Annotated in this window: 50 protein-coding genes and 1 pseudogene (2 of these 51 running past the window's edge); 23 read left to right on the top strand and 28 right to left on the bottom strand. The window is 45.3% G+C overall.

The genetic code is table 11. From position 1 onward, the window contains the following. From QT979_RS07935 to QT979_RS07915, 5 genes and pseudogenes are all read left to right on the top strand, one after another. Positions 1-4,605: the 3' portion of a translocation/assembly module TamB domain-containing protein gene (locus tag QT979_RS07935; protein ID WP_333309097.1), read on the top strand. The gene continues 2,121 nt to the left of window position 1, outside the view; 4,605 of the gene's 6,726 nt are visible here — the last part of the coding sequence; the start codon falls outside the window, past its left edge; its stop codon occupies positions 4,603-4,605. Positions 4,606-4,745: 140 nt separating this feature from the next. Further along, a complete protein-coding gene (locus QT979_RS07930; protein ID WP_333309095.1) occupies positions 4,746-5,891 on the top strand; it encodes a clostripain-related cysteine peptidase in 1,146 nt (381 codons plus the stop codon). A gap of 162 nt (positions 5,892-6,053) precedes the next feature. After that, a complete protein-coding gene (locus QT979_RS07925) occupies positions 6,054-6,419 on the top strand; it encodes a hypothetical protein (protein WP_333213052.1) in 366 nt (121 codons plus the stop codon). A 111-nt stretch (positions 6,420-6,530) separates the two neighbouring features. Next, a pseudogene (locus QT979_RS07920) lies at positions 6,531-6,778 on the top strand (Rpn family recombination-promoting nuclease/putative transposase); the annotation flags it as partial. Positions 6,779-6,840: 62 nt separating this feature from the next. Then, the gene (locus QT979_RS07915) at positions 6,841-6,999 is read left to right on the top strand and encodes a DUF4351 domain-containing protein (protein WP_333309094.1); all 159 of its coding nucleotides are present in this window, start codon (positions 6,841-6,843) and stop codon (positions 6,997-6,999) included. A gap of 97 nt (positions 7,000-7,096) precedes the next feature. Here QT979_RS07915 and QT979_RS07910 read toward each other — a convergent pair whose 3' ends face one another. The 6 genes from QT979_RS07910 to QT979_RS07890 all read right to left on the bottom strand — a co-directional run bounded on the left by QT979_RS07910 (position 7,097) and on the right by QT979_RS07890 (position 10,940). Further along, positions 7,097-7,600: a DUF2243 domain-containing protein gene (locus QT979_RS07910; RefSeq protein WP_333309093.1), complete on the bottom strand. Its 504-nt coding sequence runs from the start codon at positions 7,598-7,600 to the stop codon at positions 7,097-7,099. A 251-nt stretch (positions 7,601-7,851) separates the two neighbouring features. Then, complete coding sequence (locus tag QT979_RS28990) at positions 7,852-8,055, bottom strand: type II toxin-antitoxin system PemK/MazF family toxin (RefSeq protein ID WP_445304761.1); 204 nt, start codon at positions 8,053-8,055, stop codon at positions 7,852-7,854. Positions 8,056-8,120: 65 nt separating this feature from the next. Next, positions 8,121-8,369, bottom strand: a complete 249-nt coding sequence (locus tag QT979_RS07905; protein ID WP_333309091.1) for a hypothetical protein — start codon at positions 8,367-8,369, stop codon at positions 8,121-8,123. 121 nt (positions 8,370-8,490) lie between these two features. Next, complete coding sequence (locus QT979_RS07900) at positions 8,491-8,715, bottom strand: hypothetical protein (RefSeq protein WP_333309090.1); 225 nt, start codon at positions 8,713-8,715, stop codon at positions 8,491-8,493. A gap of 293 nt (positions 8,716-9,008) precedes the next feature. Continuing rightward, positions 9,009-10,523, bottom strand: coding sequence for a GUN4 domain-containing protein (locus QT979_RS07895; protein ID WP_333309088.1), 1,515 nt, complete (start codon positions 10,521-10,523; stop codon positions 9,009-9,011). Between the two features lie 6 nt (positions 10,524-10,529). Further along, entirely contained in the window at positions 10,530-10,940 is a 411-nt protein-coding gene (locus QT979_RS07890) for a Pepco domain-containing protein (RefSeq protein WP_333309086.1), read from the bottom strand. 336 nt (positions 10,941-11,276) lie between these two features. Here QT979_RS07890 and ispG point away from each other — a divergent pair, with 336 nt between their 5' ends. Both ispG and ctpC read left to right on the top strand, forming a co-directional pair. Then, on the top strand, positions 11,277-12,497 hold the full coding sequence (ispG, locus tag QT979_RS07885) for a (E)-4-hydroxy-3-methylbut-2-enyl-diphosphate synthase (protein WP_333309085.1): 1,221 nt from the start codon (positions 11,277-11,279) through the stop codon (positions 12,495-12,497). 264 nt (positions 12,498-12,761) lie between these two features. Further along, on the top strand, positions 12,762-14,117 hold the full coding sequence (gene ctpC / locus QT979_RS07880; RefSeq protein WP_333213064.1) for a carboxyl-terminal processing protease CtpC: 1,356 nt from the start codon (positions 12,762-12,764) through the stop codon (positions 14,115-14,117). 491 nt (positions 14,118-14,608) lie between these two features. On the opposite strand, the gene QT979_RS07875 is transcribed toward ctpC, so the two are convergent. Further along, positions 14,609-14,815, bottom strand: a complete 207-nt coding sequence (locus QT979_RS07875) for a DDE transposase family protein (RefSeq protein WP_333213065.1) — start codon at positions 14,813-14,815, stop codon at positions 14,609-14,611. 301 nt (positions 14,816-15,116) lie between these two features. On the opposite strand from QT979_RS07875, the gene QT979_RS07870 reads away from it, so the two are divergent. Further along, entirely contained in the window at positions 15,117-17,741 is a 2,625-nt protein-coding gene (locus QT979_RS07870) for a heavy metal translocating P-type ATPase (protein ID WP_333309082.1), read from the top strand. Positions 17,742-17,938: 197 nt separating this feature from the next. On the opposite strand, the gene QT979_RS07865 is transcribed toward QT979_RS07870, so the two are convergent. Beyond that, positions 17,939-18,286, bottom strand: a complete 348-nt coding sequence (locus QT979_RS07865) for a hypothetical protein (protein WP_190659999.1) — start codon at positions 18,284-18,286, stop codon at positions 17,939-17,941. 105 nt (positions 18,287-18,391) lie between these two features. Here QT979_RS07865 and tmk point away from each other — a divergent pair, with 105 nt between their 5' ends. The 4 genes from tmk to QT979_RS07845 all read left to right on the top strand — a co-directional run bounded on the left by tmk (position 18,392) and on the right by QT979_RS07845 (position 22,211). After that, a complete protein-coding gene (gene tmk, locus QT979_RS07860; RefSeq protein WP_333309080.1) occupies positions 18,392-19,060 on the top strand; it encodes a dTMP kinase in 669 nt (222 codons plus the stop codon). Positions 19,061-19,348: 288 nt separating this feature from the next. Further along, positions 19,349-20,311, top strand: a complete 963-nt coding sequence (locus QT979_RS07855) for a DNA polymerase III subunit delta' (protein WP_333213068.1) — start codon at positions 19,349-19,351, stop codon at positions 20,309-20,311. A gap of 27 nt (positions 20,312-20,338) precedes the next feature. Beyond that, positions 20,339-20,824 (top strand): peptide-methionine (S)-S-oxide reductase MsrA, encoded by a 486-nt coding sequence (msrA, locus tag QT979_RS07850; RefSeq protein ID WP_445304760.1) that lies wholly within the window; start codon positions 20,339-20,341, stop codon positions 20,822-20,824. A gap of 550 nt (positions 20,825-21,374) precedes the next feature. Continuing rightward, entirely contained in the window at positions 21,375-22,211 is an 837-nt protein-coding gene (locus QT979_RS07845; protein ID WP_333309078.1) for a metallophosphoesterase, read from the top strand. Between the two features lie 258 nt (positions 22,212-22,469). Here QT979_RS07845 and rppA read toward each other — a convergent pair whose 3' ends face one another. The 3 genes from rppA to QT979_RS07830 all read right to left on the bottom strand — a co-directional run bounded on the left by rppA (position 22,470) and on the right by QT979_RS07830 (position 24,618). Beyond that, a complete protein-coding gene (gene rppA / locus QT979_RS07840) occupies positions 22,470-23,156 on the bottom strand; it encodes a two-component system response regulator RppA (protein ID WP_333309076.1) in 687 nt (228 codons plus the stop codon). A 58-nt stretch (positions 23,157-23,214) separates the two neighbouring features. Then, positions 23,215-23,859 (bottom strand): glutathione S-transferase family protein, encoded by a 645-nt coding sequence (locus QT979_RS07835; RefSeq protein ID WP_333309074.1) that lies wholly within the window; start codon positions 23,857-23,859, stop codon positions 23,215-23,217. 501 nt (positions 23,860-24,360) lie between these two features. Beyond that, positions 24,361-24,618 carry a hypothetical protein gene (locus QT979_RS07830; protein WP_333309072.1) on the bottom strand — a complete coding sequence of 86 codons (258 nt, stop codon included), beginning with the start codon at positions 24,616-24,618 and terminating at the stop codon, positions 24,361-24,363. A gap of 198 nt (positions 24,619-24,816) precedes the next feature. On the opposite strand from QT979_RS07830, the gene hisG reads away from it, so the two are divergent. Beyond that, positions 24,817-25,461 carry an ATP phosphoribosyltransferase gene (gene hisG / locus QT979_RS07825; protein WP_333076539.1) on the top strand — a complete coding sequence of 215 codons (645 nt, stop codon included), beginning with the start codon at positions 24,817-24,819 and terminating at the stop codon, positions 25,459-25,461. Between the two features lie 272 nt (positions 25,462-25,733). On the opposite strand, the gene QT979_RS07820 is transcribed toward hisG, so the two are convergent. From QT979_RS07820 to QT979_RS07810, 3 genes are all read right to left on the bottom strand, one after another. Next, positions 25,734-27,191 (bottom strand): response regulator, encoded by a 1,458-nt coding sequence (locus QT979_RS07820; protein WP_333309071.1) that lies wholly within the window; start codon positions 27,189-27,191, stop codon positions 25,734-25,736. A gap of 226 nt (positions 27,192-27,417) precedes the next feature. After that, entirely contained in the window at positions 27,418-29,631 is a 2,214-nt protein-coding gene (locus tag QT979_RS07815) for an ATP-binding protein (protein WP_333309069.1), read from the bottom strand. Positions 29,632-30,473: 842 nt separating this feature from the next. Continuing rightward, complete coding sequence (locus tag QT979_RS07810) at positions 30,474-31,187, bottom strand: DUF1997 domain-containing protein (protein ID WP_333213075.1); 714 nt, start codon at positions 31,185-31,187, stop codon at positions 30,474-30,476. A 121-nt stretch (positions 31,188-31,308) separates the two neighbouring features. On the opposite strand from QT979_RS07810, the gene QT979_RS07805 reads away from it, so the two are divergent. Continuing rightward, positions 31,309-31,968 carry an NAD(P)H-binding protein gene (locus QT979_RS07805; RefSeq protein WP_333048015.1) on the top strand — a complete coding sequence of 220 codons (660 nt, stop codon included), beginning with the start codon at positions 31,309-31,311 and terminating at the stop codon, positions 31,966-31,968. Positions 31,969-32,390: 422 nt separating this feature from the next. Beyond that, entirely contained in the window at positions 32,391-33,677 is a 1,287-nt protein-coding gene (locus tag QT979_RS07800) for a glycoside hydrolase family protein (RefSeq protein WP_333309067.1), read from the top strand. Positions 33,678-33,792: 115 nt separating this feature from the next. On the opposite strand, the gene QT979_RS07795 is transcribed toward QT979_RS07800, so the two are convergent. Beyond that, positions 33,793-34,185 carry a hypothetical protein gene (locus QT979_RS07795; protein ID WP_333309065.1) on the bottom strand — a complete coding sequence of 131 codons (393 nt, stop codon included), beginning with the start codon at positions 34,183-34,185 and terminating at the stop codon, positions 33,793-33,795. A gap of 265 nt (positions 34,186-34,450) precedes the next feature. Here QT979_RS07795 and QT979_RS07790 point away from each other — a divergent pair, with 265 nt between their 5' ends. Next, positions 34,451-34,651 carry a hypothetical protein gene (locus tag QT979_RS07790; protein ID WP_333213078.1) on the top strand — a complete coding sequence of 67 codons (201 nt, stop codon included), beginning with the start codon at positions 34,451-34,453 and terminating at the stop codon, positions 34,649-34,651. A 254-nt stretch (positions 34,652-34,905) separates the two neighbouring features. On the opposite strand, the gene QT979_RS07785 is transcribed toward QT979_RS07790, so the two are convergent. Together QT979_RS07785 and QT979_RS07780 are read right to left on the bottom strand one after the other, a co-directional pair. Further along, positions 34,906-35,154: a hypothetical protein gene (locus QT979_RS07785; protein ID WP_333213079.1), complete on the bottom strand. Its 249-nt coding sequence runs from the start codon at positions 35,152-35,154 to the stop codon at positions 34,906-34,908. Between the two features lie 171 nt (positions 35,155-35,325). Then, the gene (locus QT979_RS07780; RefSeq protein WP_015174589.1) at positions 35,326-35,670 is read right to left on the bottom strand and encodes a hypothetical protein; all 345 of its coding nucleotides are present in this window, start codon (positions 35,668-35,670) and stop codon (positions 35,326-35,328) included. 206 nt (positions 35,671-35,876) lie between these two features. Between QT979_RS07780 and QT979_RS07775 the strand changes: the two genes are divergently transcribed. After that, positions 35,877-37,382 carry an SGNH/GDSL hydrolase family protein gene (locus tag QT979_RS07775; protein WP_333309063.1) on the top strand — a complete coding sequence of 502 codons (1,506 nt, stop codon included), beginning with the start codon at positions 35,877-35,879 and terminating at the stop codon, positions 37,380-37,382. Positions 37,383-37,821: 439 nt separating this feature from the next. On the opposite strand, the gene QT979_RS07770 is transcribed toward QT979_RS07775, so the two are convergent. The 5 genes from QT979_RS07770 to QT979_RS07750 all read right to left on the bottom strand — a co-directional run bounded on the left by QT979_RS07770 (position 37,822) and on the right by QT979_RS07750 (position 42,468). Further along, a complete protein-coding gene (locus tag QT979_RS07770; RefSeq protein WP_333213081.1) occupies positions 37,822-38,631 on the bottom strand; it encodes an MlaE family lipid ABC transporter permease subunit in 810 nt (269 codons plus the stop codon). Positions 38,632-38,838: 207 nt separating this feature from the next. Then, the gene (locus tag QT979_RS07765; protein ID WP_333213082.1) at positions 38,839-39,873 is read right to left on the bottom strand and encodes a patatin-like phospholipase family protein; all 1,035 of its coding nucleotides are present in this window, start codon (positions 39,871-39,873) and stop codon (positions 38,839-38,841) included. 93 nt (positions 39,874-39,966) lie between these two features. Then, a complete protein-coding gene (gene mtnB / locus QT979_RS07760) occupies positions 39,967-40,587 on the bottom strand; it encodes a methylthioribulose 1-phosphate dehydratase (RefSeq protein ID WP_333213083.1) in 621 nt (206 codons plus the stop codon). Positions 40,588-40,835: 248 nt separating this feature from the next. After that, positions 40,836-41,705: an HAD-IB family phosphatase gene (locus QT979_RS07755; RefSeq protein WP_333309060.1), complete on the bottom strand. Its 870-nt coding sequence runs from the start codon at positions 41,703-41,705 to the stop codon at positions 40,836-40,838. Continuing rightward, positions 41,638-42,468 (bottom strand): Crp/Fnr family transcriptional regulator, encoded by an 831-nt coding sequence (locus QT979_RS07750; RefSeq protein WP_445304759.1) that lies wholly within the window; start codon positions 42,466-42,468, stop codon positions 41,638-41,640. The genes QT979_RS07755 and QT979_RS07750 overlap by 68 nt, the downstream gene beginning before the upstream one ends. Before the next feature lie 355 nt (positions 42,469-42,823). Here QT979_RS07750 and QT979_RS07745 point away from each other — a divergent pair, with 355 nt between their 5' ends. Further along, positions 42,824-43,804 carry a DALR anticodon-binding domain-containing protein gene (locus tag QT979_RS07745; RefSeq protein ID WP_333309058.1) on the top strand — a complete coding sequence of 327 codons (981 nt, stop codon included), beginning with the start codon at positions 42,824-42,826 and terminating at the stop codon, positions 43,802-43,804. Between the two features lie 401 nt (positions 43,805-44,205). Then, positions 44,206-45,738 carry an MFS transporter gene (locus QT979_RS07740; RefSeq protein ID WP_333309056.1) on the top strand — a complete coding sequence of 511 codons (1,533 nt, stop codon included), beginning with the start codon at positions 44,206-44,208 and terminating at the stop codon, positions 45,736-45,738. 190 nt (positions 45,739-45,928) lie between these two features. Here QT979_RS07740 and QT979_RS07735 read toward each other — a convergent pair whose 3' ends face one another. The 4 genes from QT979_RS07735 to QT979_RS07720 all read right to left on the bottom strand — a co-directional run bounded on the left by QT979_RS07735 (position 45,929) and on the right by QT979_RS07720 (position 49,616). Beyond that, the gene (locus QT979_RS07735; RefSeq protein ID WP_333309053.1) at positions 45,929-46,054 is read right to left on the bottom strand and encodes a hypothetical protein; all 126 of its coding nucleotides are present in this window, start codon (positions 46,052-46,054) and stop codon (positions 45,929-45,931) included. Positions 46,055-46,178: 124 nt separating this feature from the next. Continuing rightward, positions 46,179-47,339 carry an ATP-binding protein gene (locus QT979_RS07730; RefSeq protein ID WP_333309051.1) on the bottom strand — a complete coding sequence of 387 codons (1,161 nt, stop codon included), beginning with the start codon at positions 47,337-47,339 and terminating at the stop codon, positions 46,179-46,181. After that, positions 47,336-47,707, bottom strand: coding sequence for a response regulator (locus QT979_RS07725; RefSeq protein WP_333216708.1), 372 nt, complete (start codon positions 47,705-47,707; stop codon positions 47,336-47,338). The genes QT979_RS07730 and QT979_RS07725 overlap by 4 nt, the downstream gene beginning before the upstream one ends. Positions 47,708-48,152: 445 nt before the next feature. Beyond that, positions 48,153-49,616 (bottom strand): ATPase domain-containing protein, encoded by a 1,464-nt coding sequence (locus QT979_RS07720; protein ID WP_333216706.1) that lies wholly within the window; start codon positions 49,614-49,616, stop codon positions 48,153-48,155. A gap of 97 nt (positions 49,617-49,713) precedes the next feature. On the opposite strand from QT979_RS07720, the gene QT979_RS07715 reads away from it, so the two are divergent. From QT979_RS07715 to QT979_RS07705, 3 genes are all read left to right on the top strand, one after another. Beyond that, positions 49,714-51,162: an FAD-binding oxidoreductase gene (locus QT979_RS07715; protein ID WP_333309049.1), complete on the top strand. Its 1,449-nt coding sequence runs from the start codon at positions 49,714-49,716 to the stop codon at positions 51,160-51,162. Between the two features lie 79 nt (positions 51,163-51,241). Next, positions 51,242-52,534: a transposase gene (locus tag QT979_RS07710; RefSeq protein ID WP_333216702.1), complete on the top strand. Its 1,293-nt coding sequence runs from the start codon at positions 51,242-51,244 to the stop codon at positions 52,532-52,534. Between the two features lie 197 nt (positions 52,535-52,731). Then, positions 52,732-54,141 carry a heterodisulfide reductase-related iron-sulfur binding cluster gene (locus tag QT979_RS07705; protein WP_333309047.1) on the top strand — a complete coding sequence of 470 codons (1,410 nt, stop codon included), beginning with the start codon at positions 52,732-52,734 and terminating at the stop codon, positions 54,139-54,141. Positions 54,142-54,166: 25 nt separating this feature from the next. Here the strand turns inward: QT979_RS07705 and QT979_RS07700 are convergent, their stop codons facing one another. Continuing rightward, positions 54,167-54,349, bottom strand: a complete 183-nt coding sequence (locus QT979_RS07700; RefSeq protein ID WP_333309045.1) for a hypothetical protein — start codon at positions 54,347-54,349, stop codon at positions 54,167-54,169. Positions 54,350-54,382: 33 nt separating this feature from the next. After that, entirely contained in the window at positions 54,383-56,623 is a 2,241-nt protein-coding gene (locus tag QT979_RS07695; RefSeq protein ID WP_333211810.1) for a hypothetical protein, read from the bottom strand. An 844-nt stretch (positions 56,624-57,467) separates the two neighbouring features. Here QT979_RS07695 and QT979_RS07690 point away from each other — a divergent pair. Then, positions 57,468-57,671, top strand: partial view of a phycobiliprotein lyase gene (locus QT979_RS07690; protein WP_333309112.1) — the beginning only. 312 nt of this gene lie beyond the right edge of the window; the window shows 204 of its 516 coding nt (coding positions 1-204); it begins with the start codon at positions 57,468-57,470; its stop codon lies beyond the right edge, outside the window.

Here is a 57,671-nt window from a genome sequence, read left to right as displayed (position 1 = left end):
GGAATCAATGTTAATGCCAACGGTAGGCTCAATTTTGCCGACAGCAATGTGAATTTAAACGGAGAATTGGTGGCGGGAAACTGGCAAGCAACAGCACAAACAGATCGCACTTCCATCGACCGCTTAGTAGATTTGACACTGCCGATTTTAGATGTGGCTTCAGCATTCAATCCCGAAAATCAGCAATCTGCAAATCTCAATAATCTAAAATCCAAAATTCAAAATCTAAAATCGATTGACGGACTGCTATCGAGTCAATTTACAGCATGGGGAAGTCTTGACAATTTGACGGCTAGCAGTATCAATGCCAGCGGCAACGGCAGACTCAATCTTGCCGGCAGCAATGTTAATTTTAAAGGAGAATTGGTGGCCGGAAACTGGCAGGGAACGGCAGAAACAGATCGCACTTCCATCAGCCGCTTGGTAGATTTAGGATTGCCGATTTTAGATGTGGCTTCAGCATTCAATCCCGAAAATCCCCAAACAGTAGCCAACATCAACAATCTAAAATCCAAAATCCAAAATCTAAAATCGTTAGACGGACAAATATCTAATCAAATTCAAGCCAGCGGTAGTCTTGATAATTCAACCGCCGCTGACATAGGCGTCAGCAGCAGCGGAAAACTCAATATAGGGGACGGTACTCTTGCTTTTAGAGGTAAATTAGAAGACAGACGCTGGCAAGCTTTCGCCGATGCCGATCGAGTTATTCTCAGTCGCTTAGCACTAGATTTGGGAATACCTATTTTAGATGTAGCTTCAGCATTTAATCCCGGAAGTCAGCAAACTGCCAACATCAACAATCTAAAATCCAAAATCCAAAATCTAAAATCGATTGACGGCAGAGTTAACGGCGAATTCCAAGCAGCGGGTAGTTTGGATAACTTGACAGCGAAGGGAATTAATGCTAGCGGAGAAGGAGTGATTGTGGTCGATCGACTCGGGGCGATCGATACTACAGCAAAATTGGAAAACGGCAACTTGCAAGCATTGCTGGAAACCAACGGAATTGCCGTCAGTAATTTAGAACAAACCCTCAAACAAACAGGTTTGCTGACAGCGGATTTACCACCAGAAATTAACGGAACCCTCGACGGCAAAGTCCGCATTTTGGGAACAGTAGACAATCTAACCGCCAACGGCATCACCGCCAACGGCGACGGACAAATTCGACTCGCCAACGGCGGAGGAATTGTCAATGCTAAAGGCCGCGCCGCATCGGGGAATTGGCGCGCGTCAATTGAGGGCGAGCAAATTGCTCTAAGTCGCTTCCAGCAAGCTTTTGAGTCGCAGCGACAAAGCTTGCAAACCGGAGGTGTAGTCTCTGGTGTCCAAAATCTCCCCCAGCTTGGAGGGCTGTTTAACGGCAATATCAATTTATCCGGCCCGATTGCGGCGGGCACGGGGGCACCGCCCCTACAAAATGTTCGCGCCGGTGGCAGTTTCCGCATCTCGGAATTGCCGTTTTTGAACCAACCTTTTGAGGCAGTATTTAATTGGGACGGCAAACGGGTGGAAATTGAGAACGCTACAACTCCGGGTTTGACAGCAAACGGCTTTGTTAACGTCGAACTCGAAGGTAGAGGAGGGCCCTCAATTTCCAACTTAGATTTGGATGTCAGACTCGCCAACTTTAACCTGGAAGCCTTACCAGCAGAACAACTAGGATTTTTGTCTACAATTGCGGACAAAAATTCCTCACAGCAAAACCCACCCCTGCGCGGCAATGTAGATTTTACCGGCAGCCTTACCGGAACCCTCGCCGCCCTCAGCTTAGTTGGCGACGTGGAAGTCCGAAATTTAGCAGTAAATCAAATCGCTTTTGACCCGGTACTGGCGGGGAGTGTGAATGCGGATGCTGGGAAAAGTGTAGATTTGCGTTTGGCCGGTCGCCAAGACAAAATCGAAGTAGCTTTAAATCAATCTTTTCTGCCGACATCTTTCTTAATTCAACGCGGGGAATCCGTGGCTAGGGGCCAAACCGAGGGAGAAACTTTGGGAGTTAATTTAAGCGATTTTCCCCTCGCTGCTTTGAATCTATCACCCGGTAAAGATGCTGGTTTGGGGCCGATAACTGGTACGGTTTCGGGACAAGTAAATGTGCCCGGTTGGAAGATGCCGTTAAATCCGGCGACTTTGCAAGCAAGTGGACAAATTGCGATCGCCCAACCGGCGATCGGCTACATTAAAGGTGACAGTTTCCAAGCCGAATTTAGCTACGCTAACGGCAGCGCCACTCTCACAAATGGCATATTCCGCCAAGGCAGCGGTCAATACTTAATTTCCGGCAATGTTCAAACAGGCGCCAACCCGCAATTTGCCGGGAAAGTTAACGTACAGCAAGGCAATTTGCAGCAGATTTTAACCGCTTTGCAATATTTCAATTTAGGCGACTTGGCTAGAGGCCTAAAACCTCCCGTTTACGCTAGCGCCGCCGACGTGCAAACTGTAGGAGTGGGAGAACCAGAAGCCCCGCTAATCGAACAGTTGCGCCGCTTGGCAGAAATAGAAGTAATTTTGCAGCAGCAAGCAGTGGAAACATCAGAAAAATTGCCTCCCTTATCCCAATTGCAAGGCACTTTTGGTGCGGAAATTGCTGTCGCCGGTTCTTTGCAAACGGGTGTGGAAGCTCAATTTAATGTGAAAGGTGATAACTGGCAGTGGGGAGAATATGTCGCTGAAACGTTCAGCCTTGAAGGCAGTTTTCAGGACGGAATCTTAACTGTTTTGCCTTTGGAAATTCGATCGGGCAAAAGTGCGATCGGCTTTTCGGGACAAATCGGGCAAAAAGCTCAATCCGGGCAGTTGCGGGTAGAAAATGTGCCCGTTGAAGAGTTGGCAGAACTGGTGGAATTGCCTTTTGTGGATGTCACGGGAAATTTGAATTTGCGGGCGAATTTGGCCGGCAGTTTGGAAAACCCGCAAGCCACCGGGGAATTGAGTTTGGTTGACGGTACGCTAAACGGAGAACCGATTAAACAAGCCGACGGCAGTTTCAGTTACAGCAACGCCCGCCTGAATTTTGGCGGCAGCGCTTTGGTAACTCAAACCGAACCGATTGAAGTGCAGGGAAGTTTGCCTTTTGAGTTGCCGTTTGCAGCCGTGAAAGCTGACAGCAATCAAATCGATTTGAGGGCGAATTTGCAAAATGAAGGTTTGGCAATTATTAATGTATTGACTCCGCAAGTTGCGTGGGTCAGCGGTCAGGGACAGGTGCAAATTCGCGTGGGAGGAACGCTGCAAGACCCTGTAGCGCAAGGAATTGCGAATTTTGACAATGCAACCGTCCGCGCGCAAGCCTTCCCAGAACCGCTGACGGGGCTGACTGGGACGGTGCGCTTTGAGGGCGATCGTATTCGGGTAGAAGGAATTCGGGGACAGTTGAGTCAGGGAGAAGTTGTCGCCCAGGGCGTGATTCCGCTGTCTGTGCCTTTTGCGGAGGGCGATGTCGATGTGGCTAATCCTTTGACTGTAAATTTAGACAAGTTGGCAGTGAACCTCAAAGGATTGTACAGCGGCGGCGTAGTCGGTCAAGTGCAGGCAAGGGGCACGGCTAGGCGTCCGCAGTTGAGCGGTAATATTGAACTGTACAACGGCGAAGTATTTCTCCGAAGTCCCGGCGGCGGCCGAACTGAGTTAGCTTCTTCCTCTTCTGCTTCTGATTCTGATTCGACATCTTCCCCTTCCCCTGCGACTGAGGTTTCTGATTCCCCTTCTGCTGCGACTTCCCCTTCCCCTTCCCCTTCCCCTTCCTTTGAAGTTGGATTGAACGATTTACGACTGAATTTGGGCCGGGGAATTCGGGTCACAAGTGCGCCGATATTGAGTTTTCAGGCGACTGGGGGCTTGACGGTGAATGGAACTCTAGATGACCTTCGCCCGGAGGGTACAATTCGGTTGACTTCCGGGTCGGTGAATTTGTTTACAACGCAGTTTAGACTCGATCGAGGATACCCGCAGACTGCTACCTTTGTACCAACACAAGGACTCGATCCGACGCTGGATGTGAGATTAGCAACCTCGGTGCAGGAAGTAACGCGGTTCCGCACTCCCGGCACATCTGTAGCCTCTGAAATCGCAGACGAACCGACAACTTTCGGCAGCGTGCGGAGTGTCCGAGTTCAAGCGTTAGTGCAGGGAAGGGCTTCTCAGTTGGGAGAAAATCTGGAGTTAAGGAGTTCTCCGAGTCGATCGGAAACAGAGATTGTAGCGCTCTTGGGCGGCAGTTTCGTGCAGACTTTGGGACAGGGAGACAGTACACTGGCGATCGCAAATTTAGCCGGTGCGGGTTTATTGAACAACCTTCAATCGGCGATTACCAACGCCACAGGATTGAGCGAATTTCGCTTATTTCCCACTCGGATTAGAGGCAACGAAGCACAAAGTGCTAGTTCCAGTTCAGGTGCGGGTTCTCTCGGTTTAGGTTTAGAAGTTGGGTTTGACATCACGCGCAATATTTCAGCATCAATCATTCGAGTTCTGTCAGCAAATCAACCGACTGAATTTACTGTGCGCTATCGATTGAGCGATAAACTTTTACTCAGAAGTTCCAGTAATTTTCAAGGAGACAATCGCGTCACTGCTGAATATGAATTGAGGTTTTAGTTAGCAAAAAATACAGTCTAAAAAAAGCTGAATATCCTCAATCAGGAGCCGAACAAGTGAAAAGGAGAGAAGCACTAAAATTGGTAACAGTAAGCATGAGTTCTTTAATAGGGACAATATATTACTCGGGAGACCAATATATGCTTGGAAGTACGGTCAAAAATCATTATGACTGGATATTACTATACTGGATGCCCTATGACAATAATCTCTCAAGATTCGGACAACCAATTATTCAAATGCTAAGTAAAGGTGTAAAAAATGACAAGGTTTTGGTCGTAGTACAATCAGACTTTAGTGGCTCAGCAAAAGTTTCTAGAAGCATCATTAGCCCAGGTAAAGTTGATACGCAATACTTAGAAACAGCAGATAGTAGTAGCCCAGAAGTCTTGAGTGAGTATCTGATTTGGGCACAATCTCAATTTCAAGCCAGACGCTGGGCTATTGTGTTTTTAGGTCATAGTGGAACGCTTATGGAAATCAGCCCCGACGAACATCCCACCTCCCCTTTAATTTCAGAAATTAGATGGATGAATCTTCAAAAAATAAATCAAGTTATCTTTAATTTTAACCAATCTGTAAAGGGAAATTTAGAATTATTATTTTTCCAAAATTGTAATAAAGGAAATATTGAAGTACACCATACCTTCCAAAATACTGCTAAGTATACGCTTTCATCTCAGCTAGAACTTGGAGCGCCCAATTACTATTATGAGAAATTGTTAAGTGATTTGAGCGATTATCCAGACATTGATGGTTCTCAGCTAGCTAAAAAGATTATGGATTATGAACAGCCTAATATGTACCATAGTTTGACATTAACTAACAATCATTATTTTCGTTATTTGCAGGAAAAAGTTAATGTTGTGATTGATTCTATTTTGCAAGCAGATATTGCACCTGTGAAAGTTTTTATCTCCTCAATTTTAGGGTCGGGAGTCAATTTTCCCAATAACAATACTGTAGTAGTTTATCGTAACTTTGGAGAAACCTTTGTTGATTTCGGAAAGTTTTTACAAAAACTTACCCAATTATCAGGTGCAAGTCCGTCAGCTTGTAACGATTTACTGTTATTTTTAAATAATTTTCTCATTCAGAGAGTGCAACAGAATGGTGAATTACTTGACTTAAGAATTAGACATAAGTATAAAAACTTATCAGGCTTAGGTTTATTCTTACCTAGAAATCGGCAGAAACTGGAAAAGTATTTGTATTTATCGGTTTATTCAGACTTAAAGCTTGTAGAGCTTTTTGAGGCAGTTGTATTCGAGACAAAAAAGAACTAAAGATATTGGGGATATTTTACTTTCCCGACTTCACAGAAGCAGTCTGGGAGGTAAAAGAACAGCCAGCATTCGCTCCCAATTCCCACTTCCCAATGCTATAATAGTAACAGCAGCAAATTGGTGCTGCAAACCCCGCACACAAGGTTATAGGAGTTAAGTCAAATGGCAAACAAACTCCAAGTCAATACACAGCCGATCGGCTACAGCGACTTTTACTGGAACCGCTTTAGTCCGAGAGTTGCGACTATCAGCAGTGTCCGCAACGCCAATCACTGGGACGGCGGATTTATCACCTATATTGCATTTCCCACAAAAGTAGAAGCTACAGCAGCAATGAAATATTTGCTCTTGAATCAAAAAGCTGCTGATGTCGATATGCGGAAAGCCAAGCGAATGAAAGCAAAAGGCATTCGGTGGGAACTCAAAATTCGGGGTTTAGCTTTTAATGAAGTGCTGAAGCTTGCGACGATGGATATAACTGGAAAGCTAGTTATGTCGCCTGCAGCTACTACTCAAGCCACAGGCTGATAATTGAAAAACTTCGTAGTTGCGCTAAGGGTGGTAAAGCGCAACTACCAACCTAAAAATCCCTAAAATATTGCATTTTCCTTCTTCCTTGTTCCCTCTTCCCTCTATAATATGCGTTTCATCAGCCCCAAAACAGACTTTGCATTCAAAAGAATATTCGGATCTGCCGAACATCCAGAAATTTTAATCAGTTTCCTAAATGCAATGCTGTATAACGGAGAACCAACAATCCAAGAATTAGAAATAATTGACCCTTATTCAGCAGGAAGCGTTACAGGATTCAAAGACACTTACCTGGATGTCAAAGCCAAGATTACCGACAAAAAACCGTGATTGTTGAAATGCAGGTACTAAACGTCGCCGCCAAGGAATCGAACAAGGAATCAAAAGGGGTAAAATTGACGGGTAAATAGGATTAATTATGCGTCCGATCGTGCGACGGGTGGGTGATGTTACACTGGAAGTTCAAACTAGCATCCAGGGATTATCTGCGGAACAGTTAGATGATTTGCGAGAAGCTTTGTTGGATTTTAGGAGTCAAGAGGATTTGATTGTCTGGTTGCAGTCGGCTGCTGAATGAACTGATTAGTTAAAAAGAGACTCAACGGTTGAAACGGTCGAGTCTTATCGGAAATTTTTAACGCGGATTTGGTATAATTCTCAATCTCTGCATTCATTTAAACTTTAGTATCTGCGGGAACTTCCCTCTGTACCAGCATCCAACCTAACAGCGCTAAAGTAAGACCGAGGACGAGAAATCCTAAATCCCAAGCTAACTCGTTGATACCGGGTTTGACGTGGTGGATTCCCAAAATTTGATGGTCAACAATGCCTTCAACAAAGTCAAACAATCCAGCACCAATTAATATTGAACCCAAAAAAGTTTGAGTTGACAAAGGAACATCTTTGCGCTTCACAGCACTCCACAAACAGAAGATTCCCGCCACTGTTACCAACCAATCCGCAGCGTGAAACAATCCATCTCCGAGGGTATTTAATTCTAAACCGGCAACAGTAGCATCGGTTTTAATGCTGCTAAACATATGGTGCCACTGGAGGAGTTGGTGCAGCACTATGCCGTCAAAAAAGCCGGATTGACCGATACCGAGGAGAATTCCTGCGATAATTAGAGGTTGGCGGTTGTTAACAGCGGTGGCTGGTGAGTTTGTGCGCTCGTCCAATGGAAAACCTCCGATGCTTTAAATGCTGAGCCTGGGTCTGTGAAGGGATTTGCCAGTACATTTTGTAGTTTTGCTGGGGAGGAAGGGCGATCGCATCACCCGCGAGATAGATTTCTGGATACTCTTGATGCTTAATGCCAACTACAAATCTAGTTTATAATTTGATTAACTATTCATCAACAGTCATATTCTCAAACAAAATAGGTTGAATTCGCCTCAAAACTTCCTCAATTATATCTGATCGACATTCACTAAGAAAACTTGCTTGCCTTGGGCGATAATCTTGCATAACGGAGTTGATCCGTCATAATTACACCTGTTATCGCTTCACCTTCTGGAATGGGAAGATAAAACGAATTTTTGCGTTGTGTGTTACTAATGGGACAGACGAACACAAACCCCATTTTTCGGTTAAATTTAGTTTGACTCACCACCAGTGCAGGCCTAGTCCCCATTTGTTCGTGTCCTGCTTGAGGATCAAAATTGAGGCGAATAAAATGACCTCGTTCGGGGATATAGTTTACCAAACTTCCTCTCCTTCTGGTTTTCCCCAAAAGACTTCTTCGCTAGATTCTATTTCGCCTGCTAATAATTCATCTAGGGTATACTTTGATATTTTATTATTTACAGGCTCTATGACCAGTTTCCCATTTTCTATGCTGCAAATTACTGAATCTTCGGCTTTAAGGTTGAGAAACTTTACTATGTAGTCTGGTATTGGCAAAGCCAAGGAATTACCTAATTTGCTGATGTGTATTTTGGCTGTCATACATTTGCGATGTTAACACTCAGGTTTATTTATTGTAACAGAATATTGGGCGGGGTGGGTTTATTGAGATTGCTGTTTATAAACATAGAGGTTGGTGAACCCGCCCTTACATAACCTTTGTCTATGCAAATACTGCTTCTACGGCTTTCGGCAATGCGATGGGTACGAAATATGCGACTGGATACAAATAATCTTCACCTGATTCATCAATAACTCGGATCAATTGATGTTCCGCAGCGCGATTATCCGGTATTATTTGGTAGACTTTTCGTACTTCCAAGGATGCTTGATAGTCTTGATTGTTAATGCAAACTACAAATTGTGTTTCTAAGTTATGGGGATTCATGACTCTTCCTATAAAATATATTTGATTTTGATTTCTTTTTTTCCAATGCCGTGTGCTTCATACCAATGTAGCTTAGCTTTTCAGGCTGTACAATCAGTAAGGATAATTGTTGCAATTCCTTTGAGTTTTATCCAACGTCCATTACCCTAATTTTTCTGCAAACGTTCCACTTCCCGAATTGATTTACCTACTGCTATTGTTTCAATATTAGTAATGTTTCCGATAATTTGAAAGTTCATTGGACATCAAATATTCAACTTTGCTAACTGTTTTCGGCGTGAGAGAAGAGACACTCACTCCAACCAACAAAACCACCAACACAACTCACTACACCAGAAATACTGCCAATAGTATAGACTATTGGCGGTATTTCCGCCCAGAACAGACACAGGAAGATGTCCTGGCGCTGTATTCTTCTCTGAGAAAGTGAGGTCGTCGTAGTACAGCCATTTGCCGTTTTTTCGCCAGCCCACCGTATCGCCAAACGTCTCCCATATTGCCTCATCATGTCGAGTGGTTCCCCCTAGACTTTGATAAATGCGTTTCTGCACGCTGAAGCCGAAGTTACCGTTAGAATACTTTACCCAAAGTTGGTCAATGGTACTCAATTCATCGCAGGGAAATTTTTTAATACTTTTTGTGTCCAGGAATCCTTCTTTCTCCCTACCCGCCGCCTTCAAAATCAGTCTCAGCGTTTCTCTATCCGCTTCTTTCCACCTTCGGGCAGCGAGTAAATCGCGCAGATTTGTATAGTCTATTCCACGCTCAGATTTGAGAGGAATATCAGCCTCAGTACGAGTAGTATTCGTTACAGGAGTAGATTTTGAAGACACTGGCGATTCCGATCGCTTTTCAACACTGGCACCAACAGAATTATTTTGAGACGATACGTCATTTTCTCTCCTTGACACAACAATTCTTTTAATTCCATTAATAGCATCTATATCGCCCGGAGATGCTGCTAATACGCGAATCCACGACTGTTCTGCCCGCTCAAAATCTTTGTTTACTTCCGCATAATAAGCATCAACTTTCATTTTAGCAACATCATATAAAGTTGCATATTGTGGGCAAATAATTAAGTGTGACTTCGCGATCGGCTCTGCAATAACGTAAGGTGTTTGTCGCACTTTTTGGCTTTTGTATTGCCGGATCAGTTCAGGAACTCGTGAGTTCAAATAATGATCTAATCGCTCAACAGTTGCACATTTACCTTGAACGCCCAACCCCTCAAGCAGTGCTTTTGTAAAAACACCCTGCTGTAAATCTTCAATTTCATAGGAAAATTCATTAGGACTGCAAGAAAAAAATGTAATAACTCCCTTTTGTCGCGCAACTTCCGTGGCTTGATTGCCCATTCCTTCTCCCGATTTACTCCCTCGATCCCGACAAGCATCCAGAATCAAAATAACATTATCAGCACCGCAGCGACGCAGGCGTTCAGTCACCAAATTAATCGGAATTGCCGTATTCTCAATATCTCCCGGATCGCCATCGCACGGCATCAAATAATCAGAGCCGTTATGGGGCATTCCGTGACCGCTGAAAAAAAACCAAAAGTTATCTCCATCTCCCAAAAAAGGTTTTTCAAACATCGTCCTCAAAACTCGTTTCAGATTGATAAAAGAAGGACGAGTTGGTATACCTTTAATATCAGGAGAGTCCTCTGAGAATAAAAGAACTTTCTCAAACCCCCCGCGAACGCGAAAAAATTCACGCATTAACTCTGCATCCCGCTTGGCATATTTCAGCGGAGTTAGGAAATCATAGGCATTGATGCCAATTGATATGGCTAAATTTTTTCCCATCTCACCTTAACACTTCCGTTTAAATCTCAACAATACAGTTCTGGTATCTGCAACTTTAGCCCCCAGACCGACTAAACTGAAAGAACCCTCGGCGTTAATCGCAACGGATAAATCAATTTCAGATAACTCGATCGACTTCATGTCAGCTTCCGCATCCGCACGGGTGAACATTTGATCTACCGTTTTCATCAAGTCAACCAATTCTTTTTCTAATTTCTTGATACTGACATTGTGAAGTCGCAAGCTATCAACCGCTTTTGCCGCCTGCTTTTGGGTCGGCTCATTTGGCTGCGCGTCCCAAGCATCACTCCAATCCACGCCTATATGTCCCCCATTCTTCGCACCATCAGAATCAGGTGCATCAGGAGACTCATCCGAAGTATCGGCGGTCACAATCCAAATCGTTTCATCTGGCATAAGTGTTTAATACTCCAAAATATCGAGATATTTTTGCGAGATGCGATCGCCCACAATAATTTTATATTCTACCTGAAATTTATCAACCGTTAAACAAGCCCCCGGATTCATCTGTGGAATGGGTATCTTGCCCGCCCGAAATGTTAAATTTTAATACTAAAAAACCGATCGCCCGATCGCCAAAACTACATAATGTGACTTACAAGTTCGATCGTACTTCTATCAAAAATCCTAAATCCCAAAACCTCATTGCCCAAACAGTCCACTTCTGTGCAAACCTAAAAAACAGCAGACACAATTTTATAAACTCTAATTACAGAACACTAGCAACCAGTTATGCAAACTCTGCCGAACCCCACTAAAACCCCCACCACCGAACCCATCTTCGACACCACCATCAAACGCCGCAAAACTCGGCCCGTCAAAGTCGGTAGCGTCACCATCGGCGGCGGCAACCCCGTCGTCGTACAATCGATGATTAACGAAGACACCCTCGACATCGACGGTTCAGTCGCCGGAATTCGGCGCTTGCACGAGATAGGCTGCGAAATCGTCCGCGTCACCGTGCCCAGCATGGCCCACGCCAAAGCATTAGCCGAAATCAAGCGAAAACTGCACGCCACCTACCAACCCGTGCCCCTCGTTGCCGATGTCCACCACAACGGTATGAAAATTGCCCTTGAAGTGGCCAAACACGTAGACAAAGTGAGAATCAATCCGGGACTTTACGTGTTCGAGAAGCCGAAAGCCGACAGAACCGAATACACTGACGCCGAATTCGCGGAAATTGGCGAAAAAATCCGCGAAACCCTGGAACCTCTGGTGATTTCCCTGCGCGACCAAGGCAAAGCTTTGCGAATCGGCGTTAATCACGGTTCCCTCGCCGAACGGATGCTTTTCACCTACGGCGACACGCCCGAAGGTATGGTGGAATCGGCCCTGGAATTCATCAAAATTTGCGAATCCCTCGACTTCCGAAATATCGTACTTTCGCTGAAAGCCTCCCGCGCACCCGTGATGGTGGCTGCTTACCGCTTGATGGTGCACCGTATGGACGAACTCGGCATGGATTACCCGCTGCATCTCGGCGTCACGGAAGCAGGAGACGGCGAATACGGCCGCATCAAATCCACCGCAGGCCTGGCACCTTTGTTAACTGACGGTATCGGCGACACCATCCGCGTCTCGCTGACAGAGGCCCCAGAAAAGGAGATTCCCGTCTGCTACAGCATTCTGCAAGCTTTGGGACTGCGGAAAACCATGGTTGAGTATGTCGCTTGTCCTTCCTGCGGTCGCACTTTGTTTAATTTAGAGGAAGTGTTACACCAAGTGAGAGAGGCGACGAAGCATCTCACCGGTTTGGATATAGCAGTAATGGGCTGTATTGTCAATGGGCCCGGAGAAATGGCTGATGCTGATTACGGCTACGTCGGGAAGCAACCGGGTTATATTTCGCTGTACCGGGGCCGGGAAGAAATTAAGAAGGTGCCGGAAGACCGAGGCGTGGCAGAATTGATTGATTTGATTAAATCGGACGATCGCTGGGTTGAACCCTAGGACGTGTTTTCTTGCCCCGGAGATCCCCCCTAGCCCCCCTTAGTAAGGGGGGGACAAGAGCGCTCAAAGTCCCCCTTCTTAAGGGGGATTTAGGGGGATCGAGACTTTGATACAAACGAAAGAGATAGAGGGTTTCAGTCTTAAGTTGACACCGCAGAACTCGGCAAAATGGAATAATATATGTACGCCAAAGGCGAGCAGGCCTTGCCTGTGTTAGATTGAGCGTAATTATTGTGAACTCTTTTCCTCCCGCGCGTCACACAAATGGTTATAACAAAACGAGGGCTTGTTCTAAGTGCAGCAGCGGTGGTACTCACTGCCGTAACTCTTGCGAACACTGGTTGCAGTTCTAAATCTCTGGCTTCTTTTAGGGGAAGCCCTAAAGAGTTAGTTGATGAAGTTTGGCAAATTATTGACAAAAGTTATGTAGATGGCACTTTTAACCAGGTTGACTGGAAAGCGGTGCGGAATGATTATTTGAACCGGACTTATACCAGCGACGACGAAGCTTACAAAGCAATTCGGGAAATGCTGAAGAAGCTGGATGATCCTTATACGCGGTTTATGGACCCTCAAGAGTTCAGAAATATGCAGGTTGAAACTTCTGGGGAACTCACAGGAGTTGGGATTCAGTTGACTCAAGATGAGGAAACTAAGAAGTTGGTGGTGATTTCGCCGATCGAAGATACCCCTGCTTTTAGTGCTGGTATTCTGGCAAAAGATATCATTACTAAGATTGACGGCAAGAGCACAGAAGGCATGGATACGAATCAAGCAGTAAGTTTGATTCGCGGTCAGGTGAATACTGAGGTGACGCTGACGATTTTGCGGGGAAGCAAAGAATTAGAATTTAAGCTGAAACGCGCTAAAATTGAAATTCATCCTGTGCGGAAGTCGGTGCAGAAAACTCCCATCGGAGAAGTCGGCTATATTCGCTTAAATCAGTTCAGTGCGAATGCTGCATCGGAAATGCGATCGGCAATTAAGGATTTGGAACAGAAAAAAGTGACGGGCTATATTTTAGACTTGCGTTCCAATCCCGGCGGGTTGCTGTACGGAAGTATTGAAATTGCTCGGATGTGGCTCAAAGAAGGTACGATCGTCTCGACGGTCGATCGAGTCGGTGAGGCCGATAAACAAACGGCAAATAAGGCAGAACTCACAGACAAACCGTTAGTTGTACTCGTAGACGGCGGTTCAGCAAGTGCTAGCGAGATTCTATCCGGTGCTTTGCAAGACAACAAACGCGCGGTTTTGGTGGGAACAAAGACGTTTGGTAAAGGTTTAGTTCAGTCAGTACGCGGCGTGGGAAATGGTGCCGGTTTAGCGGTGACAATTGCCAAGTATTTTACTCCCAACGGCACTGATATCAACCACGCCGGGATTGAACCGGATTTTAAGGTAGAACTCACCGACGCTCAAAAACAGGAATTGAGGCGCGATCGCGATAAAATCGCTACGACGGCCGATCCGCAGTACGCAAAAGCTATGGAAGTTTTGACACAGCAAGTTACTGGTAAAACTGGGAACAATAAGGCGGAGGCCAAACCGAATGCTGCGCCAGCTAAACCAAATGCAGCGCAAGCAAAACCGAGTGCAGCACCTTCTAAATCTAAATAGAAAACTTGTGTAGGTGTCAGTTCAAAAAAAGCATTCGGCGAAGATTTACGGCCCAAAGCCCAGATTTTCAACTCGAATGCTTCGGTATTTTTTGCAATCCGTCATTGCGAGTCAGATCAAACCCAGTCAACACCCAACAATCTCGGACGGTGCAACCGAAATTAATCTAATTCATCTGCGTTAATCTGTGTTTGTCTGCCCTCATCTGCGGTGAAAAAAAGAGAATGTATTAACCGCCCCGGACAAGGGATTGACGCTGATTTACGCAGATGAATAGAAGAGAGATAGGAATAATTTTGATGCTAAAATATTTGATATCACGTTAGCTTTCGCGACGGGGAGGAAAGTAATATTAATATCAACTCCGCTAGCATCGGAATTGTAAAATCGAATCAACAGTCAATACTCAACTATCATTCAGTTTTTCAACCCCTCCTTCAACAGTCAACAGTCAACAATAATTCCGGTGCAACCAGAATTGATATAATTCCTCATTGCGGCTGGCATTTGCCGGCGCGAATTAATCCGATGCGGCGGGCGATAGCATCTTCGGGCGAATCGTAAGGGCCCCACTTTTCAATAATAGTGGGGTTTTGTTCTTCGAGTTGCGCGATCCTCTGCGAGGGTTCCGCCAACGGCAAAATTTCGCAATTACCGGCAGGACGTTTGATAATATAAAATTTGGGTGTGGCTGTCATAGCTAAATTGGTCAAATAAAATTTGGATACTAACTAGGCAATTGGGTCATTATACCAAATAGGGAAACGGCACTGCCGTGTCCAAACCGTGTCTTAGCATTAAACTCGCATTCCGACAGTAGTTGAAACCCCTGCCGGACTAAGGATTTAACAGCGGGGAACTAATAAGAATTAAAAAAAACTAACACTTTTGGAAGATGCCACAATATTTATCTATGATAAAAATATAGACATTTGTCTAAACAGTGCATTAAATCCTTTCAGAACTACCCAAATATTCTAATCAATACCAAAAAAAACCATGCAATTTTTGCCCAAAACTATTCCCGAAATTCAAGCAGAAATCCTACCAGTTAAAGACTCACTGCCAGAACTTGTTACTTTCGATGTCGGCGGGATGAAATGTGCCGGCTGTGCGAAAGCTGTGGAACGTCAACTCATGCAGTATTCAGGCGTAATTTCAGCTTGCGTTAACTTGGCCGTAGAAGTCGCGACGGTTGAGTGTCAACCGGGGACTGTCGATGCAGAGGCTTTAGCGAAAAAGTTGACTGATAATGGATTTCCCTCTCAGTCTCGTTTAGGTGAAAATCAGGCGGAAGCAGAAGCGGCAACAATTGAACGGCGGGGGCAAGAAATTCGACAGCAAATCAAGCAATTGACGATCGCCCTTATCCTAATTATTCTATCCGGTTTAGGTCACGTACTCGGCACAAAAGCCCCAATTCTCAGCAATATTTGGTTTCACTGGGGACTCGCTACCCTAGCTTTGCTGCTACCGGGCCGCCCGATTATCGTTGACGGGTGCCGCAGTTTGTGGCGAAATGCACCCAACATGAATACTTTGGTAGCTTTAGGCGCTGTCACAGCTTACACCGCTAGCAACGCGGCGCTGCTGTTTCCACGGATGGGATGGGAGTGCTTTTTTGACGAACCGGTGATGCTGCTGGGCTTTATTTTGTTGGGCAAAACTCTCGAACAGCAAGCCAGACGCCGCGCTGCCTCTGCTTTGCAAGCTTTAATGGCATTGCAACCGGCAAAAGCCCGCTTAGTTGATTTTAAACTTTCGAGTTTGGATTTGCGATCGCAAGAATTGCCTTTAAACTCGACATCTGCGGTCTACGATCCACAATACATTGAAATTCCAGCCGATCGCGTCCGAGTCGGAGAATGGCTGCAAGTTCTGCCAGGGGAAAAAATACCGGTAGACGGTGAAGTCTGCGAAGGCAAAACAACAATAGATGAGTCGATGCTGAGTGGCGAATCGATGCCTGTTTTGAAGCAACCAGGAGATACAGTTGCCGCCGGAACTATCAATAAATCCGGCGCAGTTGTGATGCGGGCAACTCGCACCGGTAAGGAAACCACTGTAGCTCAAATGGTGGCTTTGGTGCAGGCAGCCCAAACTCGCAAAGCGCCGATTCAAAATTTAGCTGATACTGTGGCGGGATATTTTGTTTATGGGGTAATGGGGATATCGGTTTTAACTTTCCTATTTTGGTATTTTGCCGGCACCCATATTTGGCCTTCTGTGCTTTTAGGACACGATATGGGGCATGGGGCATCGGGCATCGGGCATGGGGCAATGGGCATCGGGAATGGGGCATTGGGCATGGGAAATCACTTATCAGTTACCGATTATCAATTGCCAATTATCCATTATCAATCGCCTTTGCTCTTAAGTTTGAAATTGGCGATCGCAGTTTTAGTCATTGCTTGTCCTTGCGCGTTGGGACTGGCTACCCCAACTGCAATTTTAGTCGGTTCTGGCATCGGGGCGGAGCGCGGACTTTTAATTCGCGGTGGTGATGTTTTAGAACGGGTGCATCAATTAGATACTGTAGTTTTTGACAAGACTGGCACTCTGACAACCGGAAATCTCACACTCACAGATTATTTGCCGATTTTCCAGAATTCGGAGTGGGATTTCAACTCAGATATTAATGTTGGAAACAAACAAGAGGTTTGTCCCACAATTGATGGGGTTTCTGGAAACAAACAAGAGGTTTGTTCCACAATTGATGGGGTTTCTGGAAACAAACAAGAGGTTTGTTCCACAATTGACTCAAAACTACTGCAAATTGCGGCGGCGGTGGAAAGGGGCGCTTGTCATCCCATCGCTGCAGCGATTTTGCTGGAAGCTCAACAGCAAGGTTTGCCGCTGCTAGCTGCTGAAGATTTCTGCACGGAACCGGGCTTGGGGGTTTCGGCTTTGGTGGAGGGCCGGCGGGTGTTCGCGGGAAATGCTGAGTGGATGAAAGAGCAGGGGGTCGCTGTGGCGACGGAATTGTCGGAGTCTTTGCAAGGCAAAACGGCGGTTTACGTGGCTTCTGGCGGCGTTTTGCTGGGGGTAATCGGGCTAAAAGATACTCTGAGACCGGATGCTAAGGCGGCGGTGGAACGTTTGCGGGGCATGGGATTGCGGGTGATGATGCTGACGGGGGATACGGCGTCTGCGGCGGCGGTGACGGCGCAGCAGCTAGGTTTGGCGGCGGCTGATGTTTTGGCCGAGGTGCGGCCGGAGGGGAAGGCGAGGGCGATCGCGACTTTGCAAGCCCAAGGCTGTAAAGTGGCTGTGGTGGGGGATGGCATCAATGACGCCCCGGCTTTGGCTCAAGCGGATGTCGGTATCGGTTTGCACTGCGGTACGGATGTCGCAGTTGAGACTGCTCAAATTGTGTTGATGCGAAATGCTTTGATGGATGTTGTTGAGTCGATCGAACTGGGGCGCGCTACTTTTAATAAGATTCGCCAAAATTTATTTTGGGCTTTTGGTTACAATACTCTGGGAATTCCGGTTGCAGCGGGTCTTTTGCTGCCTGCAACCGGAATTCTACTCAGTCCTGCGGCGGCGGGAGCATTTATGGCGTTTAGTTCTGTTAGCGTTGTGACAAATTCTTTGTTTTTGCGTCGGGGATTTCGAGCTTAAATTTAGGGATGACAGATAAATGTCGGAGGTCATCGGTCATTAGTTAGAAATTAATGACTGATGACCTCATACCAAGAGGGAAACAAACCCCTCACACCAGGAGTCGAGAGCCAAGAAGTTTCCACGTTAGTTAGAACCCCCTGATTCATCTGTAGAGTCAAGCGAAAATCTCACACCTCAAATTGACTGACTGATGGCTACAGTGCCATACTTTCCAAAAGTCGCCAGTTATTGTTGTTCATAATTGAACGACTCACTAGCTCGAACATTTGACGGCAGTGGTTGTTGGTTTGCAGGGGCAGTTCCTCGTTTTTAATCACGAAGTTCATGCGAACCTCTGAGTCGCTAGCCGTGTTTTTCTCAATTAGGACTTCTGCGGTGACAAGTTTGGCAATCGAAACTTGACCGGGAAGTTCGCGAGCCATGACGGAATCTCCTGTATTGTAGATAATATCAAGATTGCATGACTCTAAAATTTCAATCAGGGATTGACGGAGACGGTCGATCGGAACGGCAACGATAAAAAAACCAGTATAGCGAGCCATAGACAACTCCAGCCGTGAGGCATTTAGACTTTATTATCATACCGAACCTAGAACAGATGAACAGAACAATATGGATTTATTTTATTCAGGTGGAAAGTTAGGGCAATGAAGGGCAAACTTATCGTGTTTGAGGGGGTTGAAGGTGCGGGTAAAACTACGCAAATGCAGCGCTTGATACAGTTTCTGCAAGCAAGTTGCTGTCTGAGAGTCCGGTTGGTGGCTACTCGCGAACCGGGGGGTACTGAGTTGGGAAGGGGACTGCGACATTTGCTGCTGAAACAAGATGGGGGCGAATCTGTATCCGATCGAGCAGAATTACTCATGTATGCTGCCGATCGCGCTCAACACGTCGAAACTTTTCTCAAACCCGAGTTATTGAAAGGAACGATTGTTTTATGTGATCGTTTTACTGATTCTACGATCGCTTATCAGGGCTACGGCCGCGGTCTTAAGTTAAATTTAATTAAGCAGTTGAATGACATTGCCACCGGCGGCTTGGAAAGCGATCTGACTTTGTGGCTGGATATTAATGTGGAAGCGGGTTTGGCTAGGGTAAGGGCCAGGGGAGGGTGCGATCGGATCGAGCAAGCGGATTTGAAGTTTCACCGCCTTGTGCAGCAAGGTTTTGCGGAGTTAGCCGATGCAAATAAATCTCGAATTGTTCGCATAAATGCCGATCGGCCTGAATATGAAGTCGCTCAGGAAATTCAAGCTATTGTAACTCGCCGGTTAGAAGCTTGGGGATATTTAAATAATACCAATTCTGAAAAGTAAGCTTACATAGATAGCCAGAAACCGGGTTTTTTACGAAATATTTGCTAAAAATCCTCAAGTTCGAGGAAAAACCCGGTTTCTTCGTTGTAACTAACTCACCATAGGGTAGCGGGGCAAAATTCTTGAATAGGTAGTCATTACATTCAGCGCCCCTTACGCACCCTACAATAACTTCCTTCTGTCAACTGAATACTGTCAACTGTCAACCCTTCGACTGCGCTCTTCGGGCAAGCTGTCAACTGTCAACTGTCAAATGTCAACTGTCAACTGTCAACTGTCAACTGTCACATGAATTATTTCACATCATTAATCGGACAAGAGCGACCAGTAGAATTGCTAACACAAGCAGTCGAGCGAAACCGAATTGCTCCTGGTTATTTATTTGTCGGCTCTAACGGCATCGGCAAAAGTTTAGCTGCTCAATGTTTCATCGAGCTTTTATTCTCAGCCAATCTTCCCGAAACCAAACTCGTAGCCTCGGTACAAAATCGCGTGCAGCAGCGAAATCATCCAGACTTACTTTGGGTAGAACCCACTTACATGAACCAAGGCAAACGGCTTACACCAAAGGAAGCAGAGGAAGCCGGTTTAAAACGGAAAGCACCACCACAAATTCGTTTAGAACAAGTTCGAGAAATCGGTGATTTTCTCAGCCGACCGCCGCTAGAAGCTGCGCGTTCTGTCGTAGTTTTGGAACAAGCAGAAACAATGGGCGAGGGAGCCGCTAACGGCTTGTTGAAGACATTGGAAGAACCGGGAAAAGCAGCCCTAATCTTAATTGCTCCGACAGTAGAAGCTTTGCTGCCAACTTTGATTTCCCGTTGTCAAAAAATCCAGTTTTCTAGGCTGAATCCCGAAGCAATGGCACAAGTTTTGCAGCAAGCCGGATTCGCGCAGATTTTGGATCATTCCGAGGTACTGGGGATGGCTCAGGGTAGTCCTGGGGAGGCAATTTCAATTTGGCAGCAACTGCAATCAATACCCGATGATTTGCTGCAAAAGGTGAAGCAGTTGCCTCAAAATCTGCGGTCTGCTTTGGAATTGGCAAAGGAAATTGATAAAACTTTAGATACTGAATCTCAGTTGTGGTTAATCGATTATTTACAGCACTGTTACTGGCAACAATTTTTGGCAGGGGGAATTAGTCGATCGCCCTTAGAACCATTGGAGAAAGCACGGCAATATTTGCTAAACTACGTACAGCCGCGATTAGTTTGGGAATGCACACTTATGGGAATATGTCAAGTATAATTTATTACCAAGTTTGAGCGCAATACGATGAGTAACACGATGGAAAAAGCCACATTTGCCGCCGGTTGTTTTTGGGGAGTTGAACACAAGTTTCGCGCCGTTGCGGGTGTCGTCTCAACGGCTGCGGGCTATACAGGAGGTCACTGGCCCAATCCTTGCTACCTCGATGTTTGCGCCAGAGTGACTGGTCACGCTGAATCTGTGCTGATAGAGTACGATCGATCGCAGGTGAGTTACGAAACACTGCTTGATGTATTTTGGAACTGTCACGACCCTACCCAAATCAATCGCCAAGGCCCCGACAGAGGCGAACAGTACAGGTCTGTAATTTTTTATCACAATTCCGAACAAGAAAAAGCCGCTCGCATCTCCAAAAACAAATTGCAAAGTTCCGGTAAATACGACAAAGATATTGCCACAGAAATCAAACCTGCTAGTGAATTTTATATGGCAGAGGATTACCACCAGCAATATATTGAGAAGAAGCGGCTTTCGTCAGAAGTTATTAGTTAACAATTAGGCAGACGCGACAAAAAAATAAAATATCCTAGGGGCGGGTAAGGCAATAACATATACTAGCCACAGTTTATTATTAATGCAAAACTCGGCTTCCCCCACGCCATGTTTATTTCCACCTACTCAGTAATAAATCATTAATAATGAGATAGTGTTTGGTAGGATCAATCCCCCTGTGGTAAGCCGATGCGATGGGGATCGGCACCAATCTCAGCTTTGACAATTGCTAAAAGAATATAGAGGCGGGGAATGCCAGTATGAAGAGAATTGATCGCGTTTTAAACAGCTTGTTACGGAAGTCATAATTTTATAATAAAAATGCTGTATTAGTTGGGCGCGTAATACCGAAACAATTTTGCAAGAAAGCCTAACTAAAAATTGGGCATTTCTGTTTGAATTCTCTTGAGGAAATTCCACTTTTTGCGTCCCGGACTGTAGTCATTAGTCAGAGGATATAAGGAAAAGGGAAGAATGTCTAGTTTTGCAGTCTTGCCTGTTTATTTGCTAAGCTAGAGGTGGCGCTCTGTAACCAATAAACCTTAGATTTATGCACAGGTTATTAACTGGAAAACTGCGAGTAGAGTATTTAACAATACCCATCGCCAATCTTCCAGCAAATCTATCCGGTACTAAAATTGTACAGCTTACAGACTTTCACTATGACGGGGTGCGACTGTCGGAATGGTTGCTAGAAGAGGCGATTGCAGCAGCCAATGAAGCCGAACCAGACCTGATTTTTTTAACTGGTGACTTTATTAGCTATGACCCCGCACCTATTTACGGCTTAGTGCAGCGATTGAAAAACTTGCAAAGTCGGGTGGGAATTTACGCGGTTTTGGGCAATCATGACCACTACTGGCCGGAGGCAAAAAGAGAGGTTACTAAGGCTTTAAATAGCGTCGGAATTCGGGTTTTGTACAACGAAGCAATCTATCCTTTGGGCTCTGAATTGGCTTTAGTTGGGTTAGCAGATTTTTGGTCGGGCGATTTTGCGCCTAAACCTGTAATGACATCCATAAATCCCGCGATTCCTCGGATTGTCTTGTCTCACAATCCTGACACTGCTGAAAAGCTGCAAAATTGGCGGATTGATTTGCAGTTTTCTGGCCACACTCACGGTGGTCAAATTGTTATTCCTGGTATCGGCCCTTTGTACGCTTGGGTCAGAAAAATTGGCTATTTTATTCCTAAACGAATCCGAAAGTTCATTCCTTTTCTGTCGGCTTGGGATCGAGTAGTTACTCACTGGGAATGGGCTAGCGGTTTGCATCGGGTTGGGAGTAATTTGCTGTACGTGAATCGCGGTTTGGGGACTTATGCGCCGGGAAGGCTATTTTGTCCGCCGGAGGTGACAGTAATTACTTTGGTTTGTCAAGATACGTAAGGGCGGATTTAGGGTGCATACTTCCCCGATAATAGATAATATAGCAGAAGGAAGAGGGAAGTTCGGCAACGGATTCTGTAACGGATTTAACGGATGTCATGGATGTCAGTCCGATGGAAGAGGGAAGTTCGGCAACGGATTCTGTAACGGATGTAACGGATTTAACGGATTTAACGGATGTCAGGAAGAACGAAGAAGGAAGAAAGAAGAAGGAAGAGGGAAGAAGTAAAAATGATTTTTGTACAATTTATATTATTTTTAATTTGCTTCTCCAAAGCGATAGCCTCTGCCGTAGACTGTGTGAATTAGGACAGATTCGCCAGGGGTTTCTATTTTTCGGCGCAGCAGGCGAATTTGAGCGGCTAATACATTGCTGCTGGGTTTTTCTGTTTCACTCCACAAATATTGGTGGATTTGTTCGTGTGTTAGCAATTGACCGGGATGACGCATTAAGTATTCTAATAACTGACATTCTTTTTCTGATAAATCAATTGTACGATCGCCCCGATAAGCTAATTGATTGTCGTAGTCTAGCTGTAAATCTGCAACTTGCAGCCGCCCGACAGCAACCTCGGCATCAAAAGTAGGAGCCCGCCGCAGTAATGCGCGGACTCTGGCTAGCAGTTCTCGCAGTTCAAAAGGTTTGACTAAATAGTCGTCTGCACCGGCGTCGAGTCCTTGTACGCGATCGTCTACGGTATCTTTGGCGGTGAGAAAGAGCACTGGTGTATTCCGTCCTTGCGATCGCAACTTCTGGCAAATTGCCAGTCCGGTTTGTCTCGGCAGCATCCAATCCAAAATTAGCAAATCGTAATTGCCCTGCATCGCTAAATTGCTGCCACTTGCTCCGTCAAATGCCACATCAACTGTATAACCTTCGCGCGTTAAGACTCGACTCAAAGGGTCAGTTAACTCAACTTCATCATCAACTAAAAGAATCCGCATCCTGATTTTAAATTTGAGATTTGAGATTTTAGGTTAAGTAAACTGATTTTTGCTAAATTTAAATGTGTGGAATACTTTCCGTTTCGCTGCAAGCTGCTGCTACCCATTCCTGGATGGCAGGCAAGGCCAAAATCGCATCCACATAAGCTTTTGCTGATGAATCTAGTTTGACTCCGTAGGTGACAAAACGCATGACAACGGGGGCAAACATAGCGTCAACAATTGTGAATTTTCCGAACAGCATATTGCCGCCTGTCCCGAATTTTTGGCAGCATTCGTGCCAAATGGAAAAGATGCGATCGATCTCTGCTTTGACACCGGCAGTCATCCCTTCTCCCGGATAGCGGTTGCGGCAGTCCATCGGCATATTGTCGCGCAAATTTTGGAAACCCGCGTGCATTTCGGCGCAGATGGAACGGGCGATCGCCCGTTGGGCTACATCTGTCGGCCACAAATCATTTGCAAAGCGTTCTGCAACGTATTCGCAAATTGCTAAAGATTCCCACACTTTCAGATCGCCGTCGATTAAAACTGGCACTTTTCCCGAAGGAGAATAGCGCCGAATTTCTTCATGCGTTGTCGGCCAGTCTAAGGGGATTCTCACCTCGGCAAATTCCAGTCCAGCTTGTTTCATCGCCAGCCAAGCGCGCAGCGACCAAGAGGAATAATTTTTGTTGCCGATTACCAGAGTCAATTTGGTCATAATGTAGCTGTTAGCTATTTCCGATCGCCTGTGCAATTTTAAGTTTTAGAGTCGAATATACAAAAGCGTGACACACAATGGCGATCAGGCGATCGGCTCGTTGTCTGCACCAGTCTCTGCAAGCATTTTACCAAAAAATTGGGTCTAAAGCCCCGTCCTTATAGGACGACTTTTTATTCTTGGTCGTGATAATATTGTAATGTGGCTAGGGTATTCAACCACATTAAAAACCCTGTCGCCTGAAGGCAACGCACCTTGAAAACTGAAGTTATGGAGTTCCGCGCAGAAAAGCTTGCGTGGGTAAAAACTTCGAGCAACAAGTACCAGAGAAACCAGTACTTTGGGTTTTGAATTGTACCGTGGGGCACACGAGAACAAGACTCTGCAATGAGTCGAAAGCTTGAGGACAGAACCATCTCTGGTAAGTACAGGAAGCTGTACTTATTAAGTGGACTGAATGATACAAGAATCTCTGCCCTTCTAGGGCGGAGAGTTGTCAAATTAACAGCCTCCCAGCGTTCCGCGTTTTTCTGCAAACTGCGATCGGGGGGCGCGATCGAACACGCTGGATTGCACATGAGATAAGAAGCCTCTGTCCCTGGGAACCCTGGTCTGGTTAGTGTTAGGTACAGCAAATGTATAGTCCATTTCCTCCTTCTCTACACCACCGCCTGAGAGGATTTCATCTACTGTAATCTTTTTCAGGGAATCCTGGTCTACACTGTGAAAATTTTCATCCAATTCTTGATTGTTTTCCATACCGAGCGCCCTTGAAACAAGTGACTCACTAAAAAATTACTAAATATAATATATCCTCAAACAAAGGATCGAGCAATACCAGAAATTTATTTTTTGCTATTAACTCTATGTGTTATTCTGAGTTTGGTAAAAGCTGTTTCTGCTTAGACCGCGATCGCCCCCTTCCCAACTTGAGAAAATTACACTCTAAAAATTGACATGATTACTGTTGCACTTCCCAAAGGCGGATTGTTAGGAGATAGCATTCGGCTGTTTAAATCGGTTGGATTAGACTTCAGTGCTTTTCTCGATTCATCTAACCGACAACTTCAAATATATGACCCGACAGGCACTGCCAAAGCTTTGCTAGTAAGGACGCACGACGTGCCGGTTTATGTGGAATACGGTCAAGCGGATTTGGGAATTGCTGGCTATGATGTTTTGCGGGAAAAAAAGCCAAAAGTTGCTAATTTAATTGATTTAAAGTTTGGCAAATGTCGGCTGTCGGTGGCGGTGAAGGAATCTAGTTCTTATCGAAGAACTGTGGATTTGCCTCCTCACGGTAGAGTTGCTTCTAAGTTCGTACACTGTGCAAGAGAATATTTTCACAATTTGAATTTGCCGGTGGAAATTGTGCCGCTTTACGGTTCTGTGGAGTTAGGGCCGATTACAGGAATGTCGGAGGCAATTGTGGATTTGGTTTCGACTGGCAAAACTTTGCGAGAAAATGGTTTGGTGGAAATTGATGTTTTGTTTGAAAGTTCAGCTTATTTAATCGGTCATCCTCTGAGTTACCGTTTGAATGCGGGAGGTGTGAATGAGTTGATCGGGAAATTGAGAGAGCAAGTTTTGACGACTGTGTGATGCGAACTCCAATTACTGTAGACTTATTGCATAAATCCTTCATTGATAGGGAAACCATAGACGCAACGCAGGATAGTAGGGGACTTTTGCAATAAGTCTAAACTATTGTAGGGTGGGCTTGTAGCTGGGAGCATCTCATATTTGTAAAAACACTTCTTCTGGCTCCTTCTTTCTTCCTTGTTCCTCTTTCCTCCTGACTCCTAACTCCAATTTCTAGCTTAGCTGCTTTCATTGAGATGCTCCCCTTGTAGCCCGCCCTAAAAGTTAAATCTTTATGAAGTGCTATTTGCAGGTAGTAAACCTAGTTTTTCCTGGCAGCGATTTATATAAAAACGGACGACTGTATCAGCAGGGTTTTGTTCTATTAGTTGCTGAAAATATCCCAAGGCTGCGACAAATCGTTCAGATTGCCATCCTTGAATTCCTTTGTCAAATAAACCCTGGGTAAGCTGCTTTGCCTCCGAGTCGGGACAGGAGGCTGCCCAGATTTCGTAGATTTCAATAGCTTGCTGCTTGCCACGCGGGGTTACTCGATCGATCCAGCGATAATAATAATTGTTGCTGGGCAAATGGCTGTCAGCAGCAGTCGCCCCAGAAGTAGAAATAATACTCTCCTGTGTTTCTAATTCTAAGTCGCATTTTAATAATAGACCTTCTTTTGAGTGGGAGTTGGAACTTATGCCATTTAGAAATTCTCTTGCACGAACAATGGCATTTTCGCTAACAATAATTTGGCAGCCGTATATTTTAGTTAAATTTTCTAACCGAGAAGCTGTATTTACGACATCACCGATGACTGTAGAGTCCATGCGACGATCGGAACCTAAAGTGCCGATCATGCCGATACCTGTGTTAATTCCCGTACCAATATTGACGGGAGATTCTAAATTGTATTTGTGGCGAGTGGCATTAAATTCTTGCAAAGTTTCTTGCATTGCTACTGCAGCTTCGATCGCATCCATAGCGTGAGAATTAGGCTTGTCAAATACTGCCATGATTGCATCGCCTAGGTATTTGTCAATAAACCCGCCGTGAGACGTTATGCACTCGTTCATTTTAGTAAAAAAAGCGTTCAACCATTCAAAAGTCTCGCGAGCTTGTTGAGATTCGGCGATCGTAGTAAACCCGCGAATGTCGCAAAATAAAACAGTCAGCTCTTCTTCTGTGACATTGCCCAACTGAATAGATTCTATTCCTTGTGGCGCAATTCGTTCGAGAAGTTGCTCTGGCACAAATAGCTGAAATTTTTCTGAAAGATATTCGTTGGCTTCCCAAGCTGCGGCGATTTGGCGTTTGCTTTGCTCTTTTACCTGCTGGTGGAATTGGGAAGATACAGCTTGCGATCGCATTTGACTCAACTGCAAAATATTTTCAACTTTTGCCAGCAACAAACGACTGTTAAAAGGTTTTGTCAAATAATCATCGGCCATCATTTCTAACCCTTTGATGCGAGACATATCGTCATCAAGGGCAGTTAAAAAAATCACCGGTACAGTTTGCAATGCCGTATCCTTACGCAGGCTCTCGCACACATCAAAACCGTTCATCTCCGGCATCATAATATCTAATAAAATTAAATCGGGTCGAGAGGCGCGGGCAATGGAGAGGGCTTCAGCGCCAGATAGCGCTGATACTGTAGCGTATCCTTTCATGAGCAATAACTCTTCCAGTAAAATCAGATTAGCTGGCTCGTCATCAACCAACATGATGCAGGGCGACTTGTTTGACATGGAATATGATATAATACATTGAATTTAGCTCGGAAGTTGCGCGTGGGGAAGCTCGAAAACGGGTTAATTGATATATTTCTCCTTACTAAACTCAATATTTTTCCTAGGAACAGGCTTTCTGAGGCAAGTGCGGGCAAGTCATATAGATATTTATCTACTATTGAGTTTAACCTTTGTTGTTATCAATTTTCATAAATGGCAGTGCTGGAACTGCAAATAATTATTGTTAACCGAGAAAAGAACGGACAGTAGCGATCGTCAAATTCAAATCCAGTGGCTTACTCAAATAAGCAGAAGCGCCAGCTTCCAAACATCGCTCACTGTCACCGGGCATCGCCATCGCCGTCACCGCAATCATCGGTACCGAATCCCAGACAGGATCTGCTTTAACTCGGCGCATCAACTCAAAGCCGTCAACATCCGGCAACTGAATGTCCATCAAAATTAAATCCGGCAGCAACTCCGCGGCTACTGAGGCGGCGAGAATACGATCGGCCATCGCCTTCCCATCCGCAAGTATCTCTACCCCGTACCCCTCCAATTCCATCACCTCAGAAATTAACATTTGGTTAAAAGGCTGGTCTTCGACAACCAAAATCCGCTTCCTGGCAATTGGTAAAGCGATCGCAGAAGCAGGAACTAACTTGGTATCCAAAGCACAAGAAGCAAAGTTTCCCAACTGTTGACGCATCTCCGTCAAAGGCAGCCAAACGCGGAAAAGACTTCCCCGATCGCAAACAGATTGAAAAGAAACAGTTCCCCCGTGCAATTCTGCCAATCGCTTAGTCAAAGCCAAACCCAAACCTGTACCTTCGTGGCGCCGAGTCAGGGAAGAATCCACCTGTTGAAAAGGTCGAAATAGCAAGTGCCAGCGGTCTTGAGGAATGCCGATACCGGAGTCTTTTACCTCTAAACAAAAATAAGGAGTGCTGGCATTTACAGGAGAACAATCCGGCCGGTAGTCGCCGTCTATTTCGCTGCCGTAGGCCAGACGCCCGCTGAGTTTAACTTGTCCCTGTTCGGGGGTAAATTTGATGGCATTGGAAAGTAAATTAATCACAATTTGTCGCACTCGCCGTTCGTCCAGCCAAACTTTAGTAATGCGGTAGTCGAGTTCTAAAGACAACCCGATCCGCTTTTTGTCTGCCCGAGGCTGAATCATTTTCAGACAGTCTGTCGCGAGTTCGTGAACGCGAACCGGCTGTAAACTTAGCTCTACTTTCCCCGCTTCAATTTTAGAAAGATCGAGAATATCGTTGATTAGCTGCAGCAAGTGCTGGCCGCTTTTTTCGATCAGTTCTACATAGTTGATTTGTCGATCGCTCAACTGTCCGGCCGTTTGCCGCAGCAGCAAGTCAGAAAAGCCGAGAATGCTGTTGAGAGGCGTCCGCAATTCGTGGGACATGGACGCTAAAAACTCAGATTTCAACTGAGAAGAATACTCTAATTCTTCATTAACTTGGCGCAGGTTCTCTTGTGTCTGAGCCCGCTCGATCGCCGCCCCCAGAGTCCGGCAAGCAGCTTCGAGTACGTCTTTGTGGACGGCGGCTTGCAGTTTTTTGATGTTGCGGGACTCCAGCGTCAGCACTCCGATGATCGTGCCGTTGGTAGCTGCGATCGGAAAAATACCCAGTTGTCCAATTCCCGGATGCCGAAATTCCGGCACGGCATTGGGGTGTTGGGCATAATCCTCGACAAACAAAGGTTTACCAGTTTTCACCACTTCCCACAGCAAACCGATGCCGTAGGGAATGCCTTGGTCGAGCAATTCTTGCATTCCTGCGACTACGGGTTCCCCGTAAGTAGCCAAAAATTGACTAGAAACTTGGTTGCAAATCCCCGACGCTTGGCGGTCGTTTCCCTTGCCGTTAATTACCTTGACATCTCCGAAAGCTGCATTCATTGCCTCTACTAAATAGGTGAGGGCAAACTGACCTATTTCTTGCAAACTGTCAGACTTTTGCAGGCGTTCGGTTAAACCTAAAAGAAAGCTCAGACGCCTGACTTCTGCGTTCAAGCTAGCTTGGGAGTTTCGGTATACCGTAACGTCTCTAAAGGTAAACAGCCGTCCGCCGCTGTTGGTAATCGTGGCGCACACCTCCAAACAAACCGCATTGGCTTGCTCGAAATAAAATGATAAACTTTCATGCTGAGATTTTTCAAGTGCTTGCTGAAACTCTTGCCACTGCTGAAGGGACAAGTAACCCCGATCGACAATTTCCGCAAACAGCAAGTGGCACTTCGGTTTTGTTTCCAGCCATTCTGGGGACAGTTGCCAGATTCCGGCCAATTTTTTGTTAAACAAAACTAAGCAGTCAGACGAGTCGAACAGAGCGATCGCATTGTCTACTTGGTTGAGAATCAGTTCTTGGTCTGCCCTCAACTGGTGCAAGTCTCTCTCCATTTTCTCTGTGTGGGTAGCTCTTAGTTTCGTTGTCATAACTTTCTAGGGATATGGCAAGAGTTATTTTATAACCCCTTACTTAATCTGACATAATTTTATGTTTTTGGGCAGTGAGGGGGATCGATCGGCTTTGTGATCTGAGACACTTGTGGTTTCCGAGGGCGATCGTAACCACCTTTGAACTGCGTCGGCTACATTGCTTAATCATGAGGAAATTAGGAGGGAAATCCTGATGACAGAAGCAGAATTTTTTAATAACAATGCTCTCGAACTTGATGGGATCTGACGTGAAACTATTGTGTCTAACCCTGTGCTAAATTGACCCATAATAAAAACTAATTTTTGTGATAAGAAATCAGCATATAGCAATCCTAAATAATTTGTGAATTTCCTACGGACTCCCAGCGGGTTGGGGGAAGGTTGGGGTGGGGTAAAAAAATTACGACTCCTGCAAGGATTGCTATATGTCAAATGCAATCATGACCTTACCCTTAAATTTTATTAGCAATAACTTGGTTATTTGGATTAACTGCTCAAGCAAGTGTTGGATTCAAAAACATAGGCATAAGGCGCGCCCTAAGAACCCGGAGACCGTGATATCAGTTTTAAAAAAGCAACTGTATACTCGTGATTCCAACCCATACACAATCAGTTATTCCTAATAATTTAATCTACAATTGTGCGAGTGAACGTTCACGCCGAAGTCTAACTTATGAGTCATGTGTGCAGTGCACACCCTACAAATGTGAGTTAAGCTAATCCGCATTTAAATTGCAGAGTAAAATAGATCTTTACTCTTGTGGGGAGTAGGGGTTGGGCAGGAGATCCCACACTTAACATACAATTTAAATGCAGTACAGCTTAGAGCGTAAGTCTCCTTAATGTTTCTTAGGATTTTTCGGAAAAGGAATGCCCAAACTTTCGTGAAAAACAACCTGAGTTTTATAAGTCAAGCGCCGGTTAACTTGTTTGATGATTTTTTCCAAAAGCGCATCGCCGGTTTTTTCTATTAAAGGTTGAGACATCGATCGAATAAACTTAGGAAAGCAAACTCCCACAGCCAAATCCAGCTTCCACGTAGTAATGGTAATCGCAGGCGGCAGCTTAGCACGTTCCGAGCTCGGCCAATCGGCGGCAAATTCCTGAGACGGTATCTCCACTAGCTTCATTGCCGATCGAAAATCCACTTCATACCCAGGCGAGGTATAATCGGGAACCGGAATAGTCTTAATCAAATAGCAGCCTTCAGCATCCGGCGGCAGCAACTCTAAACCAATTCTCGCTTCAACACGGTAGCCAAAAGCCCCAAAACGCCCGATTAATAAATCATAGCCGTTTTCTCCAAGCGGCTCGGCCTTCATCGGCGAAGCGCACTGGCAAAACCAAGTCTTGTGGTTGTTCAAATGCGTTGCCACCGTCTCCGCATCCGCGTACATCTCCATGCTGTCTTCAAAATGCGTGTGAAACCAAATCGGCTCAACTTCCTCTCCTGCATCCGCGCTTCCACTTTCGGGCTGTTGGAAACTCGCATCTGGGTAGTAGTTTTCGTCAGAAGCTTCAACAGTTTGATATTCAGCGGAATCCTGCTTCATCGTATGCTCTCCTGTTATACACGCCAATCAATCTGGTTGGGGATGTGTTAAGGAAGTTTCCTCCCTACAATTGAGAAATTGATAGTAACAAAACTTACCCTAGTTCAGCATAACTCGACTTATGAAAGCATTTGTAGCAGGAGCCACAGGTCAGACTGGTCGCCGAATCGTCGCAGAATTAGTCAAGCGAGGTATTCCCGTGCGCGCCTTAGTCCGAAATCTAGACACAGCTAGACAAATTTTACCACCGGAGGCTGAGTTAGTGACTGGGGATGTATTAAATGCGACTTCCCTGGGCGATGCGATCGGCGATAGTACGGTATTGCTGTGCGCGACAGGGGCGGCCCCTGGTTTTGACCCCACAGCGCCTTACAAGGTGGATTTTGAAGGTACTAAAAATTTGGTGGATGCAGCTAAGGCTAAGGGAATTGAGCATTTTGTGCTTGTGACTTCTCTGTGTGTCTCTCAGTTTTTTCATCCGCTGAATTTGTTCTGGCTGATTCTAGTTTGGAAAAAGCAAGCCGAGGAGTATTTGCAAAAAAGCGGCTTGACTTATACGATCGTCCGTCCGGGCGGCCTCAAAAATGAGGATAATTCAGATGCGATCGTCATGACAGGTGCGGACAAAATGTTTGAGAGCAGCATTCCCCGCACCAAGGTAGCCCAAGTGTGCGTAGAGGCGCTATTTCAGCCGACTTCTCGCAACAAGGTTGTGGAAATTGTGGCGAAGTCGGAGGCTCCGCAAAAGAGTTTTGAGGAGTTGTTTGCCGGCGTGGTTTGATTGAATTAGCCTCGCTTGAGTTCGGTGCGTCAATCGATTTTAGATTTGAGATTTTAGATTGAAGCATTGACCCCACCGATAAATTCGGGGGCTCCTTTATCGGATACAGGTTTTTTATTTCTGGACGGATGAATCCGGGGACTTGTATCCTGGATGCTTTCGGCCAGACAAAAAACCATTTGATTTGGGTCTTAGATGTTGCACCATTGTCAAGAACAGGCTGTCCGGCCTGTTCTACAAAAAGTGCATTTTCTTGTGGGGTGGGCATCCTGCCCGCCCAAAAAAGGCTTAGCGAGAATGGTGCAAGATGTGATTTGGGTCAAAGATTGGGGCTGACGCAGCCTACAACAATTTTCCGATCGCCAAATCTGGCAAAATCTTAATAGTTTTACGATTCGCCGTTGAAATTTCCCTCTCTCAGCATGAAAACTCTCAAGTGGCCAGGTTGGCTCCCCTATCCGATTTCGTGGTTAAGGGCATTTGCTCTCGCTCAGAGTTTTAGTTTTGTCCTTCGCAGGGGCATTCCTTTTGTCAGCGACAATATCGGCTTTCTGACTCTACTGCTGGCGGCTTGGCTAATTCAGTTGCCTTTGTTTTTTGTGTTTCACTTGTTCGCCGTCAAAATCTTAAATCCCTTACTAATTATGATGCCGGGGCGCTTTCGCGTTGCGCGCAAGTTCAAGCGCAGGCACATTGGTATTCGATCGCACTTGCGAGAAGGCTTGAATGCTGTTGTAGTGATTTTTTTTGCCTTTAATCTGTCGCTGTTGGTGCAACTTGCGATTTTTTATTGGCCAGCGCGATCGATCGATCCGGCTCAGTTGCTAACAGGAATATCTACTCTAACAAATGTTGCGGTAGCCGGTGAATTAGATTTCTGGCTGAGCAAATTGGCGGGGATTTTATCGAGTCTAACGCTGGTAGCCGCGCCGCTATATCAATACGATTTTCGGGTGCGCCAGATGCGGGCGGCGCGAAAATTAGCCGAAATTTCGGAAATGGAAATGAGTTGGCTAGAAGCTGAGAAATTCGGCCGTCGCAAAAGAGGTTTGCTGAGGCGATCGGAGATTCAAATCCTCGGATTTATACTTTTAATCGGCGCTGTGATTGGCGGCGGTGTTTTTTTGGTTGACAGTTTGCGGGGAAATCAGCAGTTATCGCAGTCGGTAAGCGGGGTGGGAAAATTCCCGCCGCTGGCTATTAAAACGGGCGATCCTTACATTCGAGCCCTGATGCGAACTATTTCTGCTAGCGAGTCGAATGTTTCTCGGCCTTATCACGTGGTTTACGGTGGCAAATATATATTAGATTTGAGCAGGCATCCTGACTGGTGCGTGAAGATTGTTAATGGCCCGAATCGGGGCAAGTGTACTACCGCTGCGGGCAGGTATCAATTTCTGACTACGACTTGGAAGGAGAAGGCTAAGCGCTATCAGGCGCGTCGTGCTAATTTTTTGTTCTGGGAAGATTACAGTTTTGAACCAGAAGATCAGGATGCTGTGGTTTATGCTTGGTTGAGCGATCGCAAGTTTTGGAAAGCTGATATTCCTGAGATGTTGCGCCAGGAAAGATTAACTGATGTATTGCGGATGCTTTCGGGAACTTGGACGAGTTTGGGATATGGAATTGAGAACAATTCTATGAGTTCTCGTTTGCCGAAAGTCTACCGGGAAATGCTCCGGGAAGAATTGGAAAATGCTGGTTCTTAGGGAGTTAAATGTTGGCTGTTGACGGTTGACTGTTCACTGTTCACTGTTGACGAATGTTATTGGTTATTAACCAGCCAAAGCAATTAAGGAATAACCACTAAGAAGTAACGAATAACTAATTCTTCAATTTTGGTAAAAATGCGGTCAAACATTTGTACAATTCTAATCCAGACCCTGCTTGCAGTGGATAAAGCCTGTCGAAATTAATGGGGTTTCCCGGTGCTAATTTCCACTCGGTTTTCTGTGCTGTTTTTGGGAAAATTTCGATTGCTACCGTGATGTTAATAATGTTGTTGTGCTGGGGGATGCCCCGGAAGCAGTAACTTTTGCCCGTGCGTTTGTCTGAATCGCTGCCGGTGATGTATCTGTCTTGTTTGCGAAATTGGATTTCTCGAAAAGGTCGATCGATCGCAAAGGAGTCTCGGTAGCGGTAGTCTCCCTCGCGCAAGCTTTCGACAGTCGGCTGGATTTGACTTATAACTGTTGCTGTACTAAGAGTTAGCATCATTGATCCGCGTTCCTCCTGTAAAATCGGTGATTTTGATTGCTGGTGTCTGTGTCGTCGCGGGCGATCGGCTTAAACAAACCAGCCGTGTAACAAATTAATAAAAGCCGTTAAGCAGTTTAAGTTGATCCCTAGCTATCGTGAATAATTATTTCATGATTTCATCTCTGTTACCTATCTGAGTAATAATAGAAACATACAGCAAGCCGTGAGAAATTTTACGGGCGCATATTTAGGGATTAATTGACGATACTGCGAGGATACTGCTATGTTGTGCGTGACGCGAGAAACAAAAAATTTAGGGCGGCTGGAAACCGACAATTCCCAACGGCGAGGCTCTTTCACCTCTGCGTCTAAAAGTACCCGTATTCTGCGATCGCGAGTTTACAAAGATGAGGCTCTGGTGTCGGCTGCGCTAGCGGGACTGCCAGCTCTTTTGGCATCCCTCGAAAGCTTTCGCGAGGAGTAGAACCTGGCATTTTCTATTGCTATATATGGCGCGTGGATGCTTGTGATAGCGGCTGCCAACCGAGCAAGGGCTGTTTTGATTGCACCTAAAATCCTCCTCGATTTGAGTAGAGTTTTGCTGTGCTGAACTATTACAAGACTCAGAAACCTGGTTGTTTATACACAAACATTTTTACAGCCCTTTGTTATGGTATGAAAAATGGTATAAAAACCAGGTTTATTGGTATGTGTCCGTAAGTCTTGTGTTTACAAAATTTATTTGTCAGTGTCATCGGGTGCGATCGATGCCTCTACCTCTTGGGAGGAACGGCTTAACATAGAGTCGTGCAGGTGTTCGTTGTGCTGCCTTTCTTGAGCCATTAATTCTCTGGCCTTTTCTTCAGCAATTCCCTCCCCATGTGTTTCTAGCTCGTGGGAGGAACGGTTGAGCATAGAGTCGTGCAAGTGTTCGCTATGCTGCCTTTCTCGTGCAATTAGTTGTCTAGCTTTTTCTTCGGCGTTCATGGTAGTCTCTCCAAGTGTTTATGAGAACTGATTCTTATATTAAGATGCCACAATTCGAGGGTAAATGTAGCAAGATTAACATAAATTTTTACAAAAAAATGTAGAAAAAAAATGTAGAAAAAAATTGAGTTTGCTGGCGGTGGGTATTGGGATCGGTCGTTGCTGAGCTAATTATTGCCAGACGCCAGAAAATATATTCTTGACTGCGATCGCAATTCGATTTAAGTCTTCCTTCAGCAGCGGTGGCCAAGAAACTCCTCTGCGGAGTCCAGCTTCAAATTGCTGCAAACCTTCTACTGACAGTAAATGCAGTGCCGAGATTAATTGTCGATCGAGCATTGGAGATTCTTGCAGCCCTTCAAACAATATTTTTAAAGCTAATAAAATCGATGTCACCTGTCCGGGTACGGGCGGTTGACCTTGTTTGAGACGCATCAGGAAGGCGTCGGGATTTTTCTTGGTTTCCAGGGCGGTTCCTTGGTCGATCAGAAAACTGCGGGCTGTTTTGTAATCCATTTGACGTGCGATCGATCGGAGTGCAATTAATTAGCAGGTATTATATCACTTTTTGTCGCGCTCAATTTGGTAATATATTTCCATACAGCCTACACTACAGCTACTCGTGAGGTGCGCCCATAAGCAGGTTACAGCTACTGATAGACGCGAGCATTCATCCCACAGCCACCTTAAGCGAAGTGAAACGGACAGGGAAAAATAAAACAATGGCCAAACAAGGAAATAGCAGAAAATCCAAAATTTATCGCTACTTGTGGCTGATTTTTTTGTGTCTGAGCTTTCTGTTAGTTCCGCTCATTAAAAAAATAGCTGCCGATACGCCATTCCCCCCACCCGCTCCTATTGCAAATAATGCTACTTTTGGAGCGAGGATTCAAAGGACGATGGGGTTACTTGCAGCTAGCACTCCAACAGACCGCCGCCAAGTGCGTATTCTATTCTACGGTCAATCCATCACAGAACAAGATTGGTGGAAAGATGTAGTAAAGGATTTGAGACAGCGATTTCCCAATGCAGATTTGATTGTGGAAAATAGAGCAATCGGAGGATTTTCCGCCCCGATTTTAATCCGTCCCAGCGAACACGATTTGTATCCTTTTTATCCAGACTTGCTCATTTTTCACGTCTACGGAGGCGGTGAAGATTACGAAGCCATAATTGCCAATGTCCGCAGCCGCACTGCTAGCGAAATACTCTTGCATTCAGACCACATCGACTGGATGCCGACAGGCAACAGCGACGATCCAAATTCAGTCAGCAGATACGAATGGCACAACACTCATTCTACTCAATGGCTGCCGGAGTTGGCCGATAAATACGGCTGCGAAATTGCGGAAATTCGCGAACCTTGGCGCAGGTATTTGAAAGATAATCGCTTGCAGCCCAAACAGCTATTGAGGGACAGCATTCACCTCAACGATTGGGGAAACTTTCTCCTAGCTGCTCTGATAAAACCGCATCTGCGATACAAACCAAATTCTCCTCAACCGCCGCAGGATTTAGTGAAAACCTATACGGTTGGCAGCGATATTAAGTGGCAAGATGGCAAGTTGGTTTTAGAATTTGAAGGGAATAGAATAGATGCGATCGCCGATAAAACCTTCAACGGCAAGGCAATTTCTGCTAGAATTGCGATCGACGGCAAAAAACCCTCAGAATTTTCTGAACTTTACACCATCACCAGACCTAGCCTTAGCCTTGGCGTCTCTTGGCCCACTATTCTCCAAGTATCCAGCCAAAAACCGCTAATCGTCGAAGATTGGAAAGCCATAATTACTGAGATTAACAGCGACGCTAGCAAGTTTAAATTTGACGTTGTAGGTTCTAAAACAGGTTACGACGGCAGCGGTACAAACGACGAAATGTTTGTCTCAAACTCTGGCCGCGTCGTGATTGAGTCGAGAAACTGGTGGCTGAAAAATTCTTATGAAGAGTCTAAAAAACCGACGCCTAAAGGCTTTGAAATTTCCTGGCAGGTGCGACCAATGTTTGTTGATTCATACGTTACTCCACAAATTACAGATTCAAGCCGCGAGTATTCTACAACATTGGCTCAGAATTTGAGCAACTCCAAACACACCCTCGAAATCGTTACCGAAACAGATGGGAAAGTGCCTATTCAGGCAATTCGAGTGTATCGCCCTCCTTTCTCCAATCTCCCATCGGAAGTTGAGAGTTTTAAACCGCAGATATCAGCGGATGAACACGGATGAACGCTGATAAAATTGCATCCGCGTTTATTTGCGTTAATCTGCGGTTTAAAAAATCTTCATGTTGATTTTATAGCAATGGCCTTGGCGGCGTAGGGCGTTGATGATTGTTCAAATCATTAATATTTAAGCATCTTGAGCGAAAGCATCCAGGATACAAGCCCCCGGATTCATTCCGAAAGCAGACTCAGGACCCAGAAATAAAAAACCTGTATCCCAATACGCTTGGGTTAGCGCTTTCAGACGAATTTCATTTCACGCATTTATGAGAGTTCCCGACTTGTGAAAGGAAATCCGATTATTCTTATGTGAACCGTATTGACGTGTATCCAATAAAAAAGCCCCCGAGTTTATCCCTGGGGTCAATGGTTCAATTCTTTAATCTAAAATCTAAAATCTAAAATCTAAAATCGATTGACTCCTGCTATAATCGCCAAGATTATCAATTTCTAGGAATCCCCAACTCCTGAGACATCAACAGCGATAAACATAAATCCGCCATAAAAATCAACACCCAAGAAGTTACCACCGCCGCCGTGGCAGCTTGGCCTACTCCTTTCCCTCCGCCCACGGTCGTCAATCCCCAACCGCAACCGACAAGGGCAATTATCAACCCAAAAATAAAACTTTTAATCGCCACAGTTACTAAATCCCAAGGCGCCAAAAAAGTCCGCACTGATTCCAAAAATACCGACGGTTCCAAATTATAAAAATTAACCGCTACAAATAGCCCGCCCAAAATCCCCACCGCTACCGCAAAAATTGTTAAAATCGGCAGCATGATGCAGCAAGCTATCACCCTCGGCACCACTAAATAATCAACCGGATTTGTTCTTAACATATACAGGGCGTCTATTTGTTCCGTCACCTGCATTTCTCCTATCTCCGCCGCAAAAGCCGAACCTACTTGTCCCGCCACCACGCCCCCCGTTAAAAGCGGTGCTAATTCCCCACAAAATGCCACAGCAAAAGGACCTCCCACCGCCTCAACCGCCCCAAAGCGAACCAATTCTCGGGCGGATTGAAAGGTAAAAATCATGCCCCCAAAAAAGGCTATTAGCAGCACGGATCGCAAAGAATCCAAGCCTACCGTTACTAAATGTTCCATGATTTTGCGGCGGTCAATTTTGCCTTGGACTATGCGTAGCAGCACTTGGCCACCCAGGAACAATGTCACCAAAAAACGCTGAAACCACCTGTTATTGAAGGTTTCATCTAAATGTCGATCGTGTTCTTGGTCTTTTTTAACCAATGACTCAGGGCTCGCGATTAATTGCAAACAGGGCGAAGCACTGCCACCTACTGATTTTCGGCAATCCTACAGCAATTATTGCACGATTTGTCAACATATATTTTCAGTCTGCCTGCCCTGCAGTTGGTGGGTTGGGCGCGGTTTAAGATTTATTTATTGGTGACTTAACTTAATCGCCGCGCCTAACCCACCCTACAATATGACTGACTACTGGGCAAGCAACAACTCGATAAACTTATCCAACTGTTCATTATTCTTTTCGGTTTGCTCTTTGCCAATTCTCAGCAGGTCTGATATTTTCTCTTCCGAGGCATCATCAATCTGCAGCGGTTGTTCATGGCTCAAATCGGGAGTAATTCTCAAATATTGATTCGGTCTTTCAACCGCATCATAAATCTGGATGAGTTGATAATTTACAGTTTCCGCAACTCCCGTCATCATGATATTAATTAAAGGCTCAACCCACTCAACTTGACCCCAATTTTTTACTTCTTCATAGGGGAATTTTTTCTGAGCTTCTCCTGTCCCCAGCGATAAAATTACCATATCTTTTGCTGTCGGGCTTTTGTCGAGGCTATCGTCAGGAATACTGAATTTATTTCTAACTTCAGCATAGGCACAAAGTGCCGGATTGTTGGCGAATACTCCCCCGTCAATTAAAGCGTAGCGTTCGTTAGTCAAAGAGTAAATTTTTGGAACTTCAAAATATGAGGGAGCGGCAGATGTGGCTCTGGCGATATCTCTGATAAAATAGTCTTCGGCTGGATATTGTTGAGCATCTATTTGATCGAAAAAGTGAGCTTTTCTTCTTTCGATGTCGTAACTGGAAATCAAACAAGGTTTTAGCAGTTGGCTGAGTTTGCAATCTCTAAAGTTTTCCAAAAATAATTTTTCTAAGCGATCACTCGCATATTTCTCATCTATCAAACCATCTAGAGATCTGACTTTTTGCCAAAATGAAGTCTGAAAAACGTCACGGCCACTCTTAATCGAAAAATTAACAGCGTCTTGGGCCGCCCAGCGAGGTCTGCTGGGATTTTCGCCATCTGGACACAAATAGATGCAAGTTAAAATTCCTCCCGCACTCGTGCCGGCGATTAAATCAAAATAGTCAGCTATTCTCGCATCTGGGTTGCCACTTTTTTGTTGCAGCTTTGACTCAACGCTAACTAAAATTTGCGCGGGAATAATTCCTCTAATTCCGCCTCCATCTATGGATAAAATCCGGGTATATTTAGCCATAACTGTTGTCTATTCTGGACGTTTGCTCGTTTCCTAATTTCAAATCCCTAAGCCTCGGAATTCATGCACCGCTCAATCTCTACTCTCAAATCTTCAATCTAAATTTAATTGTCGGGCTGCGATCGTATAGCGAAAAATGTATTCTACAATTTCTACGTAATTGTAGGCGGCGGCTGGCGAGTCTGCCCAGACTGTGATGCCGTGATCGCGAATTAATAAAGCGGGTACAGAGGGCGCACAAATGGCAAAGAATTCGCAAATTTCCTTGGCTATCTTAGGGACTTCCAAATAATTTGTAAAGAGGGGTATCGACACTTGCGGGTTTTCCTCCCAAACCCCCAAGCCTTTCAGCATTTCGATCGCGGGTAAAGGCACTGCATCTCCTACAGTCAGCCGAGAAACTAAATTTGCCTCGATGGAGTGGACGTGATAGCAAGCTTTAGCGTCTGGAAAACAATTGTAAACGGCTAAATGAATGCTGGTTTCGGCCGAAGGGCGGCTGTCGGCAACAGGTTGCTCGACAATTGCGCCGTCTGAGCTCATTCTGATAAAATCTCGTTCAGTTAACTGCCCTTTCGCACGGCCGCTAGCAGTAATCCAAAAACTGCCATCGGGTAAGCGGGCTGAAAGATTGCCAGCAGTCCCAACCATCCAACCGCGATCGTAAAAATGTTTGGCTGCTGCAATTAAATCTGATCTTAAATCGCCACTCATTCTTTACAAATCCTCAGTTTTTAATCTACTTTTTGCGTTAATAGGAATTGTGCTGGCCTATCTAAACGTAGGGTAATCCGTACACACCTTATATCAAATTCGATCGCATCGGACTTATCTGCACGGGGGCGGGTTTATTATATTGTTTATTATGGGCAATTATTGTGGGTGAACCCTCCCCTACAAAATTTAACATCATACAATACCGATGCAAACGGAATTTATATTACCTGAGAAAGGCGATAGTTTCAATTCCATTTTTGGGACAAATTTTCCAAAATGTCAAAAAAATTATCCCATTTAGTATAAGGCTTTTGTTGTTCGTCTAGATACTCGGCAAGCCGATCGCGCGCAAACACCGACGAAGCCTGCAAAGCCATATTAAAATCCGTCAGCGAATCTCCTATCGCCACTTGTTCCTGGGCCGGGTGCTGGCCCATCACCCGCACCTTAGACACCAATTCCTCATCTCCTTCAAACTTAGAATTGACTTGCAAGCGAGGGCCACTAGCGTCCACATCCACAGCGTAAATAACGCTCGCCCGCTTTACCAAATCGCCCATTACCGTCTCTACCATAATCCGAAGACCGCCGGACACGATCGCAAAATCTACCTTTTTCTCGTCCAAAAAATCCAGCAATTCCACCAATCCCGGCCGCATCAGCTTTGCCCTAGAAAATTCCACAATTTCCTCGTAACGTTCCGAGGGAATAGACTCTAGTAACTGCCGCACTCCCGATCGCAAACTCAACCTTCTAGCGTATATTTCAGGCATCAGTTGAGACGACAGTTCCGGTGCGAAATGCTTGAGCATTGCCACAAAAGTTTCTTCAACAGTTATCGTGCCGTCAAAGTCGCAGAATACCACCCGTTGCTGATTGTTCGGGATTGAAGATTTTTGCTTGTCATCGGTCATTGTCAGTCGCACCTTTCGAGAACGGGAAAAGTTTACACAATTCATCCTACACTGTCGAGTGATCGAGCGCGACTGCCCAAAACTAATCGTGACGCGCTGTTTGTTAGCAATTTCCCGCCGGATTTTATGCAGATTATTCGAGAGAATCTTCATCATCCAGGGAATCATCCAGGGAATCTTCATCTTCCAGGGAATCTTCATCTTCCAGGGAATCTTCCAAGGAATCTTCTACGTCCTGCTTTTGGTTTTTTGTCTTTTGGGGGTTAGACTTAGCCGGCAAACAGATTAAATTATCATCCTCAGTATTAATCAAACCTTTCGATCGCAACTTACCCATCAGCCGCGTCACCGTCACTCGCGTTGAGCCGATGGCGCTGCCAATTTGAGCGTGCGTCAAAGTCCAAGGCAGCCGGTAGCCCCGAACCACCTCTGGTTCGTCGTCACCTACGTAAGGTTCGCCGAACTCCTCGATCAACAAAGTGAGAAACCCCAACAGTCGGTCGATCGTCCGGCGCTGTCCCAAAGTGCTCAGCCAGAGCAGTTTCCGCTGGTGTTGGTAACGAAACGCATCCAAAATTTCTCTACGAAAGTGAGGCCAATTATCCAAGTCGTGCCAATACATCCACACTACGTGAGTTTGATCGGCATGAGCGTAAGCTTGGAGAGTAAACGGAGACTGAGCAACCAGTTCAAAGGGCTGACCGGCGCCGACGAAGCCCAAAAAAGCTTCTTCTGTAGTTTTCTCAGCGGATTTCGACTTCGTCGCCGCAGCGCTAACTTGAGCGCTGCCTACGAGCCGCACAGAACCTTTCTGGACTAAATAGAGCAGTCCGGGTCTTGCCGGAATCCGCTCGTCTTTGCTAAAAGTCCGGCAGCGGTAGTGTTCCTGGGCCCAGTCGATAATTCGCTGCCAAGTGATAAAAGGTCGATCGATAGTCTCTAGATGTGTGGAAGTTGATTGCATAAGTGAGGCTCTGGGATATATTTAATAGTGAGAAAAACAGCTTTTGCCAGCAGTGCGATACCAAGTGAGACAACCAACCCCCGATTAAGCTTGCACGCTTCTTAACTGTGCTGACTTTTCTTAGTTTTACCGAAAAATTTAATGTAGCAAAAAATACATCAAAATGGTAGAGTTCAGCAAAAAATTTGTCGTAAATTATTGTATATTTAGCAAAAAAATCCCTAGAAAGCCTATTAATTCGATGTAGCCCCGATCGGGGGAGCAGATCGACTATCTCTGACATCAGCAGTTTAACGTACAAGAACAGTGGAAGTGGTAACAGTCGATAGTTGCTCTTACGTTAGGATGAGCCGATATGGATACAGCAAATATGGAGCAGTGCCTGGAAGTTACAGTGAAGTGTTTCTTGCTTTCCAGGTTCCAAAGCGCGATCGCCCAGCAAGAGGCACTAGGGAAAATTCCATTAAATCTCATAGGTGACACCATTCTCAAGAACGGGCAAGATGCCCATTCCACAAGAGATGAATTTTCTTGTGGAACAGGCAAGATGCCTCTTGCTAAACAAGTAATTGAGAATGGTGCAATATTTCCGTTAAATCGGAGTAAAGATAGCGCGCGGGTGCTGTACGTGTCTGCGATCGCCCTGAAATTGGCTAAAACTTGGCAGCAGACACCGCAGACAATTGCGACCGAGTTGGCCGAAACTCTCGAACCGCTGTGCTACCCAGATTTCGCCGTTAAAGTCGCGCCGACGGGAATTATTGAGCTGGAGTTGACTGATGCAGGTTTAGCCGTCTGGTTGCAGCGTTTAGCTCAAACGAACCTCCCAATTCCCGAATCTAGAATATTATCCCCTGTTGTGTCTGCTGATCGACTGTTTCCCATTCAGTACAGCCACGCGCGCTGCTGTTCCCTGCTGCGAATGGCCCACCGCGATCGCATAATTGCGATCGCCCAGCCAGATGTCACTACAGCGCCACAAATTTGGTCGCTGGCGAGTCCAAATCCTATCCCTTGGATTGACGAGGGCGATCGAGTGCGGTTAGTGCATCCAGCCGAACGCCGTTTAATATCCCAACTGTTAACAGTGCTAGACAATTTATATCCTACTTTCGGGGTAAAAAAACGTGAACAACCTGTCAATTATTTCAAATTAGCCAATAGTTTGAGCGAAGCATTTCAGACTTTTTACACTCACTGCCGAATTTGGGGAGAAGTCAAAATAAGACAGCCAAAACTCGCCCAAGCCCGATTAGGTTTAATATTAGCAACTCAATCTTTGTTGCGATTTATCCTAGAAGAGTTATTGAGCACCCTTGCTCCTTTAGAACTTTAGATTTAATCCTTATTATTTTTTTTAGCAACATTTTTCCCTACTCAGAGGTGGCTTTCCGCAAGTTTCCTTGACTTCTTCCATCGGAAAATTTTTCTATTTTATCTGGATTGCGATGAACCATGCAGTAAGCTAATGTCGCATAGAAAATTTCTAAAAAATTAGCTATTTCTTGACAATTTTACCTGAGTGATTAATAAAATTAATTTCTTTTATCTAAGTTGGGTCGTCTTATTTTATTTTATTTTATTTTATTTTATTTTATTTGATTTCTTGAAGTAATCTTTTTTTGGGGTTTTTAGACTGAGGATTTTTACCTGACCTCTATGGCTGTGCTCCTTAAAATACTTAATCTTATATTATACAATTAAGCTGCTACGCAGCTTATCTATTGGCTATCCAGTATGCTCGAAAAACAAGAAGAATACAGCTTAGTAGGAACGAATCCTCTCCCTCTTCAGGAAGAAATCCAAGAGGATATAGCCTTACCAGAGATGGTACTTCTGACCAATCGACCTCTAAAACTTTCCAAACCGGAAACTCGGTCAAGCCTCAGAGCCCTAACTTTGGACGGTGTATTTGCTACGCTTTTTTACAGCATCATCGGCGGCGCGTTGCTCAGTAATTTCTTGCTCGATTTGGGGGCTGGTCCAGTCGAAATTGGTATGCTCTCCTCCATTCCTCAACTGGTAAATCTGCTCCAACCGTTCGGAGCTTATATAGCAGACCGAACACAAAGCCGCCACTGGTATTCCTTCTGGATTTTCGGAATGTCGCGACTGCTGTGGCTGATTCTCGTGCCAGCCCTTTGGTTGGGAGGCTCATTTCATCTGGCCGGACATCAGCTAGTGCAGTTGACATTGGCAATCATCTGGGTAACTCAAGTCTTAGAATCTTTAGGTCGTGCTTCGTTCTTGAGCTGGTTGGCGGCGTTAGTACCTCAGCGGTTGCGCGGGCGGTATTTTGGCTTTCGCAATAGTGCTGTCAGCTTGACGAATCTCATTGGTGTGCCGTTGCTGGCTCTAGTGGTATCGAACTGGCCCGGTGGAAAGCTCCAAGGTTACAGTGCCATCTTGGTTTTAGGAATTGTACTTGGCCTCATCAGTCTAGGTTGTCAGTTCTTTATGACCGATGTGAACCCAAAGCTTGTACACGTCACGCATTCAGATACAGGCGAAAAATCATCCACAGGGACAATTTTTAGCTTTCTCAAGGAAGCCAATTTTTTAAAGTTTTTGCTTTACTCTGGTCTATGGAGCTTTGCCGTTAACGTCAGCGCGCCCTTCTTTAATCTTTACTTGCTGGATGACCTAAATATAGATGTCAGCGTGGTAACGCTCTATAGCAGTTTAGGTGCTGGTGCTAACTTGCTGATGCTGGTTTTTTGGGGGAAGCTGGCTGACCGGGTTGGGAATCGCCCGATTATGCTAGTAGTGGGAGTTTTGGTGGCTCTGACCCCTCTACTCTGGCTAGAAGGTGGAACGGCTCCAATTTTCCTATGGGTCTGGTTTCCGCTGTTGCACATAATCGGCGGTGGGACGTGGGCGGCGATCGACCTGTGCAGTGGTAATCTGATGATGTCGGTGGCACCACTGTTGAATCAGTCGATATACTTTGCGATCGCGGCCGCGGTTCCTGGTGTCACTGGGGCAATGGGAATAACCGTGGGTGGCTTTCTCGCCACTTTGACCAATCTCGGTGGCTTGCCAGGGGTGTTTGCGCTCTCAGCCGTTTTACGACTGGTGGCTCTCCTGACCTTGGTTTTTGTTCACGAGCACCGTTCTGTGTCTTTGGGTAAGTTTTGGCTGCTCTTGTTGCCAGCTTGGTGGAGAAGAGTGGCAATTGAACCTGGAGACATCAGGTTTCAACCATTAATAGTTGAACAGTTGGACTGTCCACATGAAAGCTCATGCGATCGCTCTTCAACTCTTGATTGATTGTACGGCACAAGAGTCCGAAAATAATTCCTAAAAGAGTTTATTAACCATTTTTAAAGTGTTAAAATACTCATCAGATAATCTCAGATGTGACGGTTGTTGGCTCGCTTTTTTTCAAAAATATAAAGTCTGGCTACTCGGATAAGTTTTGAATGGTATCTAATTATTTTGTGGGTGCGTTCAAAATTTTTTACGATGCCGATCGAGCTTTGAGGAACGATCGCCAATTCTCCGGCTGGTCGATCGCTTCTGGAACGACGATGCTAAATTTAATCACTTGACGAGCGGCTGTTAAGGGTTCTTCAAATTCTGGCATTGTAAAATAGCGAGATTTTTATTCAGTTGTTTGAGGATAAATCTCATGGTCACACTACCAGGTAGAGCCTCACCGGGGCGTCAAATCCATCGATGAATATCCCAAGATAATGTCTGCATCTAGTTTAAGTCGTTGCAGGCGAGATTTGGTTTTTTGCAGTTTTTGTGATCGGCAGCGTTACTGTAAATGTACTGCCGACGCCTTCTTCACTGATCAAAGTAATTTCGCCACCGTGCAAGTCCACGCATTTTTTAACAATGCTCAGCCCCAGTCCAGTACCAGGAATGCGACCGACATTTTTAGCCCGGTAAAATGAATCAAACAGCCGTCCTTGGTCTGCGATAGGTATGCCAATTCCTGCATCCTGTACTGAAAAAATAGCCTCCGTTTCAGTAAGTTGTAATTCAAAAATTACTTCGGTATTTGGGGGAGAATACTTAATAGCATTGGACAGCAAATTGCCCAGAATTCGCCTGAGCAAGCTTACCTCCAAACACGCCATCGCGGATTGATGGTGATTGACAAAAATCAGCGTCACCCGCTCATTTTCATGTTTCAACTTCAGGCTGCTCTGAAATTCCTCTACCAACTCATTACACAACTTTGCTAAGTCTATCGGTAGCAAGCAAAAACCTGTTTTTCCCGACTCAACACGCCCCAGCAGCAAAACATCATCTAATAACAAATCTATGCCTTTTGCAGCTGCTTGAGTTTTGTCTAGAAGTTCTTGTGTTTTCTCCTCTGTTAATGTTAACTTGTACTTGCTAAGAAGTTGTGTAGTGCCGATGATGAAATTCAAAGGATTGCGAACGTCATGGGCAATCATGTACAGCAAAGATGTTTTCATCTCATTGAGTTCTTGGGCTGTTTGCAAAGTGCGATCGAGTTGGTCGTGAGACAATTTGAGAGTTAAAGACAACTGGCGCGATCGCAGCAAAATCTCCACCCGCGCTTGCAATTCTATCTTCTCGATCGGAGCGATAATCAAATCGTCAATACTTTGCCAAATAAATTGTGTTGCCATCCCTACATCCGAGCGGGATGTAATCAAAAGAAAAGGCAAGCATACCGGGTGTTCTGCCTCTTTTTGGGCGGCAACCCATTGCCAGTGGCGTTTCAGGGAAATACCGTCAATTATCGCCAGGTCAAAAGATTGATTAAATGGTAAAAACTCCTCACTATTTTCGGTTGAGTTGGGCAGCAATACCTCATAATAAACTGCTAGCCATTCTAATAACAATCGGCGATTTTCTTTTTGTTCGACAAGCAATAAAATTTGACTCACGCAGATTCTCCTAGCAAGCTGTGAACAATTCCCAGCAAATCTCTAACTATCAAAGGTTTTACCAACATATTCCGAGCCCCGTGGCAGAGGCTTTCGTGCTGAATGGCAGCGCTTTGTTTGGGCGAGAGTATCAGAAAAGGGATTTGGTGATTTCGCAGTTGTTCGCAGCAGTCCCAAATCCGGCGATCGAAACCAGAAATATCTACTAAAGCCATCCCGATCCTAGCAGGCTGACTGATAGCTTGTGCAACATCTTCATAGTTATAAGCCGCGATCATCTGGTATCCTTCTTTATTGAGAAATTGTGCTAATAGTTCCAAGTTTCGCTGATTGCGGTCTACGGCTAAAATTATTGAGTTGCCAGTCATTTATCAGCTTCCTGTGAATACGGGTTATACCATTTTAGATTTTAGATTGTAGATTTGAGATTTTAGAATGGGGAGTGAGTGATTATATATGGGTTGGGAGGTAGCCTCAAGTTGGATTCTTTTTTTATCTGGTATTAGCTTACTTTTCGGCGAGGGATTACATAGGTTTTCAGTTGAGTCAAATACAGTAGGGGTACAGGACACGGCCACGTGCCCTGTGCCCCTACTGTATTTCATAGAATTGAAAACTACACTACGATAAAAGTCTAAAAATACACAAATTTACCAATATATTTAAGTTTTCCAGAACTTAGGCTAGTGGTGAGGTGCGCGGTGCGCCCCCTACAGCTAGTGGTGAGGTGCGCGGTGCGCCCCCTACTTATTAGTAGATTCACGACTGCAAAATTAGCTGCACTTGCCCAGAAACAGCAGGAGAAGCCCCGATTCAATCTTCGTCCGGTTCCCCCTCAATCCACACCGGCGCCGAACTCAAAATGCCGCGCAGCCCCCGTATCGGTTTGCTGACTTTGATGCCGTAGCGAGTAATCTCGAGTTCTCGCAAAGTTCTCTCGAAATTGCTGACTCGTTTTTTAATTACTCCGATCCCCTTGCGGATTTCTGTCCTATTATGCAGTTGGCGTTCCAGATAGCGTATAAACAGAAGATTATCCGCCAAATAGCTAATTCCGATCTCGGTCAGCCGAAAATCTCCGCTAATAGCTTCTACCTCATTAATCAAAATAACGGTGACTCCCATATTCTTCAGATACTTACACAAAGCGTGCAAATTGTTCACCAAATCTTGCCCCTGCATCGAAAGCTGATAGCCAGAAATACTGTCAATCATCACAATCCGCGTCTTTTCCTGTTCCACTTCCTGCCGTACCATACAGGCAAACTGATCCGGCGAGTACAGCAAAGGTTCCACGGGTATCACCGAAAGACTTCCTTGCCCTATCATCGCCCCAACCGGGATGTTAACTGATTCGCAGCGCTGCAACAGAGTAGAAGTTGACTCCTCAAAAATGTAAACTACCGATCGCTCCCCCCTTCCTGCAGCTTCCTTCATAAACTGAATGCCCACCGTGGTTTTACCCACGCCGCTAGGCCCGCTAATCACCGTCACAGTCCCCCGTTCCAGTCCCCCGTGCAGTAATTCGTCGATTTCTGGAACCCCAGAAGAAATCGCTTCCGCAACAAAATCCTGTTGAAAGTTGTCCGGCAGCAGTCGCGGAAATACTTCCATACCAGCCTGAGTCAGGCGCAGCGAATGGCGGCCGCTGCGGAAGTTGGAGCCTCGCAGCTTGGTGACAGACAGGGCGCGTCCTTCAGGGCGCAGTTCCAAGTAAATTACTCCGTCGCTGATGAATTGCAAATCGTCATCGGGAGCACTTGAAGTGCCTTCTGAAGTGAACACCACCGTCGCCCCCCCTTCCACCAAAAACCGCAGAAAAGACAAAACTTGCTTGCGAAACTGAAACTCATCCGCAGCTAAGTAGCGAAATTGAGTGATCGCGTCCAAAAACACCCGTTGTGGCTTGACAGCTTGAACTCGCTCGATAATCTTTTGTGTAGTCGGTTCTCGCTCCACCTCGGAGGGGGAGAAAATGTCATAAGTCTGAACTTGGGTAAAAAATTCTGACGATGGGCTCAAATCGAGAAACGCCATCGCTTCCATATCAAAACCGAGACTTGCGGCATTGGCGCGCAATTGCGCTTCCGGTTCTCCTAAAGTAATAAACAGGGGCGTTTCTCCCAGAGCCACACCTGCTGCCAAAAAGTGAAAGCCCAGTGTAGTCTTGCCAGTACCCGGGCCGCCGCGCACCAGATAAGAGCGTTGAGGAATTAGGCCACCGCCAATCACTTCGTTGAGACCGGTAATTCCCATAGAAATTCGGTTTTGAGACATTTGTTTCTTCATGTTTTGAATATCGGGCCCGTATTAATATTTAATGGTTTTAGGCAGTGTTTTGATAATTTTTTTTAGCGGGCGTCTGATAACCTTCATGAAATCTTTTTCTACCGAAAATTACGTAAGCACACAAGAATTAGAAAGTATTGTCGGCACTGCTGGCATCTGTCGCTGGCAAGATACAGAGCCATTTTGGCAAGAACGGGTAGAAAAAGCAGTTGCCCCCCACACGAAAATAGATTGTACTGTTTACCCGAATACTCAGGAAGAACTGGCGGCTGTCATTGCTTGGGCTGGGCAAAATCGCTGTGCAGTCTTGCCTTGTGGCAGCGGCAGCAAACTTGATTGGGGTGGTTTAGTTAAATTAGACTCCGATCCCCCCCAGCCCAGGGCGGGCACGGGGGCACCGCCCCTACAAAGGGGGGAGCAAGATGTTGTCAAAGTGGGTCTTTTTAAGGGGGATTTAAGGGTATCTCGTGATGCAGCGGGGCTTGTGGCTGTCAGCACTTCGCGCCTCAATCGGCTTGTAGAACACGCTGTGGGCGATTTAACTGTGACGGCAGAAGCCGGGATGAAGTTTGCGGATTTGCAGCAAATTTTAGCTGCTGCAGGTCAATTTTTGCCGATCGATCCAGCATATCCGCAAGAGGTAACTTTGGGCGGCATTGTCGCTACTGCTGATGCGGGTTCCTTGCGGCATCGCTATCGCGGGGTGCGCGATTTGCTGTTGGGAATTACCTTTGTGCGATCGGACGGTAAAATTGCGGTAGCCGGGGGTCGAGTTGTTAAAAATGTCGCCGGCTACGACTTGATGAAACTGTTTACTGGTGCTTACGGCACATTGGGGGTCATTTCTCAAGTAACTTTCCGAGTTTATCCGCTGCCTGAATCATCGGGAACCGTAGTGCTGACAGGGGAAACTAATGCTTTGTCCCAAACGGCTCAAATCTTATTATCCTCTGCTTTGACACCGACAGCCGTTGATTTGCTGTCACCTGAATTAGTCGCAAAATTAGGCTTAGGAAAGGGCACGGGATTAATCGTCAGATTTCAAAGTATCGCAGAAAGTGTTAAACAACAATCAGCCCGCTTGCTGGAAGTTGGCGAAAAATTGGGTTTGCAAGGCACTAGCTGCTGCGAAAATGATGAGCATCAGTTATGGCAAAGATTGCCAGAAACAATGTGGGATTCTGGCACAAAGTCGGCAATTATTTGCAAAATAGGAATCAGACCGTCGGAAGCTGTAACGGCTATTAACGAATTGCCGGTACAGGACGCTTGGATTCATGCAGGCAGCGGTTTGGGGGTTTTGCGGTTTGAGAATGCGACGGCGGACAGGTTGTTGCAGGTACGCAGAGGGTGCGAAGCGAAAGGCGGTTTTCTGAGTGTTTTAGCAGCGCCGACCGACATCAAGCAACAGTTAGATGTTTGGGGCTATACTGGAAGTGCGATCGATTTAATGCGCCGGATTAAACAGCAGTTTGACCCGGAAAATATTTTGAGCCCCCATCGTTTTATAAGCGGTATTGTAAAACTTCATTGAGTTTATAAGCAATAATGGTATTATATTGTTGTGAGTGTTGAATAAGGAATACGCATAGCCCAAAAAACGCAAGTCTCAAATGCAACTAACAGAGAGGCACATCATTAAATCAACGGAACACCGTTTCGCCCAAATAGACGAACTAGCTTTCAAGTCCAAAAACCTCTACAATGCCGCCAATTACGTCATTCGTCAGAGTTTTATTTATGGGTGGGGCTATGTCAATTACAACGAAATGAACCGATTGATGAAGTCTCACGAAGCATATAAGGCTTTGCCTGCTAAAGTAAGTCAGCAAATCTTGATGGTGCTAGACAAGAATTGGAAATCGTTTTTTGAAACCGTTAAAGCTTACAAAGCTGACTCTTCAAAATTCACGGGTCGCCCAAAATTGCCAAAGTACAAAGATAAGACTAAAGGGCGAAATCTTCTCGTCTACACGATTCAAGCAATTAGCAGCAAACAGTTGAAGAAAGGAATCATTAAACTTTCCGGCACTGAACTTTCAATTAAAACCCAAGTCAATCCCAACCAGATTTGTCAAGTTAGACTGGTTCCGAAATGTGATTCCTATGTAATTGAGGTGATTTATGATGCTTGTACTGAGCGTAGTCGAAGTGAACCGGAGTCCACCCTTGGCAATGCCAACTCTGTAGCTAGTATTGATTTGGGACTGGATAATTTAGTGGCGTTAACTTCAAATCAGCCGGGATTTATCCCTTTGTTGATTAACGGGCGACCATTAAAATCGATTAACCAGTTCTATAACAAACGCAAATCCCGATTACAATCCCAGTTAAAAGGGAATCGTCAAACCTCACCCAGGATTCAGCGATTAACTCGCTGTCGCAATCAGAAAGTTGATAATTACTTGCATCATGCTAGTCGTGTGATTGTTGCGATTTTAAATACAAAACAAATTGGGACGCTAGTAATTGGCAAGAATGCACAGTGGAAAACTGAAATTGATCTAGGGAAGCAAACCAACCAAAACTTTGTTAGTATTCCTCACTCTCGATTAATTGAAATGTTGGAGTACAAAGCTCGGTTGGTGGGAATCACAGTAATTGTGCAGGAAGAATCCTACACATCGCGGGCAAACTTCGTGGGTCTAGACCCAATCCCTGTCTACGGGAAAACAGAAAAAGAGCCAATGTTTACTGGTAAGCGTATTAAGCGAGGTTTGTACAAAACATCGACTGGTCAGTTAATTAATTCTGATATCAACGCTTCGTACAACATCCTCAGAAAAGCAATCCCAAATGCCTTCAGCGATGGGATAGGGAGCTGCGTAGTTCAGCCGAGGCGGGTTAATCCGCTCAAAGTAAAAGTGAAGGGGGAGGGACTTGAAGCCTCCCATGCCTATAAATGACTATACTTTTACCAGCTATTTAGTTTAAAGTTTGTAGTCAGGACTTGATTCGTTCAGGACTTCTGTAAAAAGTGGTTTTACACGCTACTTCTAGCGGAATTTTTCGCGCGGCAAACCTACAGATAAAGCTTCTGCCTAAATTCCATTAAACTGACTAAAGTTCTGGGTACGAAGAAAAACAATTAGGTAATATATATATGCAAACTTCAGAAAAATCTCAAGTTCCCAGCGACGATTTAAGACCTGCCAAAGAAAGCAATTTTCTAGCACAAAATCCCCACTTACAAACCCTCGAAATCCCCGGTTTCGACGCCAACAATCCGCCCGATCCGAAATTAATCGATACTTGCGTACACTGCGGCTTTTGTTTGTCAACTTGTCCAAGTTATCGCGTACTCGGCAAAGAAATGGATTCGCCCAGAGGCCGCATTTATTTAATGGATGCAATCAACGAAGGCGACGCACCATTAAACGAAGCAACCTCCCAGCATTTTGATACTTGTTTGGGCTGTTTAGCCTGCGTTACAACTTGCCCTTCTGGAGTTCAATACGACAAATTAATTTCCGCAACGCGCCACCAAGTTACTAGAAATCAGGAACGCACTTTTTCGGACAATGTAATTCGCACTCTGATTTTTAATCTTTTCCCTTATCCTCACAGATTGCGACCTTTGCTTGCACCGCTGTTTATTTATCAAAAATTAGGACTGCCAAAACTTGTCCGCAAAACAGGTTTGCTGAAAAAAGTATTTCCCCGCTTGGCTGCGATGGAATCAATTTTGCCGAAAGTTACTGTCGATTCTTTCCGGGATAATTTACCAGAGGTAATTCCGGCAGAAGGGGAGAAACGCTATCGAGTCGGCGTGATTTTAGGCTGTGTCCAGCGGCTGTTATTTTCGCCAGTTAATGAAGCTACTGTGCGTGTTTTGACGGCTAACGGTTGCGAGGTTGTGGTTCCTAAAAGTCAGGGATGCTGTGCTGCTTTGCCGGAACACCAAGGCCAAGCGGAACAGGCGAAAGCTTTGGCGAGACAAATGATTGATAGCTTTGAAAATACGGGTGTTGATTTTGTGATTATCAACGCTGCTGGCTGCGGCCATACTTTGAAAGAATACGGTCATATTTTAGCAGATGACCCTGATTATCGGGAGAAAGCTGAAAAATTTGCTGTTAATGTTAAGGACGTGCAAGAGTTTTTAGCAAGTGCGGGAATTACGGCGAAACTTAATCCTTTGATTGATGGAGATTTGACAATTGTTTATCAGGATGCTTGTCATTTGTTGCACGGGCAAAAGATTAGTTTGCAGCCGCGTCAGTTGCTGCAACAAATCCCTGGGGTGAAGTTAAAAGAGCCTGTGGATGCGGCTTTGTGCTGCGGGAGTGCGGGAGTTTACAATATGCTTCAGCCGGAGATTGCTGATGAATTAGGAGTGCAAAAGGTGGAGAATTTGCTGAATACTGGGGCGGAGTTAATTGCTTCTTCTAATCCGGGTTGTTCTTTGCAAATTAAGAAGCATTTGGAGTTGCAGGGAAAGGAAGTTACTTTAATGCACCCTATTGAGCTTTTGGATTATTCGATTCGCGGGGTGAAGTTGCAGAGGCATTAGTTTGCTGGGGCGGGCGGTGCCGGCCCTATTTTCGCTGCTGAATGAGATTTTTTTTTTGATGAACCGCTGTATTGAGAAAGATCGCACTTTGGGCTGCTGTTCTAGCGGAAAGACTGCGATCGATGGGTATTGACGCGGAATAATTGTAGACTTGATTGGGGCAAAGGGCGATCGCACTTTTAAATTTTAGCAAAAGTGCGATCGGCATAATAACTAATGACTAATGACTAATGACTAATGACTATTTCCCCTCTTCTAACCTCAAAAAATGCACCTGTCCCGAAGCTTCCGCCACTACGATTGTCACCCCATCAGGTGCAATAGCGCAAGCTTTCAAAGCACTATCTCCCCTGAAACTAGCAATTACTTCTCGACTTAACAAATCCCAAACTTTGAGAGTATTATCGTCCGAAACAGAAATTGCCTTTGTTCCCATAGTCGCCACAGATGTTACCGCATCAGCATGACCTACCAAAGTAAAAACTTCTTTTCTACTTGACAAATCCCAAACTTTCAAATTGTGTTCCCGCCCGCCAGAAATCGCCCATTTGCCATCCGCCGTAACTGCCACAGCATTCACAAAACTCTCATGACCTTTGAGAGTGAAAAGTAGATTTTTGACGGCTAAATTCCATAAATTTGCCAAAATATTCTTTTCTTTTCCCAAACTCCAAATTTTCAGAGTTTGGTCGCCGGAAGCCGAAATAACCCGCTTGCTGTCGGGAGTAACTGCCACAGCTTTTATCCCGTCCTCATGACCTGAAAAAGTAAAAAGTTCCTCTCCTGTTTCTAAACTCCAAACTTTAATAGTTTTGTCTCCCGAACCGGAAATCGCCATCGTTCCGTCCGCAGTCACTGCCACAGAATTTACCCAGTCTGTATGACCAGTGAAAGTAAAGATTTCTTTTCCGGTTTCTAGACTCCAAACTTTCACAGTTTTGTCGCCGGAACCCGAAACTATTTGCTTGCTATCCGGTGTTATTGCGATCGCTTTTACCCAATCTTGGTGTCCAGAAATAGTAAAAATTTCCTGTCCGTTTTTGAGATTCCAGACTTTAATGCTGTTGTCTCCTGAACCGGAAATCGCTTTCGTACCGTCCGCCGTCACTGCTACAGCATTTACCCAGTCATCGTGACCTGCAAATGATAAATTTTCTTTGCCTCTTTCTAAGTGCCAAACTTTGAGAGTTTTGTCAGAGGAACCAGAAACTATCCGCTTGCCGTCGGGGGTAACAGCCACAGCATTCACTGGGGCGATGTGATTGGTAAAAGTGAAAAGTTCTTCTTTTGTTTCCAGATTCCAAACTTTCAGCGTTTTATCACCGGAAGCCGAAATGACCCGTTTGCCGTCGGGACTGACTGCCACAGCTTGAACGAAACTGCTGTGTTTTCCTAAAGTGAAAAGTTGCTTTCTTTCTGACAAACTCCAGACTTGAACTGTTCCGTCGTAACTGCCGGAAATTATGAGTTCGCCGTCGGGAGTAACTGCTACACTTTTTACCCAGTCTTCATGACCCGTGAGAGTAAAAACTTCTTTTCCAGTTTCTAGGTTCCAGACTTTCATGCTGTTGTCTCCCGACCCGGAAATCAACCGTTTGCTATCATGAGTTACGGCTACGGACTGGACAAAACTGCTGTGACCTTTGAAGTTAAAAATTACTTCTCTGCTTGTCAAATCCCAAACTTTAATACTGCCATCCCAAGAACCTGAAATTACTCGCTTGCCGTCAGGAGTTACTGCTACTGCTTCTACGGCAAAAGTATCGCCTGCAAAGGTAAATATTTCTGTCCCTGTTTCTAAATCCCAAATTTTAATTGTATTGTCCCAAGAACCGGAAATTACTTTAGTGCCGTCGGGGGTGACAGCTACAGCATTGACGTAGGTAAGATGACCTTTGAGGGTGGCAAGTTCTTCTCCTGTTTCTAAGTGCCAAATTTTGAGATTGTGGTCAGAGGAGGCAGAAATTGCCCGCTTGCCGTCGGCGGTGATTGCTACAGCTTGTACCCAGTCTGTATGTCCGGTGAGGGTACGCAACAATCTCCCGCCAGGAGGGGTAAAGCTGGGCGTTAGCGGTCGCATCCAGGGGGTTGTTTGGTGTTGTGCCTGTGCTAGCATTGCTTGAATTTCTGGACTTTCAAAGCGCATCAAGCGGGCTATTAGTTGGGTGGCTAGTTGGCTTTTATCTGTGGCTAGAATGTGGGCAGACAACCGAATTGCTTCTTGGATTAATTTGAGTTGGTCGGCTTTTTTCTCTGAGATAATATCGGGACTTGTTGCTAAATCGTAATCTTCTATGAGCGCCTGTACTCCCGATGCTGACAGCTTGGCTTTAATAAAGTTGTAATCTGTTAGTAAGCTGTATAATTTTTCGCAGTCTGAATTCGCTGCTAGCTGACTTGGCAGGATTTCCAGGTAGTGCGTCTGTTCTGCGGGCTCCATTTTATCCAGCCCTTGTTTAAACTCGGTCATAAATTTACGGATGTGTTTTTTAAATGTATGCGATCGCTAGCTGTACCCTACCGAAAAGCCGATCGAGAATCTTTTCTCTTGACTTAGCATGACATATTTGAATGCTATGTGCTACGGGCTTGCTGTCCTTGGTTTGGTGATGGTTCGATGAATTGCTTGTTTTTTAGTCGGAGTCTGCTTTGAGAATTTTCAAGCAGTGCGATTACAATAAATCGTCGCTAATATAATTAAACTCAGCAACGCCCAATTTACCGATCAATTGACAAAAGCTCACATATATCGTTGCTTTTCTTAACATAGCTGGTGTTTGGGCGATGATGGTCGATCGATCAGCACTGTCAATCGATTTTAGATTTTAGATTTTAGATTTTAGATTTTAGATTTTAGAGTTTGCCCCACGGATAAATTCGGGGGGCAAGTTTCTCGGAGACAAGTTTTTTATTTCTGGACGGATGAATCCGGGGGCTTGTATCCTGGATGCTTTCGGTCAAAGCTAAAAAATTTCAGGTATCGTAATCCTATTTAAAGTGCGAAAAAGACCTTTTATAACGAAATATGATGGCGGATGCTCTAATTTTCTGTCAAGTCGGCCGCATCAGCGAGGCAGATGTCCCCCCTGGTTGGGTTTCGTACCAGGGCGGCATCTGCAATCTGTTTCACCCAAAGCTCTCAGAAAGCTTTGCAGGTGCGCCCCCTTCCTCTAAAATATAGAAAAGGACTTGCACTCTTAAACCAGGTTTCTAGACAAAATCATTGGTTTGACCGCTAGGTACGTAGGAAGAAACCGGGTTTCTGACTCCATAGCGCGCAAGTCACGATCGCAAATAAAGCAGTATTGACTTTAGAGACAAATTTCATGGATGTTATCGAGTTTTTCGAGTTAAGTGCAGGCAAATGGTTTTCTCAGCGTACCGTACACAATCTCAATTCTGGGGAATTGCAGGCCGGTAAATCCGACCTCAAAATAGAACTACTGACAGCTAGCGATGCAGCAGTCGTCAAACTTTGCCAACAACACTCGATTAACCCGGCTTCAACTGGGCTAACCAGCGTTCGGATT

This window comes from Microcoleus sp. w2-18bC1 (genome assembly GCF_036700365.1).
Classification (GTDB): Bacteria; Cyanobacteriota; Cyanobacteriia; order Cyanobacteriales; family Microcoleaceae; genus Microcoleus.
Note: the sequence above shows the minus strand (reverse complement) of the source record. Positions and strands in the feature narration are given on the sequence as shown.

Excerpts from the sequence above, each read along its gene's own strand:
- msrA (WP_445304760.1), top strand. The coding sequence starts at position 20,339 with ATGAGTAACACGATGGAAAAAGCCACATTTGCCGCCGGTTGTTTTTGG.
- QT979_RS07875 (WP_333213065.1), bottom strand. The coding sequence starts at position 14,815 with ATGACAGCCACACCCAAATTTTATATTATCAAACGTCCTGCCGGTAAT.
- QT979_RS07845 (WP_333309078.1), top strand. The coding sequence starts at position 21,375 with ATGCACAGGTTATTAACTGGAAAACTGCGAGTAGAGTATTTAACAATA.
- QT979_RS07790 (WP_333213078.1), top strand. The coding sequence starts at position 34,451 with ATGTTGTGCGTGACGCGAGAAACAAAAAATTTAGGGCGGCTGGAAACC.
- ispG (WP_333309085.1), top strand. The coding sequence starts at position 11,277 with ATGCAAACTCTGCCGAACCCCACTAAAACCCCCACCACCGAACCCATC.
- QT979_RS07750 (WP_445304759.1), bottom strand. The coding sequence starts at position 42,468 with ATGCAATCAACTTCCACACATCTAGAGACTATCGATCGACCTTTTATC.
- QT979_RS07855 (WP_333213068.1), top strand. The coding sequence starts at position 19,349 with ATGAATTATTTCACATCATTAATCGGACAAGAGCGACCAGTAGAATTG.
- QT979_RS07740 (WP_333309056.1), top strand. The coding sequence starts at position 44,206 with ATGCTCGAAAAACAAGAAGAATACAGCTTAGTAGGAACGAATCCTCTC.
- QT979_RS07805 (WP_333048015.1), top strand. The coding sequence starts at position 31,309 with ATGAAAGCATTTGTAGCAGGAGCCACAGGTCAGACTGGTCGCCGAATC.
- QT979_RS07705 (WP_333309047.1), top strand. The coding sequence starts at position 52,732 with ATGCAAACTTCAGAAAAATCTCAAGTTCCCAGCGACGATTTAAGACCT.
- QT979_RS07890 (WP_333309086.1), bottom strand. The coding sequence starts at position 10,940 with ATGCCAGATGAAACGATTTGGATTGTGACCGCCGATACTTCGGATGAG.
- QT979_RS07775 (WP_333309063.1), top strand. The coding sequence starts at position 35,877 with ATGGCCAAACAAGGAAATAGCAGAAAATCCAAAATTTATCGCTACTTG.
- QT979_RS07895 (WP_333309088.1), bottom strand. The coding sequence starts at position 10,523 with ATGGGAAAAAATTTAGCCATATCAATTGGCATCAATGCCTATGATTTC.
- QT979_RS07930 (WP_333309095.1), top strand. The coding sequence starts at position 4,746 with ATGCTTGGAAGTACGGTCAAAAATCATTATGACTGGATATTACTATAC.
- QT979_RS07795 (WP_333309065.1), bottom strand. The coding sequence starts at position 34,185 with ATGATGCTAACTCTTAGTACAGCAACAGTTATAAGTCAAATCCAGCCG.
- QT979_RS07800 (WP_333309067.1), top strand. The coding sequence starts at position 32,391 with ATGAAAACTCTCAAGTGGCCAGGTTGGCTCCCCTATCCGATTTCGTGG.
- QT979_RS07735 (WP_333309053.1), bottom strand. The coding sequence starts at position 46,054 with ATGCCAGAATTTGAAGAACCCTTAACAGCCGCTCGTCAAGTGATTAAA.
- QT979_RS07820 (WP_333309071.1), bottom strand. The coding sequence starts at position 27,191 with ATGTCAAACAAGTCGCCCTGCATCATGTTGGTTGATGACGAGCCAGCT.
- QT979_RS07810 (WP_333213075.1), bottom strand. The coding sequence starts at position 31,187 with ATGAAGCAGGATTCCGCTGAATATCAAACTGTTGAAGCTTCTGACGAA.
- QT979_RS07780 (WP_015174589.1), bottom strand. The coding sequence starts at position 35,670 with ATGGATTACAAAACAGCCCGCAGTTTTCTGATCGACCAAGGAACCGCC.
- QT979_RS07830 (WP_333309072.1), bottom strand. The coding sequence starts at position 24,618 with ATGGAAAACAATCAAGAATTGGATGAAAATTTTCACAGTGTAGACCAG.
- QT979_RS07925 (WP_333213052.1), top strand. The coding sequence starts at position 6,054 with ATGGCAAACAAACTCCAAGTCAATACACAGCCGATCGGCTACAGCGAC.
- QT979_RS07700 (WP_333309045.1), bottom strand. The coding sequence starts at position 54,349 with ATGCCGATCGCACTTTTGCTAAAATTTAAAAGTGCGATCGCCCTTTGC.
- QT979_RS07710 (WP_333216702.1), top strand. The coding sequence starts at position 51,242 with ATGCAACTAACAGAGAGGCACATCATTAAATCAACGGAACACCGTTTC.
- QT979_RS07870 (WP_333309082.1), top strand. The coding sequence starts at position 15,117 with ATGCAATTTTTGCCCAAAACTATTCCCGAAATTCAAGCAGAAATCCTA.
- QT979_RS07720 (WP_333216706.1), bottom strand. The coding sequence starts at position 49,616 with ATGTCTCAAAACCGAATTTCTATGGGAATTACCGGTCTCAACGAAGTG.
- QT979_RS07835 (WP_333309074.1), bottom strand. The coding sequence starts at position 23,859 with ATGACCAAATTGACTCTGGTAATCGGCAACAAAAATTATTCCTCTTGG.
- rppA (WP_333309076.1), bottom strand. The coding sequence starts at position 23,156 with ATGCGGATTCTTTTAGTTGATGATGAAGTTGAGTTAACTGACCCTTTG.
- QT979_RS07865 (WP_190659999.1), bottom strand. The coding sequence starts at position 18,286 with ATGGCTCGCTATACTGGTTTTTTTATCGTTGCCGTTCCGATCGACCGT.
- QT979_RS28990 (WP_445304761.1), bottom strand. The coding sequence starts at position 8,055 with ATGGGGACTAGGCCTGCACTGGTGGTGAGTCAAACTAAATTTAACCGA.
- ctpC (WP_333213064.1), top strand. The coding sequence starts at position 12,762 with ATGGTTATAACAAAACGAGGGCTTGTTCTAAGTGCAGCAGCGGTGGTA.
- mtnB (WP_333213083.1), bottom strand. The coding sequence starts at position 40,587 with ATGAGTGGCGATTTAAGATCAGATTTAATTGCAGCAGCCAAACATTTT.
- QT979_RS07785 (WP_333213079.1), bottom strand. The coding sequence starts at position 35,154 with ATGAACGCCGAAGAAAAAGCTAGACAACTAATTGCACGAGAAAGGCAG.
- QT979_RS07900 (WP_333309090.1), bottom strand. The coding sequence starts at position 8,715 with ATGAATCCCCATAACTTAGAAACACAATTTGTAGTTTGCATTAACAAT.
- hisG (WP_333076539.1), top strand. The coding sequence starts at position 24,817 with ATGATTACTGTTGCACTTCCCAAAGGCGGATTGTTAGGAGATAGCATT.
- tmk (WP_333309080.1), top strand. The coding sequence starts at position 18,392 with ATGAAGGGCAAACTTATCGTGTTTGAGGGGGTTGAAGGTGCGGGTAAA.
- QT979_RS07745 (WP_333309058.1), top strand. The coding sequence starts at position 42,824 with ATGGATACAGCAAATATGGAGCAGTGCCTGGAAGTTACAGTGAAGTGT.
- QT979_RS07905 (WP_333309091.1), bottom strand. The coding sequence starts at position 8,369 with ATGACAGCCAAAATACACATCAGCAAATTAGGTAATTCCTTGGCTTTG.
- QT979_RS07715 (WP_333309049.1), top strand. The coding sequence starts at position 49,714 with ATGAAATCTTTTTCTACCGAAAATTACGTAAGCACACAAGAATTAGAA.
- QT979_RS07725 (WP_333216708.1), bottom strand. The coding sequence starts at position 47,707 with ATGACTGGCAACTCAATAATTTTAGCCGTAGACCGCAATCAGCGAAAC.
- QT979_RS07755 (WP_333309060.1), bottom strand. The coding sequence starts at position 41,705 with ATGAAGATTCCCTGGAAGATGAAGATTCCCTGGATGATTCCCTGGATG.
- QT979_RS07765 (WP_333213082.1), bottom strand. The coding sequence starts at position 39,873 with ATGGCTAAATATACCCGGATTTTATCCATAGATGGAGGCGGAATTAGA.
- QT979_RS07915 (WP_333309094.1), top strand. The coding sequence starts at position 6,841 with ATGCGTCCGATCGTGCGACGGGTGGGTGATGTTACACTGGAAGTTCAA.
- QT979_RS07815 (WP_333309069.1), bottom strand. The coding sequence starts at position 29,631 with ATGACAACGAAACTAAGAGCTACCCACACAGAGAAAATGGAGAGAGAC.